The sequence below is a fragment of the Algoriphagus sp. genome (assembly GCF_024305035.1).
Lineage (GTDB): Bacteria > Bacteroidota > Bacteroidia > Cytophagales > Cyclobacteriaceae > Algoriphagus.
In genome coordinates, this window is record NZ_JAMWZB010000006.1 from 115,343 (window position 1) to 162,573 (window position 47,231).

Consider the following 47,231-nt stretch of genomic DNA (forward strand, 5'->3'; position numbering starts at 1 on the left):
AGCAGAAATCGAATTCAAGCTATTGAATAGAAAATGGGGCTGAAGTTGCTGTCGCAATTGAGTCAACTCAGCTTCTTTAGATAACTCCATGATATGCAGTTCCCGCTTTTGGCTGGCCTCTTGCTGTTCCAGTTTGGAGACCACGATGGCAAGTAAAGTAACCATGGCCTCCATCATGGCAAGGATAGCCCATCGCAAATAAAAATGGTTTTTGAGTAACGCATGATAAGACTCCTCTTCCTCAAAAATCCACCCTCCAACATATCGATGAACGAGTACCCCAATCAAACTCAACACCAAGGGTAAAATTAAAAGTAGCCAAGTATTTCCTCCTTTGGGAATATAAAAGCCAAAAATTCGATCCAGCACCACAACTCCCCCCAAAAACACAAGGGCATAAATTGCCGCATCCGTAAGCGCCATCGACAGGCCTAGTCCATAATAACTCAATAGTAAGGCGGTAACCAGGAGCCAGATTAATCCGGCTCCCTGAATCACCCAGTTAGCGCGGGCAGGAGTAGAAAATGCCTTAGAAAACAAATTGCTATTTTTTAGATGAAAAGGTCGTTAAAATGATTTGATTTCCAAACCTCCAAATAAAATCGTTCCTCTCAGAACCAGTACCTTATCCGTGTCCACCTCGGACTGGCGGTAGATTCGCTTATCTTCAACGCCTGCGGCGATATTAGTCACCTCGGTTCGCACATCCCAATGCGGGGGTACAATCAGTTTCATCCCCCCAAAAATCACATCTACCTGCATCGTTTGTACTCCCTGAAGGTCTGCTTGAGACAGATCCAAATCGATCCCTCCAAAGGCTGCGGTCAATTTTCCACCTTGGAAATTCTTGGATAAAATCCGCTTGTTCACTCCACTCAAAATCGCATCAATATTGGCCTTGTCCGAATAGGAAATCCCGGAGGCACCCCCTATTCCTGATTTGCTGTTTTCCTGAGGCCCTGCAGTTTTTGAGGAGTCATCCGAGGAGTCGGTAGAAGCAAAGGCAGAAGAGGAACTTTTAAAAGATTTTTGTTGCATTTTGGACATCACCTCATCCATGACCCGATTTTCTTTTTGTTTTTGAGTAATCAAATAGATTCCCAAAAGAATCAGACCAATCGGCAAGACATACTGCTCCAAGCCAAGGTCAAAGCCAAACTCGCGTTCGGCCAGAAAATAAAACCCAAAACCAAGCATGACTGCCCCAAAGAAGGATTGAAACTGATGTTTAATCAAAACGATGGTACCGATAGCGATGAGAATCATGGGCCAGGAAAGAATCCAGCCGGGAAAGAAAATCCCCAGTTTGCGTAGTAGAATCAGAATACCTACTCCCAAGATGATAAATCCGAATATGAGACCACTCTCATTTTTGGATTTTGGATTAGAATAATTTGCCATTTGCTTTTTGGTTTTATATGATACCCAAAAGTAGTCTGACAACCTAAATTGATCTCTTGTACTTCGCCTAAATCGAGAAAAAGTCGGCCAATACACCGAAAAAGTCGGCCAAATTGAACTAGTTAGTTTTCTTTAGCTGGTCAAGCCCCATCAAATACTCCGCATAAACCAAATCTTCAGGCGTAGTCAGCTTGATATTTTCAGGGTTTCCAGGAATCAAGCTTACCTGCCAGCCCTGATGTTCATAAACCGTTGCATCATCGGTAAATTGCGGCAACTCGGTAACCTGAAAGGCTTTCCGAATTTTTGCCAATTGAAAAGTTTGTGGAGTTTGAACCAATCGAAAATACTGCCGCTCTTGAAAAAAGGATTTTCCATCATCGGTCAATTTTCGGATGGAATCCTTCAATGCCACAACCGCAATCGCACTCCCATTTCGTGCCGCCTCTTCAAAACTTGCCCGGATCACTTCCTGTTTGACAAAAGGACGGACTGCATCATGGATTGCAACCAAACCGTCCTCAAAAGAAATACCACTCAGTCCATTTCTTACGGATTGAAATCGGGAATTCCCCCCGGCTACACAGTGATGGGGAACCGCAAATTGATGGCTTTTCACCAACTCCTCCCAAAGTTCAAAATCGGATTCTGGCAAAACCACAATCAGCTCTATACTGGGATCCACCTGATAAAATACCTCCAGGGTATGCATCAAAACAGGCTTTCCTGCCAGTGGCAAATATTGCTTTGAAACCGGGCCACCCATTCGGGAACCTTTTCCTCCTGCGACAAGAACAGCGGCTTTATTCATGTGTCTCTCATTGATTTTCAAAGGTCAGATAGAATTCTCACATTGACCATACTATCCCTCTGTATGTCGGTTTGGGTCATGCTCGAATTCATTTTCACAATTTTGGAGCAATTTAATTTATTGTAAGCAAATGGGCTATTATCCCAAAGTCACTAAAAAATGAAGTCGAAAAAAAAACTCCCAATTGGGAGCTTTCTAAGCTTTTGTGAACTACCCATTTGCTAAAGACAAATGTGCTTCGTGCTTCACTGCAACTTGCTTACTGCTCCGAAGAGTTAGAAGTCTCACTGTTGCCCCACACGTGTACTCGCAAGTCCCTTACAAGGTTTTAATGTCTTATACCGACTATGAAATTATACTAAATTTGTTGCTTACAGCCAAACCACTAAAGATGGTTTGGTTTTACGCTCCGATCTATAAAATCAACATGGCATCTCCGTAGGAGAAGAAGCGGTATTTCTCTTTAATGGCTTCTTTATAGGCTTTCATGATCAAATCATATCCTCCAAAGGCAGAAGCTGTCATAAGTAAGGTGGATTCTGGCAAATGAAAATTGGTGATGAGCGCATTGGCGATTTTAAAATCGTAAGGTGGGATAATAAACTTATCCGTCCATCCACTGGAGGCCTTCAAGTGATTGCTCGCTGTCACTGATGATTCCACTGTCTTCAATACCGTAGTTCCGACCGCTACTACACGCTTTTTATGATCCAGAGCTTCATTGACCAGCTTCACTGTTTTTTCTGGGATGTTGTAATTCTCAGAATCCATTTTATGCTTGGTTAAATCCTCTACATCCACCTGTCTAAATGTCCCCAATCCCACATGAAGGGTGATAGGTGTAACTTCGACCCCTTGCAGTTCCAATCGCTTCAACAAGTGAGGAGTGAAGTGCAATCCAGCAGTAGGAGCCGCTACAGCACCGACATTTTTGGCAAAAACGGTCTGATACCGATCTCGATCTTCAGGCTCAATTTTTCGTTCAATGATTTCTTTGAGTAGTGGAGTCTCGCCTAAGGTATCAATCGTTTTATGGAATTCCTCTTCGGTTCCATCAAACAAAAATCGGATCGTTCTACCTCTTGAGGTGGTATTGTCAATCACTTCGGCCACTAGGTCAGAATCTCCAAAATAAAGCTTGTTTCCCACTCGGATTTTACGCGCAGGATCAACCAGTACATCCCATAGTCGAAGTTCCGGATTTAATTCTCTCAACAAAAAAACTTCGATCTCCGCACCGGTCTTTTCTTTGTTTCCGTACAATCTTGCCGGAAAAACCTTGGTGTCATTGGTCACGAAAACATCTCCTTCTCCGAAATATTCAATAATGTCTTTGAAGGTTTTGTGCTCGATTTCCCCGGTTTTGCGGTGAACTACCATCAGCCGAGATTCATCTCGATTGTCGGTAGGATACAGGGCAATTAATTTCTTGGGGACGTCAAATTTGAAATCAGATAATTTCATATATAAGCTTTAGATATCTACGCTTGATTAAATCTTTTAGAATTACTCTAAAAAATGCAAAGATAATAACAATAATCTCCAATTTCACGTAACTTGACAAATTGTTTTAACCAACTAGTAAAAGCATGCTGTTTTTCCGATTGACTTGGGAAAGTTTTCTCTTTGCCTTCAGTGCCTTAAAATCCAACCTTACTCGGACCATTCTGTCCCTTCTTGGGGTGACGGTAGGAATTTTTGCCATTATCGCGGTATTTACCCTGGTCGATTCCTTGGAAAACAACATTAAATCCTCCTTTTCCTTTTTAGGAACCAATGTGATCCGGGTCGACCGCTTTCCGTTTGATGGACCACCCCAAAACAGGCCTTGGTGGGAATACATCAGAAGGCCGTATTCTACGGTTTCGGAGTACCGGTTTTTGGAGGAAAATCTTCAAAATGCCGAAGGAGTAACCATCTCGGCTTCCGCGCGAACGACCATCCAAGCAGGAAGCAATGCCTATGAAGGTACCCAGCTTTCCGGGGTAGCCTACACCTATCAGGATGTCTATGATGTAGCTCTGGAAGAAGGTCGTTATTTTACTGAAGTGGAAGTCGGAGGGGCTCGAAACCTTGCCTTAATCGGAAAAAAAGTAGCCAATACCCTCTATCCCAATCAGTCAATAATCGGAAAAGAAATAAAAATCAGAGGATTGAAATTCATCGTCATCGGAGTATTTGAGGAAGAGGGCGAAGGACTTTTTGAACTGCCCTCAAAAGATGAAGCCTGCTTAATTCCCTATGGAGCCTTTAATAAAATGTTTTTTACGGGTAGAAACGGCATTGAGCCTACCATTGCGGCCAAAGGGATGGAAGATGATATTGGCTTGGTGGCTCTGGAAAATGAAATGATCGGATTACTTCGTGCAAAAAGAGGATTAAAACCCACCGTAGAGGATAATTTCACGTTAAATAAAACGGAGTTTATCCAGAACACTATCGGTTCGGTTTTCGATGTAATTTCCTCCGCCGGCTGGGTCATTGGTGGGTTTTCCATCTTGGTGGGTGGATTTGGGATTGCAAACATCATGTTTGTCTCGGTACGGGAGCGAACCAATATCATTGGCATCCAAAAATCACTGGGAGCAAAAAATTATTTTATTCTTTTCCAATTTCTGTTTGAGGCAGTTTGCCTGAGCCTTATTGGAGGCGGTACCGGGATTATCCTAGTGTATTTATTAAGTTTTATACAGCTGGGCACCCTGGATCTGGTCTTATCCATTCAAAATATCATTTTGGGTCTTGGCGTATCTTCAATCATCGGAGTGGTTTCTGGGATAGTTCCAGCTACCCTTGCCGCAAGAATGGATCCCGTAGAAGCGATCCGTACAACCTAAATCAAATGGTTTGAACAAAAAAAGGGAGGCCGAAGCTTCCCTTTTCTTTTTTTCCGTGCAAACCTTATTCCTCTACTTTCCCCTCGGGAGCAGTCGGTAACAAACCGGAAGCCGCTTTGATTTTAACTTCAAGTTCATCCATTAATTCTGGATTGTCCAATAGCAGGTTCTTGACCGCATCTCGTCCCTGACCGAGTTTTTCTCCATTGTAAGAGAACCAAGATCCTGCTTTCTTAATAATGTCAAACTCAACCCCCAAATCGATGATTTCGCCGACTTTGGAGATCCCCTGCCCGTACATAATGTCAAACTCGACTACTTTGAATGGAGGAGCGACTTTGTTTTTGACCACTTTGACTCGGGTCCGGTTACCCAGAATATTATCTGCACTTTCCTTGATCTGACCAATTCTACGGATATCTAGACGGACCGAAGCGTAGAATTTCAATGCATTACCACCCGTGGTAGTCTCTGGGTTGCCAAACATCACTCCGATTTTTTCCCGAAGCTGATTGATAAAGATGCAAGAACAGCCTGTTTTGTTTATTGCACCCGTGAGCTTTCGTAAAGCCTGTGACATCAATCGAGCCTGAAGTCCCATTTTGCTATCTCCCATTTCTCCTTCGAGTTCGCCTTTGGGTACCAAAGCAGCCACTGAGTCAATTACGATAATGTCTATTGCTCCGGAACGGATCAGATGCTCAGCAATTTCCAAAGCTTGCTCTCCATTGTCCGGCTGGGAAATTAACAAGTTTTCGATATCGATTCCGAGCTTTTCCGCATAGCTTTTATCAAAGGCATGCTCGGCATCAATAAAAGCGGCTAATCCACCAGCCTTTTGGGCTTCGGCAATGCAATGCATGGTCAAAGTCGTCTTGCCCGAAGACTCTGGACCATAAATCTCAATTACTCTTCCGCGAGGAATTCCGCCTACCCCCAAGGCCATATCCAGACCCAGTGAACCCGTGGAAATAGCGGGTACATCCTGAACCTTATTATCACTTAGTTTCATTACGGTGCCCTTTCCGTAAGTTTTTTCCAACTTATCAATGGTTAGTTGAAGCGCTTTTAATTTTTCTGCGTTATTACTCATGGATTTAGAATTTTAAAAGATTGAAAACAATGTCTTTACAAGAATTGAATCTGTTAACCAAAACCGGCTACTTTTGGATTCGGATACCAAATTCGTACTTTTCATCACTATTCGGCACGTTTTTTCGTATTAACTCTAAAAATAACGTCTTTTTGTCAGGTATTGTCACAAAAAATCATGAATCAGCTTAGATTACTTCTTCTTTTATTTCTTTTCCCCATCCCGGGCTTTAGCCAACAAGCCGCGACTGTCCCTTTTACCTATGGGGAAGAATTAAATTTCGAAGTAAGTTATGGCTGGATCAATCTTGCTGATGCCAAAATGCAAGTTAGTAATCAGCCGCATATTTACGATCAAAAACCCCATTACAAAATTGATGTTTACGGGGAGACCAAAGGCGCCGCTGCACTTTTTGGCAGAGTGAATGATAACTGGGGAACCTTTTGGAACGGAGAAACACGACTGCCAAAAATTTCCTATCGACATATTGAGGAAGGAAAATATCGCAAACATGAAAAGGTTTATTTTGACCAAGAAAACCGGAAAGCTGAAATGCAGCTGTTCGATCGGGAAAATAAAAATTTAAAAGAGGTCAAAGAATTTGATCTACCAGGCGAAGTGCAGGATTTGGTCAGTGGCTTTTATTATTTACGAAGCCTGGATCTACGAAATATCAAAGCCGGAGATTACGTTACGATCAAAGGTTTTTTTGATAAAGAAATATATAACATAAAGTTAATCTTCGAAGGTACCGAACGAATTAAAACCGAACTGGGCGAAAAAGACACGTTTATCTTTTCTCCGCAAGTTCCAAAAAACAAGCTTTTCCGGGGAGAGTATCCAGTAAAAGTATGGGTCACACAGGATCAGAACAAAATACCGGTAAAAATCAAAGCAAACTTATTTTTGGGCTCCCTCAATTTTGACATTACTTCTGCCAAAGGATTACGATATAATTAAGAAACATAGCGGTAATTTTTGGATAATATTTGCTCCCATTTTTCATCTATTCGCTTTTCAAAATGAAAAACAGCCAGGCAGATGACAAAATATTTGGTAGGTATGCTAGAATATTGCTTAATTTTATCCTGCAAACAAGAACAATCCAAATGGGCGAAAAGCAGAAAATCAAAGTTCTGGTCGTAGATGATGAACCAGATATTGTTGAAATTCTAAAATACAACCTGCAAAAAGAGGGATACGAAGTAGCCACTGCAGAGGACGGAATCAAAGGCGTCAAAACTGCCTCTAAATTTTTACCCGATGTCATTCTTTTAGATATTATGATGCCACATCAGGATGGGGTGGAAACTTGTCTTCAGCTCCGTCAGATTCCAGAGCTGAAAAATACCTTTATCATTTTTTTAACGGCTCGCATGGAAGAGTATTCTGAAGTAGCTGCTTTTGATGTAGGTGCGGATGACTACATCACCAAACCAATCAAACCTCGGGCTTTGATGAGTCGGATCGCAGCGCTTTTCCGTAGGGAATCCAAAAAAGAACAGGAGCAAGCTCAGATCAAAATCAGGGACCTGATCATTGATCGAGGCAGCTACACCATCGAAAAATCCGGCAAAACCATCACCCTACCTAAGAAGGAGTTTGAATTATTGTATTTCCTCGCCAAAAACCCTAATATGGTATTCAGTAGAGATGAGCTTCTTCAGAATATCTGGGGTTCGGATGTCTTTGTACTCGCCCGTACGGTCGACGTACACATCCGTAAAGTCCGGGAAAAGATCGGAGATGACTACATCACTACAGTAAAAGGTGTAGGTTATAAATTCGAGTTGGGCTCCTAAAAATGCTTGCAAGCTCCCGTGGTATTTCATTGATTTTGGCTTTGGCTATTTCGGCTTTAGTAGGGGCTTTTTTGTCTTTAATGGATGATTCTACTGCGGTGCTGATCTTTGTGGCCTCGGGGTTGGCATTCTCAGCTTCTTATTTATTGATCAATATCACCTTGGAGTTTTTGGTCTTTCGAGAGATTGCCAATATTTATTCCTTACTGGAGAAAATCCAAAAGAAAGAACTTTCCCAAATCCCCGAAAAAAGCTCCAGAAGCTCCATCTCTCCCCTTCGGAGAATCAATGCGGTGATTAATTCCTATGCCCTAGCTCGACAAAAGGAAATCGATGCACTTCAGAAAAACGCCGAATTTCGCCGAGAATTTATTGCCGATATTTCCCATGAATTGAAAACCCCCATTTTTGCTACACAGGGTTACATCCATACGCTGCTTGATGGAGCCATTGACGATAAGCAGGTGCGGATGAAGTTTCTCAAACGTGCCGCCAAAAGTCTGGATTCGCTCGACAACCTCGTTCAAGATTTACTAACGCTTAATCAGATGGAAAGCGGGGTGATCAAGTTTGTTTTCAAGGATTTTGACCTGAAGGAAGTCATCGAGGAAGTCATCGAAGAACTCGAACATAAGGCGAGCAAACGTCATGTTCATATTGACTTCAAATACGAGGCGGATAAAAGCTACCTTACCCATGCCGACCGGCAAAAAATCTATCGGGTTTGTCAAAACCTCATTTTCAACGCAGTTAAATACAACCACGACGAGGGAGAAGTCAAAATCTCCCTCAAAGCACATAAGAACCATATCCAAGTGGATATCAAAGACGATGGGCAGGGAATTCCGCCAGAAGATTTGAAGCGGATTTTTGAAAGATTTTATCGGGTAGAAAAAAGCCGAAACAAAAAAGAAGGAGGAACCGGGCTCGGCTTGGCCATCGTCAAGCATATCCTGGAAGGCCACAAAAGCAAAATCTCTGTCAGTTCTACCGTGGGCAAAGGTTCGATTTTTAGTTTTTCCTTGCCCTTGGTGAAAGAAAAGGAGCTGGATCAGACTACCAAAGCAGAACAGCCAGCTTAAAAAAGGTTAGTTTGAAAACTTCGCTTTGTTGAAGTTAAGCAGCGCTATGTTTAATTACTCCCATGATTGGATTGCATTAATCCCTGGAATCCTGCTCATTAAATTCACCGAAGTTTCTTAGAGTCTTTTAAATTAGGTTTAATAATTAAACTTTTCCGATTAATGAAAAATCAAATATTTGTTTTCCAATTATTGTTGCCGAGATGATCATTTCTTGCAAAGAAGCGAATTTGCCCCATTACCCTTTAGAGGGTAATCGGTTTTTTATCAAAGTTTTGGATGAACAGGGTATTGATCTATAGGATCAAAGTCAAGCAGAATCCTTCAAAGTAGATGTCATCAAAATTTTCCAGGAGCGAGCAAGTCAACTCGAAGAATTCTACGAGGGTGGCCTAAGCAATATGCGTCGAAACTTCCGGATTGATCCTCCAAAACAGGATGAAAAGCATCATCGGATGAAATTAAGTATAGCATTTAAGTATAGCATTCGAAATTACGGTGATCCAATGGAATGAATTAGAGGCAGATACCCTTTGTTCGGAAATTAACTATCATGAGACCTCGAATAAAATGTCGGTAAGCCAAGTCTATCATCAAGGAGAATTAAAACATAGCAACATACCTGTACTGTCTAGAGGGGAATTTACAATCATCAAACCAAGGCAATAATCCTCCTGAAAAAATTCTTACTAATCCCTTCCCGCCGGAAGGATTTTTTTTGACCTTTCCTTTCCCTACCTTTGCAAGCTCGTTGAAGAGACACGGGAGAATCCATGAAGAAAGTAGATTTTCAGAAACTTATTCTGTTTGAAAACGAGGATTACCTGGTAATCAACAAGCCGCCTTACCTGTCGAGCTTAGACGATAGACATGAGGCGCAGAACATCCTGGACCTGGCCAAGATGCACACAGCAGATGCCCAGCTGTGTCATCGCTTGGACAAGGAGACCTCCGGCTGTCTGGTGATTGCCAAAAATCCCATCGCCTACCGGCACTTGGCGATGCAGTTTGAAAACCGAAAAGTGAACAAAGTCTACCATGCCGTCGTCGATGGAATCCGCGAATACGATCAGCAGCTCGTAGACCGCAACCTCATCGCCTCGGCCAAAGGAGTCGCCAAAGTTGGCAAAGAAGGCAAGCCCGCCCAGACGGTGTTTCATACCATCAAAACCTATCGGGCACATTCGCTGATCGAGTGCAGACCCATTACGGGAAGATTGCATCAGATCCGAATACACTTGGCCTACCTTCAGTCACCCATATGCGGGGATGAACTTTACGGCGGGAAACCGCTCTACCTTTCTTCACTCAAACGCCGCTTCAATTTGAAAAAAGAGACAGAAGAATTACCCATTATGCAGCGGGTTTCATTGCATGCCTTTTCAATTGGGTTTGAAGGACTGGACGGAAAAGAAATAACCGTGCAAGCTCCCTACCCCAAAGATTTTCAGGTTCTAATCCAGCAGCTGGAAAAAACAACCTGATTTTCATCGAAAAAGACAACTAGAAATTTGGCTTTTTAAGGCTAATCCAATGAAAATTAGGAAGTAGTCTTGGAAATATTTTGCATGGAAAATAAAATACTTCTATCTTTGTGTCCCTTTTTGGGGGTCGAACATATTTAACAAGCTAAAAATTAAACAGTTACACAGTGGATACTTTAAGCTATAAGACCGTATCGGCTAACAACTCGACTGTAGAGAAGCAATGGGTGATTGTGGATGCCCAAGCTGCAGTTTTGGGTCGGTTGGCCAGTGAGGTAGCAAAAATCTTAAGGGGAAAAAATAAGCCTAGCTTTACCCCACACGTGGATTGCGGAGACAATGTCATCGTAATCAACTCAGACAAGGTCAGATTAACCGGTGACAAGTGGGATGCCAAAGTCTATGTGCGTCACACCGGTTACCCAGGCGGTCAGCGAATTTCAACTCCAAAATTATTGAAGCAGAAGTCTTCAACAATTTTGATTGAAAAAGCTGTCAGAGGCATGCTGCCTAAAAACAGATTAGGAAGTAAATTATACGGAAATCTGTACGTATATGAAGGATCTGAGCATCCTCATGCAGCGCAGCAGCCCAAAACCATCACTCTTTAATCGACTGAATTCATGGAAATGATCAACAAAATCGGTAGAAGAAAAACCTCCGTAGCCCGTATTTACATGGCTCCGGGAAAAGGTAATATCACCGTAAACAATCAGGAATTGAACGTGTACTTCCCATTTGATCTGCATCAGATCGTCGTGAAGCAACCTTTAGCCCTTGTAGGCGAGGACGGCAACTACGACATCCAGATCAATGTGGATGGTGGCGGAATCAAAGGACAAGCTGAAGCAGCTCGAATGGCGATCTCCAGAGCTTTGTGTGATTTTAATGAAGAGCACAGAGGTCCATTGAAAAAAGAAGGATTCTTAACTCGTGACCCGAGAATGGTCGAGCGTAAGAAGCCAGGACGTAGAAAAGCAAGAAGAAGATTCCAATTCTCCAAGCGTTAATCGGAGCTATTCTTCCATCAATAGAAAACAATTTTATTCATGTCAAAAATCGAATACAAAGACTTACTGGATGCTGGTGTTCACTTCGGACACTTGACGAGAAAGTGGGATCCCCGTATGTCTCCATATATTTTCATGGAGAAAAACGGTATCCACATTATCGACCTTAATAAAACGCTTGCCTGCCTCGACGAAGCATCCGCTGCAGTGAAGCAAATCGTACGCTCCGGCAAAAAAGTGATGTTTGTCGCTACTAAGAAACAAGCGAAAGACTTGGTAGCTGATGAAGCTCGTCGTCTTAACATGCCTTACGTAACCGAAAGATGGTTAGGTGGGATGTTGACTAACTTCGCTACGATCCGCAAATCCTTGAAAAAGATGTCTTCCCTTGAAAAAATGATGAAGGAAGATGCCTACAAGAATATGGCGAAGAAAGAACGACTGATGATCACTCGTCAGAAAGAGAAAATGGAATCGGTACTTGGCGGTATCGCTGACCTGAGCAGACTTCCTGCAGCCCTTTTTGTAGTGGACATCAAAAGAGAACACATCGCGATTGCTGAAGCACAAAAGCTTGGTATCCCTGTTTTCGCATTGGTCGATACAAACTCAAACCCGAACGAGGTGGATTTCCCTATCCCAGCCAATGATGATGCATTCAAATCAGTAAACCTTTTGGTCAAAGCTTTTGGAGCAGCCATCGAAGAAGGTCTTGCAGAGCGCAAGAAGGACAAAGATGACGCTAAACTTTCTGAAGAGGAAGAAGCAAAGAGAGCTGTAGATGCTGACACCAAAGAATAAGTCACATCTCCTTTGATTTGAAATAGTAAAAAATTGAACATCAGGCTCCGGTCGATGTTCAATTTTTTGTTTTATCTACTTTTCGGAAGGTCTTCAAGACTTCCGGCACTCAAAAATTACAAAATCGTTTAATTCAATAAATAGCTTATAAAATGGCAATTACTGCACAAGAAGTAAACAAGCTGCGCCAAATGACCGGTGCAGGAATGATGGATTGTAAAAAAGCATTGACTGAGGCTGAAGGCGACTTCGAAAAAGCAGTCGATATCCTTCGTAAGAAAGGTCAAAAAGTATCTGCTTCCAGAGCGGACAGAGAAACCAAAGAAGGAGCTGTTGTGACTAAAGTGACTGAAAACGGTGCTAAAGGAACCCTTCTTTCTTTGACTTGCGAAACTGATTTCGTAGCTAAAAATGAGGAATTCGGTGCTTTCGCCAATACGCTTCTCGATTTGGCAGTAGAAAAAGGAGCATCTTCAATTGAAGAAATTCTTGCCTTGCCTTTCGAAAACATCACCGTAGCAGAGAAAATCGTCGAAATGACCGGTAAAATCGGTGAGAAAATCGAAATCTCTCATTACGAAATCGTCAGTGCTGAAGCCGTCGTTCCTTACATCCACTCCAATGGCAAATTGGGTGTATTGGTAGGATTAACCAACACAAGCGGAGCAGACGTAGAAGAAGCCGGTAAAGATGTTGCCATGCAAATCGCAGCGATGAACCCGGTAGCAGTAGACAAAGATGGGGTAGATGCCTCCACGGTAGAAAGAGAAATCGAAGTAGGAAAAGAGCAGGCAAGAGCAGAAGGAAAGCCAGAAGAAATGCTAGAAAAAATTGCCTTGGGTAAATTGAATAAGTTCTACAAGGAGAACACCCTTCTTAGCCAGCAATTTGTCAAAGACAGCAGCAAAACCATCGCTCAGTACCTTGACAGCGTAAGCAAAGGAATGACCGTTTCTGCCTTCAAACGCGTTTCCATCGGGTAATCATTTCCGAATAAATTAAGATCAAGATCCCTTCTGGATAAATTCTGGAAGGGATTTTTTTTCACAAGACCTTGATGTTCCCCTCCTTTATTTGCGCAAATCCCATGATTTGACGTTGATCTTATAAACAAAAAAACAGCTGAGTTTTCCCAGCTGTTCCCTTTGCTAATTTGATTTTATTAGGGCTCCAAGGCGGCTACACCCGGAAGTACTTTACCTTCCATATGTTCCAGTAAGGCTCCTCCACCGGTAGATACGAAAGAGACCTGATCTCCATAGCCAAACTTATTCACCGCTGCAGCAGAATCTCCACCCCCGATCAGGGAGTAAGCCCCATTCCGGGTAGCCTCAGCTACCGCTTCAGCAATGGCTTTAGTCCCCTTATCAAAAGACTCCATTTCGAAGACACCCATAGGACCATTCCAAAGGATGGTTTTAGACTTAAGCACTGTTTCTGCAAAAATCTTTCTGGTGTCAGGTCCGATATCCAGCCCCATCCAACCGTCAGGAATTTCTCCTTTCTTGGCCAAACCCTGTTCTGCATCATTGGCAAAGGCTTTGGAAATCACCGTATCCACAGGAAGGATCAAGTTGACTCCTTTGGCTTTGGCCTTTTCCATCAATTCCAAGACAAAATCCAACTTATCGGCCTCCAGTAACGAATCCCCTATGCTACCACCCTGCGCTTTGGCGAAGGTGTAAGACATTCCACCTCCGATAATTAGGTTATCCACTTTGTCCAAGAGTCGTTCGATAATCAAAATTTTATCCGAAATCTTGGCTCCCCCCATAATTGCCGTGTAAGGCCGCTCAGGATTACCCAAAACTTTGTCCGCATTTTTTAACTCAGACAACATCAGATACCCACAGACCTTAATATCAAAATACTGGGCAATTACCGCTGTAGAAGCATGGGCCCGATGAGCTGTACCAAAGGCATCATTCACATAAATATCCCCAAGGCTAGCTAATTTTTTAGCGAACTCTTCCTCTCCTTTTTCTTCTTCTTTGTAAAAGCGAAGATTTTCTAAGAGCAAAACCTCTCCTGCCCTGAGACCTTCAGCTAAGTTCTTTGCCTCACTCCCTATACAATCCGGAGCGAATTTCACTGATTTACCCAAGGCCTTTTCCAGCGTCAACACAATGTGTTTTAACGAGAACTTATCCTCTGGCCCAGTTTTGGGCCTCCCAAGATGAGACATGAGAATGACTGCTCCGCCATCATTCAGGATTTTATTGATGGTAGGAAGCGCTGCTTGAATTCGGGTATCATCAGTAACTTGAAAATGATCGTCTAGGGGAACATTAAAATCAACCCGGATCAGGGCTTTCTTCCCTTGAAAACTTAAATTGTCGACATTTTTAATTCGTGGATTCATAAAATAGGTGTTATATAGATTTCAGAATATTCTAAATTGGACTTCAAGTTATTAAAAATTCGGCCAAAAATCAGCCGTCTTTTGCGGCCATTTAAACTTTCCACCTAATTAGTTCCCAGCAGAAGCCCGCTGAAGTCGATCATTAATCGCTCTACCCAATCCTTCCTCTGGGAGTCGCTCAGAAAGAATGAACTCTACCTCCAATTCGTCAAGCTCCCGCATGGCGGCAAACAGCTTTTGGGCCGCCTCTCTCAAATTCCCCGATTCACTCAGTTGAATTTGTCGATTGGTCGGCACCTCTTTAAAATTCGTTTGAAAACTCAGGACGGCAAAATCATTCCCATTTTGATTGTAGTGGGAAACTAATTGATCCAAATCTCCAAGAATCAATCGCTTTCGTGGAGCATAATGAGACTCTAAAAGACCAGGAGCAGCGGGATTGCTACTGCTGTGAGTTTTGACCTGTACCTCTCCTACCAACGATTCTAGCTGAGAAAGTTCCAACCCTCCCAATCGATAAACCGTCACCTTTTCATTTTCCAATCCAACAATGGTACTTTCCAATCCCACCTGGCAAAGTCCTCCATCCAAAATATATGGGATTTGATCCCCCAATTGCTTCTGAACATGGGCCGCTGCGGTAGGACTGATATAACCAAAGGGATTGGCACTGGGTGCTGCCAATGGAAAATCCAAACTGGCCAAAAGGGATTGAGTTAATGGGTGATTGGGTACTCGAACAGCCACCCGATCTAGACCCGATGTCACTAAATCGGGGATACATGACTTCCTCGGCAAAAGCAAAGTCAAAGGCCCCGGCCAAAATGCCTCAGCAAGTATTTTTAAGGAATCAGGAAACTCGCTTACAAAATCAGTGACTCGAGAACAGGAATCGGTATGGATGATCAATGGATCAAAGGCAGGTCTTTTTTTTGTTTCAAAAATAGATGCAACCGCATCAGGATTTAAGGCGTTTGCTGCCAATCCATAAACTGTTTCAGTAGGAATTGCGACCAACTCACCTAGTTCCAGCAGCTGTTTTGCCTTAATGATGTCTTGACCAATTTCAGCCATTTTCACAAAATTCGTCAATCCAGGATTTAGCTTCGGTATAGCCGAGACTTAGCGCCATTTTCAGATCCACGCAGCCTTCCTCCTCTTCCCCTAGCGCACTCATACGAGTCACTCCAAGCAGGTAATACGCCGCAGCATTCTTCCCATCCAGATTTACCGCATTGGTTAAGGACTCCATCGCCCCGAGCGGATCATTATTGCCCAGTTGGGCCTTGCCTTTGTTGAAATGAACCAAGGCTTGATTCGGATTAACCTGAAGTGCCATATCAAAATCAAATAAGGCGTCTTCATAAGCTTCCATTCCCAAGAGCGCCAAACCCCGATTGTAATAAATATCGGTTTGCTCAGGGTCCAATCCATTGGCCATATTGTAATCGGCGACCGCTTCTTTGAATTTTTTGAGTTCTAAATTTGCATTGGCCCGGTTAAACCAAGGCTTGTAACTCGTAGAATCAGCTTGGATGGCTGCTGAAAAAACTGGAATTGCTTCCTGAAAGTCACTTTGCTGAAAAAGCGCCACTCCCTTGGCATTTAATGCAGTGGCTTGACCGGGATTTTGTTCAAGGACGCGATCAAAATAGCTGATAGCCTCAGACCAGTTCTGTTCATCCATTTTTGCGATACCTGCTTGCATTAATTCCTCTTCACTGGGACTACAAGCACTAATGATCAGGGTCAAAACCCCCACTATCCAAAGATTCTTCACAGTAAATTAATTTGCCGCAAAGATAGGCATTCAGGTGGTCTTTTTAGGCATTTCCTCCAATTTTGCCCGCTGCGTGGCAGGAATGGGAACAGGTTTCATGTTTTCCATTTCTACAGAAACCATGACACAATGTGAACTGGCAAATATAATTTCTTCCCCCATTGAGTCTTGACCAAAAAGTACCTGATTTAATGAAAAAGAGGAATTACCGATGTGGGCGACGCTTACGCCTATTTTCAAATTATCTTTTAAGTGAACGGGGCGAAAATAGTTGATTTCGATCTTGGCCACCACGGTACCGATTTCCAGGATATTCCAAGCGCAATGACGATCTAAAAAATCTGCCCGAGCATGCTCGAAATAATTGAAATATACCCCATTATTGACATGCATGTACCCATCAATGTCAGAAAAACGGATTTGGATTGGGGTAAAGAATTCAAAGTCTTCAGACCTAGGTATCGTCATGGAGATTTAAAGAAGAATTTCCGATTTGCTTGTTTTCTCTAGCATGCGCAAAATAGACGGGTTATAGCCTATCATATCCACCACAGAATCAAACGTAAACCAAGCCAGGGAGACGCTTTCATTACTCATGACCAATTTTTCCTGAATATCGGCCTCAATTAAAAATCGCACATCGTAATGAAAATGCTCGGGAACGTGAGGACGCTCCGGAATGATATGCTTGTCCAAATCAAAAATGGAGGTCTCCACCAACCGAAGATTTTTAAGGCCACTTTCCTCCTCTGCCTCATTCATTGCAACTTCGAGAAGATTTTCATTCCCATCGGCATGTCCTCCGAGCTGAAGCCATCGACCAAGTTTGCGATGCAAAGTCAATAGCGTATGCGTCCGCTGTGGATTTACAATCCAAGCAGAAGCTGTAAAATGACCCGCTAATCGCTCTCGACTGTAGGCCAATGGATCGTCGGTTAACCCAATAAACCCCTCAATAAATGCGGCTTCCTCCTCATAGGGAGTGCGGTATTTTTGGAGTTGATCTTTTAAAGTCAGTCTGTTCATTTTTCTAAATTGAATACATTATCCATCAATTGCTCAAAAGGAATAGCGTCTTGATACAATCGATCGGAGTAAACTGTGACTACTAATTTGAGGTAACTGGGTTGATTATTAATCGTAATTTTTTCGATACTGACATTCCCGTAAAGTTGGGAAATCAGCTCATCCGGTTTAGGGGCTTGTAGAGGTGGTTTGAGGTAAAACTTTTCAGTTGTTTTTACCTGCTCGTTTATTTCTTCAATTTTTCTATCCAAGCTCACCTGCTGATACCCCAAAGCTAAGATTCGGCGAGAAAAAGCCAAGAAAAGTTTAGAAAAACTTTCGGGGGTCAAGGGATCCTCGTAGGTCACTGCAAACCCATTGGCATAGGGAGATTCGAGTAGATGAACCTGCGGTGAATCGTTAATTTGAGATTTTTTGAAATGGTAGTTTTTGTAAATCCTGCCCAAAAGAGTCATTCCTTCCGAAGAATAAATCCACTGATCAATTTGATTTAAATCTGCAGGTTTCAACGTAAAATTCTCTTTGTGATTGATCGGAGTTTTTTCGGACCCTTTAAAAATTTTACTCAATATATCTTCTAGAAAATTACCCATAATGTTAAATTGAAATGGTACCCGATGGACCTATCCGAACGGATCCCTCTTTGGAGATTTTCTGAAGCACTCCCAAGGTATAGGAATTTTTGGGTATCCGCATGGCATCAAATAAATCACTTTGATTTAACTCCCCCGACTCAGCTAAAGTTTTCAGGATTTTCTCAATCAATGCTTTTTCTCGACTCTCGGGGTCCTTGTTTTTCTTGGTTTCTACACACCAATCACAATTCCCACAGCTCTCTAAGACCTTTTCTCCAAAATACTCCTGAATAAATTGAGTCCTACATATAACATCTTGATTGGCATAAGCTACCATACTTTTGGCCTTTTCGACTGTCAGTTCCCTGCGCTGAGCGATCCTGCGGATATTCAAGGGCAACTTCGCCGCATCGTATCGAGGGGTCAAAAAAGTGATTTGAGGCTTATCCTTTCGTTTTTGGTAGTCTAGGACTTCCATTTGTGCCAGTTGATCCAAAAAATGGATCAATTGACCTTCTGGTATATTGAGTGCCTTTGCTAGCTTGGATTCATTGATCACTAAGTATTCGGTGAAGAGGTTCCCCCCGTAGGTACGCAAAAGAATCTTAATGACTGGGTCCAACTTGGCGTGAGCGATTTGAACTTCGTAAAGCTGCTGGGAATTGACCGAAAAATTGATTTTGGAGGGACTATAAAAACGCTCGTTCATTCCAATAAATCCTTCTTCCTCAAGAACCATAAGCGCATAAAAAGTTTCCAAAACACCGAGATTGTAGGTTTTAGCAAATTCGCCCCACTCGAAATCAAAGCTGCTGAGCATATTACTTCCCACTGCTATTCGGAAATAATTAGCCAAGCACTGATAGACTTTTCGAACAAAATCGATCGGCGGATAAACCAGGACCGAACGGCCCAATACCAATTCAAAATCTTCTTCATTGCAAAGCAAAACCGCATAGGATTTTTTCAAATCTCTACCTGCCCTGCCGGCCTCCTGGTAGTAATTTTCGAGGTTTTCTGGCAAATCTGAATGAATAACCACCCGCACATCCGCTTTGTCTATTCCCATTCCAAAAGCATTGGTGCTGACCATTACCCGAATTTGATTGCTCATCCATTCTTCCTGACGTCGTACTCGCTCTACCATGGATAAACCCGCATGATAGGCACCTGCAGCAATCCCCATCTGATTCAGCACTTTGGCGATCTGATGAGTGGCTTGCCTATTTCGTACATACCAAATTGCCGTTCCCGGAATCCTGTTTAAAATTTCTTTTCCTTTTTCCAGCTTATCTTTTACCATTCTGACATTGAAACTCAGGTTCTTTCGGGCAAAGCTTTGCCGGAAAATTGCTGGATTACTCAGTTCCAGTTTTTCCTGAATATCCTTCTCAACCTGGGGGGTGGCTGAGGCCGTCAATGCCAGCACAGTTACTTGAGGATGAAAAGGTCGGATCGCAGCAATTTCTAAATAAGGAGGACGAAAATCATACCCCCACTGGGAAATGCAATGGGCCTCATCGACTGCGATCAAATTGACTTTCATCTGCTTAAATCGCTCAAGGAATAAATCTGATTTTAGTCGCTCAGGGGAAACAAAAAGAAACTTAAAATCCCCATAAATGCAATTATCCAAGGTCCGGTCTATTTCCCGATAATTCATCCCAGAATAAATCGCCGCAGCTTTGATCCCCCTTTTTCGTAGGTGATCGACTTGATCTTTCATCAGGGCAATCAAAGGACTCACCACCAAACAAATCCCCTCTTTGACTAATCCAGGAATTTGGTAGCAGAGAGATTTCCCCCCTCCTGTCGGCATCAGAGCAAGCGTATCCTGATCAGCCAAGACCGCCTCGATCACCTCTTTTTGAACAGGGCGAAAATCATCCCAGCCAAAAAACTGCTTTAATATCTCCCTTGCCTGATTTTCCACTTACCAATTAATTGTCTCCTTATTCAAGAATGTCGCAATTCCTTTTTTGCAGTCGGCATGTGAACGAGCCTTCGCATTGATCTCTGCGGCGTTTTCCAAAGCCAGCTTTCGCTCCTTAGCATGAAAGCTACGCAAAAGTGCCTTAGTTTCCGTCATGGAGTTACCGGAGTTTTGATTGGTTAGTTTGCTGGCAAAATCCAAGACCGATTTCTCCAAAAAATCTGAAGGAACAACCGAAGTGATTAATCCCAATTCGGCTGCTTTAGAAGCTGAAATTAGCTCTCCAGAAAGCAACAGTTCCTGTGCTCGGGAAGCCCCAATTTGCTCTTGCAAAAAGACAGATACCAGCGCAGGAATAAACCCAATGCGAACTTCGGTATAGCCAAAAAGTGCCTCAGGAACTGAAAAAGCAAAATCACAAACGGTCACCAGACCGCAACCTCCAGCTAGCGCATGCCCTTGGATTTGGGCAATCACCACTTTTGGGAATTCGTAAATCCGATTAAACATCCGCATCAATTGCTGACTGTCCGAGCGGTTTTCAGCAGCCGAAAACTGCTGTAAATTCTGCAAATACGAAAGATCAGCTCCTGCACAAAACGCCTTCCCCTCGGATCGAATTCTGACAACTTTGACCTGGCTATCCTTCTCAAATTCATCCAATATTTCCAACAATGCCTGAACCAATTCTGGACTCATAGCATTTCGCTTCTCCGGACGGTTGAGTGTGATTGTTCCAATTCGATTTTTACTAGATTTTAAAACTATATTTCCCATAGTTAGAAATTTTCTGAGCAGTCAAGTTAGCAGTAGAATGGCCTTTCGCCAAAACTGACCCTAAAAAAGAATTCGAAAGGAATTTCTCTTTCCCTTTCACAACACCCTCCCTTTCTTATCCCACTTCCTAAACTTGAGATGGGTTTTTCCTATGTTTGAATTCCGCGGATTTGTTAAAACTTCGTCCTCCCCTGGAGACTATCTTTTCCCAATGGATAAATGGCTGGGATAATGGGTTAAAAATTAGAGCTGCATTTACCACTAGACCTAAACCTGGTCAATAGGTTTCTCATTTATTAGGAGTGAAGTTGATCGAGAGTATCCATACCCCCAAAAACGGCAAAACCTCAGAAAGGATTGCCTAAAAACCTCAGCATGAAATTCTTTTAAGCCTAAGGTATTCGAAAGATAAGTCAAAAAAATAGCCCCGGATGGGGCTTAAAACTGGCTATGTATTGATTTAGAATCGGTATCCTAGGCTAAACCCACCGTTTAACTCGATTCGGGTAAAGCGTGCAGAAACCTCATCGCTGAAATTTCGAGCAACACTGACATAGGGTCCAAAAGCAAAATTAGAAGAAAGCTCCCATTTATATCCTCCACCGACTCCGATCATAAACGAGTTCATATTGGTCGTAATAACTCCCTCTACTCCCGGCTCTTCAAAATCGCCAAAGCGTAATTTAGCCAAGGGAAAAAGATGGAAGCGTCCATTGAGTCCATTTCCAAAATAAAAATTCATCGCTGCTTGAAGTGAATTGGTTTTATACTCTTTCCCGCTTCCTTGGGAGTTAAACCCAAATCGATCATTGATATGAACCTGAAAATCAAGAGAGTGATCATCTGAAAGGTATTTCTCATATCCAGCTTCAATCGATCCCAGTGCAATCAAATTCAGGAAATTCAATTTAACTTCATTACTAAAGTCTCCACGGGAGGTACTAATGGTGTTCCCACTACTAGAGATCACCTGTTGGGCCTGAACAGCTCCCAAACCAAAGATAAAAACGAGTGCAAAAATTATTCTTTTCATACCTGAGTAAGTTGTTTTACTATTTTATTTCAAATCTTAAGCCAGTTCCATTTTGTAATGTTGGATGGCACATTCCTCAAACATATCCCCAACTTTCTGAAATCCAAATTTGGAATAAAGGGGCACCGCCTGAAGCTGAGCGTGGAGATAACGCTTTTTACCTTTTGCTTCAGGGTGGACCATAATATCCCTCAAGACTGCCGTTACCAAGGCCTCCCCCACCCCCTTACCACGAGCCTCCTTTCTAACTGCAAAACGCTCCATTTTGATTCCATAATCTGTAAATCTCCATCGGGCGGTTCCTACAGGCTTCCCATCCTTTGAGGCTAAAAAGTGAACAGATTCCCCCTCAAATTCATCGTACTCATCCTCCGGATTTACGCCTTGCTCATCCACAAAAACCTCTCTTCTTATTTTGAAGGCCAGTTCGAGTCCTTTATTCCCCGTTACTTTTTCTACCAGAAGGCTCATGTTTTACCAAAGTTTTGTCTGCTTGATTCTTTTCGTAAGCTTCGATGATTGCTTTGACCAATTTATGACGGATGACATCTTTTCCGCTGAGATTGACGATACCGATACCTTTGACATCTTTGAGAATTCGGAGCGCCTCTGACAAGCCCGATTTTTGCCTTACCGGTAAATCCACCTGCGTTTGATCTCCAGTTATAATGACCTTGGAATTAGGTCCCATTCGAGTCAAAAACATTTTGATTTGTTCTGAGGTAGTATTTTGTGCTTCATCCAACAAAACAAAGGCGTCATGAAGCGTCCTTCCTCTCATGTAAGCCAAAGGAGCAATTTCGATCACCCGGGTTTCTTGATAATATTTGAGCTTTTCGGGCGGCACCATATCCTGAAGAGCATCATAAATCGGACGCAAATAAGGATCTAATTTTTCCTGAAGGTCCCCCGGTAAAAAGCCAAGATTTTCTCCTGCCTCCACCGCTGGACGAGTGATGATGATTCGCTTGACTTCCCTGTTTTTCAAAGCCCTTACTGCCAAAGCCACCGCAATATAGGTTTTCCCCGTTCCTGCTGGACCAAGTGCAAAAACCAAATCATTTTTTACAGCAGCTTCCACAAGTCTACGCTGATTTGCAGATTTGGGCTTAATGACTAGTCCTTTATTTCCAAAAACAATTACCTGATCACGACTAGCCTCTTGAAAAGGGACTCCCTCCACGTCCAAATATTCCTTCACGGTATCTGGAGTCAGGTGACCAAAACGATCCACATGCTCGAGCAGCAGATTGATTACATTATTAATCCGAAGGATCTCGGGAGCACCACCTTGAATGCGGATTTCGTTACCCCTAGAGATGATTTTGCTTTGGGGGAAAGCCTGAGCTACTTGTCGGATATTTTCATTGGCTTGTCCGAGAAAGTCAGCCAAAGGCACATTTTCCAGTGTAATTACTTTTTCTACCAATCTTTTTCTTTAATTAAATATGCTTGAATGGGTACGGATAAAATTTCTATTTTTGTCCCTAGCCCCTCTAACAAAAGTACATAATTTTAATCGACTTGCTTCTATGGCATTGGTGACATTCCTCTCTGACTTTGGGGAAAAAGACTATTACGTTCCTGCAGTGAAAGCCAAAATGCTGGCAATCAACCCGCAGTTAAACATTATTGATATTTCCCATCAAATCGACACTTTTGATCTGGCCCATGCAGCCTTTATTCTCAGGTCTACTTTTCGGGATTTCCCAAAAGGTACCGTTCACCTAGTCGCCATCAATACAACTGGATCTATGACTCAAGGTTATATTGGAGTCAAGCTCGAGGAGCATATTTTTATTGGACCAAATAATGGAATCCTTAGCTTACTGGCCGATCAAGAACCGGGAATCATGGTGCAATTTGCGGACATTCATGTAAAAGACACCTCATTTCCTAGTAAAGACATCCTTGCTCCTATTGCTGCAAAAGTAGCGTCAGGAGCGGCTATTCATGATTTTGGTGGCCCTTTGACCAATTTCAGAAAACTAATGCCTCGGAATCCAAAAGCAACACGAGAACAAATCATCGGGCATGTTGTCCGAGTGGATCGCTATGGGAATTTGATAACCAATATCCGAAAAGATCTTTTCGAAAAACTCAATCCCGGTAAATTTACCATCGAATTTGGCCGAGAGTCCGTAGAAAAACTCCATACCGGCTGTGATCAAGTAGAACCCGGTGATTGCTTTGCTTTTTTCAATAGCCTAGACTTGCTAGAAATTGGAATTAATCATGGTCACGGCGGTAATTTGCTAGGTTTGAAATTTGATTCGGTCGTATATGTGAATTTTATTCCCTAAGGCATGCTGATTAGAATCGTACGGATGACTTTTCAACCAGATCGGGTAACCGAGTTTTTGGAAAACTTTGAAAAAAACAAGGCAAAAATACGATCATTCCCCGGTTGTTCTCATTTGGAGCTTTGGCAAGACGAAAATCAAGAAAATATTTTCTTGACCTATTCCCATTGGGAAAGTGAAAGCACATTAAATCAATACCGTGATTCTGAGCTTTTTAAAACCGTTTGGGCATTTACCAAGCCGCTTTTTGCCGAAAAGCCTCAGGCATTCAGCTCAAAAAAATTGCAGGAAGTAGAAAGTTGAGTTTGTACGAAAAAAAATTTGTATTCATATTTGCATCCCGTTCGGCAAGGAATGGGAAAGTTTAAGTCCAAAAACTTACTTGAAATGCCCAGGTGGCGGAATTGGTAGACGCGTTGGTCTCAAACACCAATGAGGTTACACTCGTGCCGGTTCGACTCCGGCCCTGGGTACAGGAAAGCTCGCTGAAAAGCGGGCTTTTTTTTTTAGCTTTATCAGACCTACCCTCTCAGATTACAGGCTTTTTAGATCAAAACCATGTAATTTGAAAATTTAACTCTTAAATCACATGGTTTTCCAAGCTGTGTGGCGAAAAACGCTCCCTTTACCCCACAAAATACTCTTCCAATTCCCGCATCATTTCAGCTTTTTCGCGAAGGTCACGGATGATTTTGCCTTTCTCCAACAATACGATCCGATCACAGATTTCCGTAACATGATTTAAGTCATGGGAGGAAATCAAAAAAGTGATCTGAGATGCCTCTTTTTCTCGAAGGATTAATTTTTTCAAACGCACCTGCGAACTTGGATCCAAATTCTCAAAAGGCTCATCTAAAAACACCACTTCAGGATTCCCCATCAGGGCAGCGGCAATTCCTACTTTTTTCAGATTCCCTTTTGAAAGATCACGAATGTACTTTTTCTTCCCTACAATCTCATCATTGAACAATTCAGTAAATCGATCAAGATGAGCCTGTAAATCCGCCTCTGAAAGTCCATAAATTTTACGAAGCGTCTCAAAATATTCATCCGGTGTCAAATAGCTTAGCAGCATATGTTCATCGAGATACGCTCCAGTGCTCTTCTTCCATTCTTCGGATTGACTAACATCAGTTCCACCGATTTCAACCTGACCTGAGGTCGCCCGAACCAGGTCGAGCATTATCCGAAAAAGAGTGGTCTTTCCAGCACCGTTATTGCCCACCAAACCAAAGCACTCTGATTTGGGGATTTCCAAGTTTTCTACATCAAGAACAACCGCTTCCTTATATTGCTTTTTTAAATTTGTAACTTTAATCATAGCTCCTGTCTAAAAGATGATGAAATTTCGTATTGATTTTTATATACTCGTTCTACATTAATTTTACTCAGTGGTTTATAAGCCAAAATCCCGATCAATCCCACTACCGATAGTGCAATCAGCCCTGCGTAATCACTAATCAGCAGCGAAAAAGGCAAGTAAATCACATAGGGTAAAACCATCATAGGGATGACCATCAGCCACTGGGCAGCTCCCACCCCCTCGTAGTTAAACATCGCCCCCTTGTTCAAATCCATAGGCTTGGGTTTCCAAATTGCCAAATAAATGATAAAATGAATTAGGACACCTACATTGAACAGGAAGGTGGCCATGTGTATCAGAAGGATATCGATACCAAAATAGACATAAGGAACTGAGGCTAAAAAGCAGACCACAGATATCGAGATAAAGAGCAGGTATTTTCCGCGGATAAGTGCCTCTACTCCGTCTTTTCGATTGAGAAAAAAATCAAAACTCGAAGAGTTCCAACTTAAAAAAAGCTGCCCATACTGAATCATAAATATCCCGGTGATAAATACGCCGACGAAAATAAAAATGGTGGAAATCCCTTCCTCTGAGGTATAAGCTGGATTTGTGTAAAAAATCAATCCATAGAGAAGAAAAAAGGCTGAAAGCATTAAGTAGGTTCGGCTTTTTTTGTGACGAATGATCAGCTTCCATTCTAAGTTAGCCATCTCACCGGCTAGCCCAAATCGCGCAAAAAACCCAATCGACTGGCCCGAGGAACGAACCTCCTCCTGCTCTCCGGCGAGATCTTCCAAGTAGGCATTTTGCACATGGTAATGAAAACAAAGCCAATAACTAAACCCGAATAACCCTATCAACCCTAACAAAGGCACTGGACTTTGTATCGCATAGTCAAAAACCGGCTTCATGATCTCTCCGAGATTAAACCAACCCAGGTAATTGGAGCCCGCGCCAAGTACCAAAACAGCTATAACTACCAGCAGTCCAATCGTACTGTCCTCAAATCGTTGCTTAAACCACAGCATAAACCAATGCAAAATCCAACTGCTCAGGATGATTGCTCCGACCCAACTCCACATCGCTATTGCACCAAATTCTGCTCGTATCACCTGAAATGCAAAGGGAGTGAATAGCAATAAAGCAATTAGATTAATGGGAGAGATAAAGCTCCTGAGCAATAAAACATGGATGATTCTTCGCTTCCCTATCGGTAAATGAAGCAAACTCTCCAGATCCACCACTGGAAGGCTTTGTAAGAAATATCGGTAGGTGAATTCGGTTAGGAAGAAAAAAACAAGGTAGCCATTGAGAATTCCAAGTGGATCTACTTCCCCGGATAACGTTTTGATAATTTCTTGAAGAAAGATCCCTGCGATCACCACGTAGCTCAGCAAAAGAAGAATAATAAAGCCAAGGAAAATATTCGTTAGAATACTTTTTGCTCTCGAGGTGGAGCGGAAACTTTTCAGCAGCTGCAATCGGATTAATTGAAAAAACATGGCACTAGTTTAATTGAGAATTTATAATTGATGTGAAAATAAGGATAAAGCTTACATTTGAATTTAAAAGATCCCAAAAAAAATCGGATAAATGCAGGAATTAAAACAGGAATCAGGATTTTTTGATGTGGTGGAGCAGCGAAGATCGGTACGAATCTTTGATCAAAAGCAGCCTTTTGACCACCAGGTGATCATAAAATGCTTGGAAGCAGCGATTCTTTCTCCCAATAGCTCCAATCTCCAACTTTATCAATTCATCCGAGTCCCTGAATCTTCTCCACTCAAAGATCCACTTGCTCAGTTGTGCATGCGCCAAAAAGCGGCAACTACTGCACGAGAACTGGTCGTCATCCTTACGCGAAGAGATCTTTGGAAATCAAGAGCCGAAGCTAACTACCAGTACCTCACTTCAAGCGTTCAAAATCAATCTGAAAAAAAGATCAATCAGGCCAAAAGTTATTACAAAAACCTAATTCCAAAGCTGTTTTCAAACTATCCAGGCTGGTCCACAATCAAAAAACTCATCGCCTGGTGGGTAGGGCTCCGTCGGCCTATGGTTCGGGAAGTAGGTGAAACCGAAGTTCGAATCTCAGTTCATAAAAGTGCTTCTCTTGCAGCGATGACCTTTATGCTCGGAATGAAAGCAGAAGGTTATGACACCTGCCCCATGGAAGGTTTCGATTCCCTCCGGGTTAAAAAACTACTCGGCCTTCCTAGAACTGCGGAGATCGCCATGATAATCGGATGTGGCAAAGGACTCCCAGAAGGGATTTATGGAGAACGTTTCCGCGTGGACTCCTCAGAATTGATCATTCAGAAGTAAGTCAGCAAAAGAATCTGACGAAAATACTCCGTCTATCCAAAGGCTATTTGCAGGAATGATGGCTTTTTGTAATTTGTTGACATCATTTACCTCAAACCCAAAAACCTATGAATCATTTTAACCGAAGAGACTTTTTGAAGGGCTCCTCTGCCATGATGACTTTGGCAAGTTTTGGCTTGCTCGGCATGGATTTCAAAGATCAAGTGGGCCCCATTCGAGTGGCCCTGATCGGTGCTGGCTGGTATGGAAAATCAGACCTATTTAGACTGATCCAAGTAGCAGATGTAGAAGTTGTTGGATTAGCGGATCCTGATAAAAACATGCTAGAAGCTGCAGGTCAACTGGTATCTGAGCGCCAAAAATCAGGAAAAATCCCTCCACTTTATGAAAACTACCAAGACCTTTTAGCCAAGGAGAAACCGGAGTTTGTTTTGATCGGATCTCCGGACCATTGGCATGCGCTACAGGCCATAGATGCACTTAAGTCAGGAGCCCATGTCTATTTGCAAAAACCAATTTCAGTCGATGTGATCGAAGGGGAGGCAATTTTGGCAGCCGCTCGAAAATATAATCGTGTCGTCCAAATCGGTACCCAGCGCAAATCAACCCCTCACTTAATCGAGGCTAAAAAAGACATCATCGACACCGGTTTACTGGGGAAAATTTCACATGCGGAAGTCTGCTGCTATTACCACATGCGCGCCAATGGAAATCCTCCGTTGGAACCGGTTCCGGATTTTTTCAATTACGAGCTTTGGACGGGGCCCGCACCGCTTCGTCCCTACGATGGCCTTCCACATACACGATGGTGGCGGACGTTCATGGAATATGGGAATGGCATCACAGGAGATATGTGCGTCCATATGCTTGACACCGTAAGGTGGATGCTCCAGTTAGGATGGCCTACACAGGTTACTGCCACAGGAGGGATTTTTGTCCAAAAAGAAGGCAAATCCAATATCGCTGATACACAAACAGCCATTTTCGAATTCCCAGAACTTAATGTCGTATGGCAGCATCGTACATGGGGAAATCCCACCGACCCAGAATACCCTTGGGCATTTAAAATTTACGGGGAAAACGGAATGCTCGCCGGTAGCACGATGCAGGCTGACTTTTTCCCTTATGGCGAGGGGCAGGAACCCAAACATTACGATGTGGTCTATGAGCGAGAAGAATACCCTGAAGATATCAACGAGGACCGCATTGAACTTAATGCCGCTCCGGCTACTCGATTGCACATGAAAGATTGGCTCCAAGCAGTAGATAAAAACTCACGACCGATAGCGGATATCGAGGAAGGTCATATTTCTACAGCCTCTTGCATTTTAGCGAATATCTCCATGGAGCTTGGAGGAAGACCACTTAAATACGACCCAAAGACCCGAACAGTGACTGGCGACCAGGAAGCTACGTCTAAGTTAAGAAGACCCTATCGAGCACCTTATAAACATCCCGAGCCTGATCAGGTTTAAGGTTAATGAATAAGCTGTCCAACATGAAAATGGACAGCTTTTTTATTCTGCGGGTACTTGATTGATGAAGCCATTGGTCAATTGCACAGAATTACCCTCAGAATCTACTCCAGAAAGCGAGAATGAACCACTAACTGTGGATCCCACTGCTGTAATTTCAAGGGTACCACTAGTCCCACTAGCACCTCCTGTTCCACCGGCACGGAAATAGTGAAAACTGGCATCTCCAGCCCCCCAATTTTGATCGACAAAAGAGTAATTGCCCGGACTGCTGCCATAAAAGTCAATTTCAATATTTTCGTAGGAATCTCCAGACCCGCTTTCATAATACACCCGCGTACGCTGTCCATTAATATCATACCACACTGCATCCACTTGTTTCTCAGCTCCATTTAATTCAAAACAAACTTTACCCTTTGGACATCCAATGACAGAGGGATCTTGACCTCCGTCTTCCTGACAGGAGATGTGCAACAAAGTAGTAAAACTCATAAATAGTAGAAATTTAAGTCTTTTCATTTGTCCTTTATTGATTTTTCCAGTTCACATGAAATTTCGCTTTAGTTTCACCCTTCACTGAGTTGAATTTTATCCACGCTAGATTTCATTTTTTTCTTTCAAAAGTGCAGAGATCAAAATCAAAACTCCATACGACGTTTGCCCTAAAATCACGGCTACATTTCCCAAATATTAACAGAAGATAAATTGTGACCGGTAATATTAAAACAAGCTTAACGACTTTAATCCGGTCCCAGAAAGGCTTTTGCCTAATTTTGAATCGTACAGCAAAACTTTTTAACTCCTTGCATTATATTTTTAGCCCCGACTTTTGTCGGGGCCATTTTGCAGGAATTTCCCCTTGAGATTTTCACTCCTTCTCGTACCTTAGTTGGGTAATCTGAACCTTTATGCATCAAGCTAACCCCTTTCCCAAAAACCTATATTTTGACCGAAAAAAGTTGAACGATACAACCTTGATTCGACTTTATGAATCCATTCTAATTCCTCGAAGAATTGAGGAAAAAATGTTGATTTTACTCCGGCAGGGAAAAATTTCGAAATGGTTTAGTGGATGGGGGCAGGAAGCTATTTCTATTGGAGCAGTCGAGGCCTTAAAACCCGACGAGTTCATCTTACCCATGCATCGAAATCTTGGGATTTTCACCGGAAGAAATATTCCTCTAGAGCGACTTTTTGCTCAGTTTCAGGGAAAGAAATCCGGCTTAACCAAAGGCCGTGACCGCTCTTTTCACTTTGGCTCTATTGAGCATCACATCGTGGGGATGATCTCCCATCTCGGTCCTCAGTTAGCCATTGCGGATGGAATTGCCTTGGCTCACAAACTTGCCAAAGAAAATAAGGTTACCCTTGTTTTTTCAGGAGACGGGGCGAGTTCAGAGGGAGATTTCCACGAAGGCCTGAATGTGGCCGCAGTCTGGAAACTTCCGGTGATTTTCGTCATTGAACACAATGGCTACGGGCTTTCTACCCCAAGTGAGGAACAGTTTGCTTTCAAAAACTTTACTGACAAAGGACCTGGATATGGAATGGAAACCCGACGGATCGAGGGAAATAATGTCCTGGAAGTCTATCAGGCAATTTCAGAATTGGCAGAAGATATTCGCAAAAATCCAAGACCCATCCTCTTAGAAGCGATGACCTTTCGAATGCGTGGTCATGAAGAAGCGTCGGGCACCAAATATGTTCCTAAGCAACTCATGGAAAATTGGGCAAAGCTCGACCCCGTCGAGAACTACGAAGCCTATTTGGAATCGATTGGGGTATTGGATGAAAAAACCAAAGCCCAAATCAACAGCAAAATCAAAAAGGCAATCGACGATGGTTTAGAGAAGGCCTTTACCGAGGAGCCCATTTCCCCTAATATCGAAGAAGAATTAAAGGATGTTTACTTTCCTTTTGAGCAGAAAGTAATTTCCCCTAAATCAGATCAAATTTCTGAAAAAAGAATGGTCGATGCCATCAGCGATGGATTGAGGCAGTCCATGGAGAAATTCCCGAACCTGGTGCTTATGGGTCAGGACATTAGCGAATATGGTGGAGTCTTCAAAGTAACCGAGGGATTCAAAAAACAATTTGGCGCTGACCGAGTGCGGAATACCCCACTTTGTGAAAGTGCGATCATCGGGGCCGGACTCGGACTCTCAATCCAAGGCTATAAAGCCATGGTGGAGATGCAGTTTGCGGATTTTGTCTCCGTTGGCTTCAATCAAATCGTAAATAATCTCGCTAAAATCCACTATCGTTGGGGCCAAAACGCCGATGTGGTGGTGCGAATGCCCACCGGAGCGGGAATGGCGGCAGGCCCTTTTCATTCTCAATCCAATGAAGCCTGGTTTTTTCACACGCCCGGGCTGAAAATCGTTTATCCTTCCAATCCTTACGATGCCAAAGGCCTGTTGAATGCTGCACTGGAAGATCCAAATCCGTATCTCTATTTCGAGCACAAAGGTTTGTACCGATCCATCAGCGCTGGGATTCCCGATGAGTATTATACCCTAGAAGTAGGTAAAGCTTCCTTGGTTGCTGAAGGCAGTCAACTTTCGGTGATCTCCTACGGTATGGGCATACACTGGGCAAAAAAAGCCGTAGAAGAATTGAGGATTTCAGCCGATATTCTGGATTTACGCACCTTGTTGCCTTGGGATAAAGAAGCGGTTCAGGAGACTGTTAAAAAAACAGGTAAAGTGATTTTTCTTCAAGAAGACTGTCTAACGGGGGGAATCGGGGCAGAAATCTGCGCTTGGATTTCTGAGCACTGCTTCAAGTTTCTGGATGCTCCTGTAATGCGAGAAGGAAGCTTGGATACACCGGTACCTTTTGCCCCTAATTTGGAAAGGGCATTTTTACCGATGGATCGCTTTAAGAATAAACTTCAAGTGTTAGTGGAGTATTAAATGAAATTAGGCCAGCTAAAATCTCCTAAAAAAATTAATAAGGAAGCAAAAAAAAGACTTTAGATTCAAATCTGCCTTTGAAGCAATTCCAAATATTTTCGGTCTAGCTTTTCCCCATACCAATCCTCATATTCCACATCCTTTCTTCGGGAATTTAGTATACCGAAATCCCCTGAAAACTCCCATATTCCAAAACCTACCTCCATTTCTTTTAACACCTGTAACACATCTCCAAACCAAGCCAAAAATACTTGATGTGGAGTTTGATTATACCCACCGCATTCACCACAATGGACCCCAACTCTTTTGGTAATCAAATCACGCCATGGAGAATAATAGTCTCTGATGGATTGGATATCAAGCATAACTCCTTCTTGATTTAGCGGCCAGGTTACAGGAGGAACCGTTTCGGGATTTTTGTACACCCAGCTGGCTTTATGATGGGATATTGGAAATGGATGATATCCTCGGCAACTTTGGGAGAGATCAAGGTCTGCCAATTCTGGAACTGCCATTCCCCCACCCCCGTTTCCATCGGCAATCACAATCCGATTTCTTTTGACAATTTTGATCGTATCCAAAGCTGCTTGAGCTACGCGTCTATAGTCCAAAACATCTACTGGCCCCCCTGGAGAATGTTGGTCATTAGGATTCTCTCGCTGATATGGCTCATTAACTAAATCAAAGCTTAGCTTTTTCTTTGAAATTCCCTTATATCGCTTTGCCCACATGTCCCAATGGGCACAAAAGGCTTGTAAGGCTTCCTGATCTTTCCAAAGGTTATAGGGCTCTACAAACCCTGCATTGATACAAAAACCTGGAACACGGTGGAGATTCAAACTGACATGAAGACCCTTATCCCAGCAATGCTGGACTAGCTGATCCACTGCTTCCAACCTTTGCTCGTCAAAATTTAGCACTTCATCGGGCCGAATGGGGCGCGTGCGGTCAAATTTAATATAACTTGGATAGGATATTGGAATTCTGACAAAATCAAATCCCCAATCTGCGATCCACTGAAGGTATTCTGGCTTAGTTACTCTTCCTTGATCCGGATCATGAGAAAAAAAATCCAATAGATTAAATCCTTTCCAAGCGGGAAGGGGATTTCGTTGAGATTTCACTTGAGAATAACCTGCTACTGCTGCATTTCCCAAGAGCCCCAATCCAGTGGAAAGAATGCTGGTTTTTTTTATAAAGGTCCTTCGGGATTTCACTTCGTCTAGGGGTTGAGCAGGTTTGTAGTTCAAGATAAAAAACGAAATCCAAAATCAAAGAAAAAAGAGTAAGTGAAATTATCAGGATAGTGATTATTCCTCATTTTTGAAACATTTCTTTTGAAATCCGTATAATCTATGAATTAGTTAATTATGAGAAAATTCCTTTTTTTACTTATATTTTTGTCCCCATTTTCATTGAGAGCCCAATTCTTTTTAGCCGGTGGACATTTCAATGGTTCCATTCCTGTTGGAAAAATGAAACAGGAAACCCAATCTTTATTTTTACCCACACTTTCAGGAATTATACTTTATGAATTTCAAACGGCTCCGGTACAGGTCGGACTGGAATTAGGTTATGGAATCTATGGATCAAAAATGGAGAAGCGGACAGATTTGTATCCAGGCTACACCGACGAACTTCGCCTTCGCAGAAACAATAATCTGGCAACCGCTATGGCTGTAATCCGCTACCTCCCTGCTGTCAATACCAAATTGACCCCCTTTATCGAAGCACAAATGGGTGCCAATTACCTCTATACCCGATACAAAATACGGGAAACTATCCTATCGGAAGATGCTTTGGAAAGTGGGAAAGATTATGAGGATTGGACCTTGGGCTACCGGATTGGAGCTGGACTTCAGGTTCCTCTAGGTTTTAATGACAATTTGAGGTTAGAATTCAAAGGCACTTTTCAAGAAGGGAATAGCGCCCGATTTCTTCAAAAAGGAGATGTTACATATCTTCCCGATGAAGGCATTTTTGAATATGATTTTCGCAGAAGCCCACTTCAGTATATGACTTTTTCAGTGGGGATTATTGGCTATGATGTGTTTCGTTAAATTATCACTCCACCCATTCCTCCAAAAAACTCACATACTCCTCCCCAAAACTTGGATTCAACATACTAATTACTTTTCCATCTTCGACATTGAGGACGATTCCAGTCATATCGCCTTCAAGGTTCCTCATTCGAAAAGAATCCTTCGGATCAAAAACCACCGGAAAAGCAAAATCTTTTTCTTTCATCCAATCTCTCAATTTCGCTTCGCTTTTACCCCCATAGTAAAAAACATAGTTGATTTTTGGGAATTTCTCAGAAAGTGGCTTCCAATCCATATTGAATGTTGCCAAATTCCAGGTTAAATTCCGAGTATACACGATTACTTGAAAGTCGCTCGCTTCAGCCAAAGAATGGGGTCTTACTTCCGAGTCTAAAGACAACCACCTACACTCTAGGCAATGTTGAATGACCTTGCCCCTATTCCCTTGCTTCTCTTTCTTATTAACCCAAAAAATCAGGCCAGCAACCAAAATCAGCAAGCCGATCAAGGCACTATTCTTCCAGCCTACCATATAAAATTACGGGGTTAGAATCTTCCTCCAAAACCTTTAATTGCTCCCGAACCTCTTCGGTCACATTCAATTGGTCCAAGCGCTTTATCAAAGCAGGTGCATAGGCAATAAATAAAACATGGTTTCCATCCAATGCAAAAGGGGAATAGTACTCAGGAAAGTCATTCCTGTTAAGCTGAAATTTTTCACTATTACCCGTTTTTCGATTCACAACGACCAATTCTTTTCGGTTTTCTTTTTCCTTTTGAAAAGCAACATATCCTAAAAAGTAGTCTTCATTTTCGAAAATCGAGTAGCTATCTGCAAACCCATTTTTATTCAATTGCTCAAATAACTCAAAAGGATCTTCTATCTCCCAAGTTTCATCCGGAATGGAATAAGAACCAAAATCAAAACTTTTGACCTGCTTCAAGGTATCGGCCATCACTTCATAAATCTCAGGAAATAACGGTTCTCTCAACAGCAAGCGATCATCTCCCTCAAAAAAAGACTGCGCTGCAAGCGGAAGAAGGGATTCATTGAAATCATTGAAAAGGAGTTTTGTTATTACCTTCCCTTCGGCATTTATTTTCTGAAGCCGGTAATCACCTACCGCTTTGTTCATCCCAGAATAAAACCAAAAACTCCCATCTTCATTGGGGTAAAAAGAAAAGGCCGAAGCCTCTGTTTCAAGGGTCTTGACCAGGCTATGATCAGGTATGGAAAAGAAATTCAAAACAGTGTGATCCCCTTTTCCAGTATTTAAAATCAAGGTATCGCCTTTGACCCGAAACTCCTCAAAGCGCAAAACCTGACCGGGAGCCTCTCCGACTTCTACGATTCGGCCTAGGTGCTCACCTTCCAATGAAAAGTGATGAATGGCTTTTGGCCCATTGTAGTTGGATACAAAAAATCCATGGTTCGAAAACACTGCCCTCAGTTCACTTCCTAGTAATTCTAAGCTATCTGAACCCAGCAAAATCGCCTTTTCGATGAGCAGTTTATTTTCTTGAATCGGAATTTTATCCAGTTGAATGGTTTCACCTTGATTCGAATTTTTCTCAGAAGAATTGCAGGCAAAAACCCCTATCAGTAATCCTAAAAAAAGATAATGGATAATTTTCATACGCTTTAATCTTTACTTTGACTTCCCTGTAAGCGAAGAGATTAGGTACACGAATCATTTCTTTCTCTTCCAGAACTTCCAGTTTCTTTTTCTCTGGACCTTTTTTTCATTCAAGCTTCCATCAGTAACAACGGCTATTTTCTCTTTCTTCCAAAGGAAAACCGGTAAGGCCCAAAACACCCCGACCATACTAAATGTCAATCCACCGATGGTCCCGATGGCGAGGGAAAACCAAAAAATCTCATTTTGTCCCTCAATCAAAAAAGGAATCAAACCAAAGCAAGTGGACATGATTGTCAGCAAAATCGGTATTGCTTTACCCGCAACAGATTTCAACACATTTCGATTATATACTCCGGTGGATCGATTGTTCAGGTCGTTGATAATAAATATTCCAGCATTCACCGCTAATCCACCCAACATCACAAAGGCGGCATATCCTCCCTGATCAAAATAGAAATCAAATAGAGAGAAAATCAAAAACAAACCAATGAAGCTAATTGGAATAATGGCGATGATGTATACCGGCTGCTTCAGGTTTTCAAAAAGAACCGCACAAATCATAAAAATTCCCACAATCAATAATCCCAAAAGGGAGTACTGTCGCTTTGCTTTTTCGTAACTGAACGACCAGGTTTGCTTATCCGCAGTATAGCCAATGGGCATTATTTGCTCCATCTCTTCAAGAACTTCATTGAGGTATTCATTCCCAAATTTGGCCGAACCCATATACTCAAAAGCAACTGCTCGGATATACTGCCGATCTTCTTTATTCAGCGCATTGGTCGTCGTCTCTTTAGTCAATGTGCCAAAATCGGAGATTTTGTAAATTCTATTTTCGCCACCAATCAACCCCTTTTGCTCCAGGTCAAACTTACTGAAATCATCTGAATTGGCTTCTCGGATCACCATCCCATAGTTTTTATCTTCCAGCGTTAACCCTCCTGTAGCACCCTGCGGTTTACTTAAATCGAGCATGGTATTGATCAGCTCAAATTGATTGGTTTTCCCAAGCGCAATTTGATTTTGATCCAGCCTCAATACATATTCCTCCGTTTTTTGCTCTCCCCAGGATAATCGCTCATTGGTATTTACCTCCTGAATTCGTTTGTGCTTCAAAAGTTTTTCGGCCAAAATCTCCGCCTGTCGCTCCAACTCATCAAAATTATAACCTTTCATCGTCACCCGGAAAGAGGGAATTCCTTCACCACCGCCTCCGGTATAAAACCCTTGACCCACGCCGTAAATATTCCATTGGGCCCCACTCCAATCGGTAGATTTTACCGAAAGTTTCCCTTTGAGCTGATAGGGCAAAGCCGAATTTTCATAGGCTTCTTTAAATGTAATTTCAATACTTCCTTGCTGACCAGAATAAACAGTAGTCACAAATTTATCAATTCCCTCTACGTCATCCAGGTAGGCCTCAAACTCACGCATAATGAAATCCATCTGATCCAAGGTATTGCCAAAAGGCAAGCGAGCAGAGACGTAAAGCCGAGTTTTGGCGGCTTCTCGATAGGAACTTTTTTCAAATACTCCACGGACAAACATGCGTAAGGAACCCCCAAACGCTTTATCCACATAGGGCCGGATTTCCTCTTGATAAAAGGTGTTTCCCACCGTTTTATTATACCATTCCTGTCCCTCCCATGTAGCCGGCAAATAGAAAATCGGTAAACCAAAAAGCAACACCAAACCAATGATAAAGGCCTTACGATAGCGTGCGGTCCAGCTCACGGTGTTTTCAAATCGGCGCAAATAATTCACCCGCTTCCGCAATTTTGGAATGGTCAGTTTTCGGCCTTTCCGAGCGGATTCTTTAAATAGTAATTCGTAGAATGCCGGGGTAAATAGCAAAGCAATCAATAAGGAAATCCCCAGCATCACTGAAACCACAATGGAAAACTCGGTCAAGTTTTTTTGATCCTCTTCCGGCAGGAAGAACACAATCATCAAGGCGGCAATGGTCGTCATCGATGCGGCCAAAAGGGCTACGAATACTTTTCGGTTTCGATGCTTGTGCAAATGATCAATCATGATAATTGCATTGTCCACGATCAATCCAAAACTGATGGTCAGCCCCGCCAAAGAATACAGGTGAATGTCCACCTTGAGGAAGTAAAGTACTATGGCACACAAACTAAGATTGATTACAATCCCTAAAAAAAGTACAGATAGGTACTTGAGATTTCTGTTGATCAAGAAAATGAATACAATCAATATCAGGATAGAAAGTCCCGAACGTTTATAAATCTTGTCCAGTTCTTTTTCCAAAAACTCCGTATCATCTCGCTCCAGTCTTACATCAAACCCTGCAGGAAGGAGAACTTTGGCATTTTCAATCGCAGTTTTCAGACTTTTTGCTAAAAGGACCTTATTGACTCCATCTCGATTGAAAACGGTCAACGTCACTGAATTATTCCCGTTGATTCGGTAATAGCTGGAAGCTTCCGCCTCCTCCAAAGTCAATTTGGCAACATCCCGGAGAAAAATATCTTTTCCCTCCACCTGAGCAATAGGTAAATTTTCCAATTGATCCATCTCTCGCAACGATCGATCGACCTTCACAAAGAGCATCTTGCCTTCATTGTTCAAAACCGCTCCAGGGAAACTTTGCCCAAAGGCACTGTTGATCTGGCTGCTTAATTGACCTCGCGTGAGTCCATAGGATTGGAGCTTTTGGATATCAAAAGTGATAAAAAGCTGTAAGTCGGTAGCTCCGCGAACAGTTACTTCTTCTACTTCTTCAAATCGTGTCAGCGCAGGCTTTAGTACATCTTCGGCGATTTTTTTGATTTCAAAAGCGGCAAAAGGACCATTAATGGAATAGGTTAAAATCGGTGTTTTCTCGGTATTTCTGACCTGAGCACTTTGTGATACGGTAGGATAACTGAGTCGATTGTCGAGCTGCGGATAGATTTGACGGATCAGCGACAGCACTTCAAAGCGCTTCAGCTCCATATCGGCTTTTTTATCAAATCGAAGCGTAATGGATCCTCGATCGTAATTTGAAATCGAGTTGATTTTTTTGAGTTCAGAAAGTTGAGAAAATGCACCTTCCAAAGGAGAGGTCGCCAGTTTTTCGATGATCTCAGGGGAAGACCTGGGTATGCCATAAGAAATACTCAGGACAGGCTCCTGCTCCCGTGGATTTAAATCCACAGAAAGTAGCGGAATCACTGCAAACCCCATGATCGCCACCACTATAAAAGATATCAATACTCGAAATGGTGTCATTTTACCCCTCCCTCAATTTTTTCTTAGATACAAAGAACCAATAGGCCAGCGGAACAAAATAAATCGCAGTGACCGTCCCTAAAGTCAATCCTCCAATTACCGAAAAAACCAGCGGGCGTTGCAAATCTGCTCCCAACCCCGCACTGAAGATAATCGGAATGAGAGCCAAAATCGTCGTGATAGACGTCATCAAAATTGGCTTGAGCCGGATCTGACCCGCTCGATGAATTGCCATTTCCAAGGCTTGAGTCCCCGAGATTTCAGGACTTTCGACATAGTCTTTTCTTAGACGATTGATCGTATCGATCTTAAGGATCGCATCATTCACCATGATTCCCAACATCACGACCAGTCCAATGGCAGACATGACATTGAGCGAGGATCCTGCAATCAACAGCACCACAAATGCACCACCAATCCCGAGAGGCAAAGTCAATACAACGATCAGCGGTTGGATAAAACTCTCAAATTGTGCAGCTAAAATAAAGTAGAGCAAAAGCACCGAAATAATCAAAATCCCGATTAGCTGCCGGATATTCTCCTGATCCCGGAAATATTGCCCCACCATCTCAACCCCCATATTTCGATCAGCCCCCCAGCGGATAAAATCGGGAGCAAGCTGATCAGGATTATCTTCAGTCACCAGTACGGACTGGTAAATCCCCCCTTTATCTGCAGTGACAAACTTGTATTGATCCTCATAGCGATAATCAACAAACTCTCCCAAGGTATAAAACGTCGAATCCGAACCTGTGATCTGAGTTGTTCGCAGCAAATCTTCAAAACGAGCCTCAGATTCTTTGAGCCGAATTGGGGTAACCTCTCCAAACCTCCGAATATCGGTGATGGTAAATGTCCCAAATAAGCGGGATAATTGCTCCTGCACCTGATCGACTGGAATCTGATAGGTAGCCAATCGATCCGCTCTCAAGGTAAATACCACCGAAGCTTCCTTTTGTAAGCCTGGACCTCGCTCCCATTTTTTAGTTGGAAACTCACTCAGCCAGGGATCCATTTTCTCTTCAGGAATCGGTTCTTTCCCTGTCAAGTCTTTCCATCGAACCTCATAAAAAGGCATATTCGAGCTAAATAATTGATCAAATGCATTGGGAGCATCACCCAATTTGAAATTCGCTCCCGGATAATTTTCTTGGATATAGGCTTCTAGATTATCGAGCATTTGATTTTTTTCCTCCAATCCTTCAAAAAGAAAATAAAGCAAAGACTGTTGGATGGAATTTTCCCCATCAAAAAGCAAAAACTGCCGCACTCCGACATCGGCTTCGGCTTTTTGATATTGACCACGCATGGCCTGCATCATGGTCACGACTCGGTCCTTGTTTTCAGATGCGGAAATGGGCTCATTCCAATCGATTTCTAGCGTAGCGTCAGTTTTCTCAATCGGGGGAAGTCCCTCTGTTCCCAAAATCAACGAAATAGCCAATCCTAAAGGAATCAGGATTGAAAACAGGCTCATGGCTACCTTCTTGTTTTCAAAGACCAAATCATACCCTTTTTCGTACAAACCCAACACCCGCTGAAAGAAGGGGTTTTCTCCGGATTCTTCAACCTTTTTACTTCGGCTAAAAAAGATAAAATACAATAAGGGCAAGAGGACAAAAGCTACCAAGAGTGAAACAGACAAAATTGCCGTTACTGCAATTGCCTGATCGTAAAATAAGGCCCCGGATATCCCGCTCAAAAATACCAGCGGCACAAAAACTGAAAGTGTCGTCAAGACTGAACTAATCAGCGCACTCATCACTTCATCCACACCGGAAACACAGGACTCAAAAAGGGATAGCCCAGACTCCCGCTTACGGGTAATATTATCCAAAACAATAATGGCATTATCAATCAGCATCCCGATTCCCAGCGCCAATCCAGAAAGGGAAATGATGTTGATCGAAATATCGAAGAAATAAAAGACCAAGAATGAAATCAGCAAGGAAGAAGGCAAACTCACCCCTATGATTATCGGCAGCCGATAGTCTTTCATAAAGAGAAAAAGCACGCCAAAGGCGAAAATTCCGCCGAACAAGAGCGAAGTTTGAAGATTGGAAATGGCGGCATTAAGCAGATTAGACTGATCCTGGGTTAGGTCAAAATCCACCTGAGGGTAATCCTCACGAAAAAGTTCGAGTGCATCCTTTAATTCGGGCATCAGCTCATTCATTTTGGCCGCTGCCTGCTTGTGCACGGTGATGACCAGAGCTTCTTTTTCCCCAAACAAATGATAACCCAGCATTTCTTTAGCCTGATAGGAGACTTTTGCCAATTTTCCTAAAGGAATAATCGCTCCATTGGGCGCTGATACCGGCAAGGACTCTATATCTGAAGGGGTGTCCACCCGCGTGGCTAATCGAAGATAATATCGAAACTGTCCATCCTTCACTGAGACACCCGGCAATTCGGAATTCCCCGCCTGAATGGCCGAGATTACATTTTGCTGAGTCATACCCAAAGCACGAATTGCGGCTTCGTTTGGCTCTACGGTGATGATTCGGTCTTTTTTCCCATTAATATCGACTAACGAAACTCCTGGCAGCTGCTCAATGCGCTTTTTTAGTACATTTTCAGCAAGGAGACTGACTTCGATATCATCTACATTTTCTTTTGGAATGACCTGAACTCGAGCCACAGGAATATCCGAAGTGTTGATCCGGATGACCTCAGGGCGGGTGAGTCCTTCCGGCAGGGAATTGGTGATTCGGTCGATTTTTTCATTGACATCGATGTAGGCTAGCTCCATCTGTGTCGAGTAATCAAAAGTCAATCGTATGGTACCCACCTCGGAACCAGCTTTGGAGTCCATTTCCTCCAATCCATTAAGCGTTATCAGTCCTTCTCGAATGTTACTGAGTACATTCTGCTCGATGGCTTCAGGAGAGGCATTGGGATAGTTTACCTTGACTACAATCTGAGGCACATCGATCGGCGGAAGCAGCGATATCGGCAACATTCGCAAAACGATGAAGGAAAAAACCATCAAGGCAAAAAATGTCATGAATACCGCGATGGGCCGGGCAAGTAAAAATCGAACCATAGTTTATTCTGTTACGATTTGGACCGGAGCCTGATGTGCCAGCTGTAGATTATTGGTCGTGATGACAGTACTTCCAGAGGGTATTCCCTCCAATATCTCGATCTCTTGTCCATTGTCTTTGCCCACTTCTACATAGTTCCAGCGGGATTCGTTATCCTCGATGGTAAAGACTACTGCCCGACCGGAGCGATAGACTACTGCATCTTTTGGTACCACCAAAGAATTGGATTGCGGAGCTCGGATAATCGCTCGGGCATTCATTCCCGGAAGGAGATTAGCACTCGAAGTAAGTCGGATTAGAACCTCCACCAATCCTCCCTCATCTACTTTGGGATTAATTCCTAACACCCTTCCCTCTAGGGCAGCTTGAGCGTTGGATACGGGATAAACTTCCGCTTTCTGATTGATAGAAATCAGCCCAATATCGGATTCGAGAACTTTGACTCGGAGCTCAAGACTATTCGTGCTGAGGATTTCGCAGAGTTCAGCATTGCTACTGATTAAGCTTCCCTCCTTAAATTTAAGATCGGCGATTTTTCCTGCTATCGGAGCTTTGACCTCAGTGCGTTCCAAATTAAATTCGGCTTCCTTGAGCTCAATTTCAGCTAAAAACACCCCGTTTTTTGCTTTGAGCTGTTCCTCGAGAAATTTCTTTCGCTCCTCATCGCCCGATTCAAAATCCCGGGAAAAGCCCAACTTATCATTTTCGAAGGCTGCTTGGGCATTTCGAAGCGCGATTTTTGCTTTTTCCAGTCGAATCTCAGCCTCATCCGCATTTAATCGAGCAATCACCTGCCCTTTGCTAACAGTCTGTCCCTCTCGGATGGGCAACTCAATCAGGTATCCGGCCTGCTCAATCACGGCTTTGACTTGCGCTGAGGCTTCCAATTTCCCGGTGGCATTAATCAGATAGTCAAAGCTTTTGGTCTCTGCAGTAGCTACCCGGACTTCGGTCGCTGCGACTTCGTTTCTAAAAGATTCTGCTGGAATTTCTTCCTGCTTTTCGGCGTCTTCCTGACAAGAAAAACTGAAGCCCATCAAAAAGATCAAGGCACAATAGTGGAGATTTTTCATCTAAATAATCGTTAGAACCCTAATAAACTAATTTATTGAATTGAATCAAAAAAACCCTAAAAAAAAGCTGTTAAAAAAAGTGAATTTTTAATCTTAGAAAGATTTTGTATCAAATTTCAACGGGAAAATTTGAACTTGAAGATTTCGAGAAGTTTTTATTCATTAAAAAATGGCCGCATTTCCTCATGGATTTCTTCGCGTAAGGTTTTGAGCTTTTTGGCGTATTCCTGAAGTTTGATTTCCTGAGAAGTCTGAGGAACCCAAGGTTTCACTTTTTGAGGTTCACCCTGTTCATCAACAGAGACAAAGATGATAATGCAGTGGGTTTTCTTTTCAAATTCTTTATGAGAAAAATCTCGTGAGTACACCTCCACCATAATATGAATGCTGGAATTTCCGGTATAAATCACCGCCGCATCAATCTTGACCACTTCGCCAATATTAATGGGCTTGTAAAAACGGATGCCGCCCACATAGACCGTCACACAGTAGGTTTCCGACCAGGTGCGGGCACAGGTGTAAGCCGCCTGATCGATCCACTTCATCACAACTCCACCATGGACTTTCCCTCCGAAATTCACATCGGAAGGTTCACTGATAAATTGAAAAGAGGTTTTGTGTAGGGTGTTCATAGGAAGGTTTAATTTCCTGAATTTAATTCATCTTCCTCTCCCGACACACTAAATTTTACAAAAAAAGACGAGTGAGATCAATTTCAGTCCACACCTAACCTATATACAAGCCTAACTAAAATGAGGTCTTCCTTAGTGGGGTGGTTTCTGATTAAGTATAAATTTTTGTCATCCCCTCCCACTAATCTTTGGAATGGACTTGTTGAAATTGAGTAACTCTTATGATTCTTAATATCTTCTACAAGCAAAATTCCTTCGTGTTTTTGGTTGGAATGCTTCTGATTAAAGTGATTAATTAAATTTGACCCAATCAAAGTATCATTCAAAACCTTCAACGTGTAAAAATTATCACTCATTTTTTGTCCAGCAATTTCTCCCCCGTCGTATGGTATTAAATTAAGGTCCGTTTTTCCTGTCCCAATTTCGTAAGTGGTGATTGGATCCGAGTTTTTTGCGTATACTTGGATTTCATTTGAACCAATAGCTTCTCTTAAAAAGAAATCATCTTTATAAAAATCTACTGTATAAATCCCTTCGCTCAACGCATTTATATTATCGCTTTTTCGTTGATCCGAAAACCCTCCAAAAAAATTTTCTATTTCTCCAGATTTCCGATTAAATTCTCCTATAAATTTACTTTTACCGAGAAATTCCTCGTTTCCGCCTCCTCCACTTTTATCAGACATTATTCCAATGTAAAATGAATTTTTATCAGGATCTAAATAAAAAACATTTCCGTATGGAATATATCGCTGTGCATGATTTTTTGGACTTTCCAGTTTAATTTCTTCGATAATTGCAAAATCCGAATCAAGCCAAACAATTTGATTCTTAGCAGGAAAAAATAAATAAAGGGAAGAATCACTTTCATCATAATGAACATTTAAAAGGGTTTGTTCTGGCATAATGGAAGTAGTGTCAAAGTCTATTGATTTTGAAATTTTATTATCGTCCATATCAAACCAAAAAACTTTTCGAGCATGGTGGATAATCAAATTCTTACCTGAAGGAGTCATTCTATATCTCCCAAAAGGCGTTTGAATACCTCCTACCTCCAAAAAGGTGCTATCAGTGCCGATAATCTCCAAAGGTAAATCAAGTTTTACATCACTATTTCGATTGCAAGAAATCGAAATGATTATAAGGAGAAAAAATAGCTGAAAATTTTTCATATTATTTAAAAAGATATCAAATCAAATTTGGATTACAAATCCAAAACTCTATTATCAAGATATTCATTCAATCAAATTGAAAATGCATAAGAAAGAAAAAAAATTAAAATAATTCTCCTTTAATCATAAAATTAATATTCAAAATACCATATTGGTTCATCATCATTTTCATTTACGGTAACATAAAATCTATTGTTCTTTTCATCTACAGCCAAAGAACTTGCATCCAACCCCAGTTTATACTCTTGAATGAGGTCGCCTTCCCAATTCAATTTATATACTGAGGAATTTTTCACGAAGATCCCTGTCACATGTTGATTTAACTTATTATTTGAAGACAATAAATAAATATAATCATTAGTAATAGCCAAATCTACTGCATTTATAACAACTTCTGTTTGCAAATAATTAACCTCTCTTAGCATATTTCCATATTGATTAGTTGAATCGTACGTGATTGCCTTGATAAAATTTCCATTTAAATCATAAAATTCTAATTCCCCAGTTAAAATTGGAGCAATAAGAATAATATTCCTATCTAAATTTACTGCTCCAACAGATTGAAAAACATAAGGTAGGTTTTCTGTTTTAATAAATTCAAAATCTTTAAATGAAAAAGGTTTAATTTCACTTTTATTAGATCTGTGATTATCTATAGCTAAAGCTCCACCTATCTCGGGAACATAAACATTTGTAGAATCTGTTAAATAGAGAATAGTTGTTGGATAAAGAGTTAAACCTTTAAGTTTATATTTCTCGTAATCCCAAATCTCAGAACCAAACTCTTTATTAGGCCAAAATTTAAAATAATTAAGATTAGCAAGATCAAAAATTGAAATAAAGTCTTCTTCCTCTCCAGTAATTATTTGTGAAGAGAACTTAGGAAATTTTAAATCTAAAGGCAATTCATTTAACTTTCCAAAACCACTTATATATTTTAATTCAGAATTATACAATTTAAATATTAAAGTATCCTTTAAATTAAGGATCAACAAATCACCATCAATAACCTTAACATTTGGAACTCCAAAAACGTGAATCCCTGATTTCATGGGCTTTAACGAAATTGAATTTAAAATAGGGGTTGAATTAAAATCCCTATCTTTTTCTTTACAAGAAAATAAAATGCCAAATACAACAAAACTGAATGAGAGTAAATTTTTCATTAGCATAATAAATTGAAAATACCGGGCCATAAAAGGCCCGGTATTATATAACATAATCAACCACCTATTTCTCGCTCCTTATTTTGACAAAATTCGCATTCGCCAGATGAATCAAGGTAATTAGTCTTAGCCCATCCACATTGATTGTCACAAATCCTTTTCTCAAATGGTCCAGCCCCCCAAGTTGGAACATCTACACAGGAAACTGTTGTACTAATTTGATCTGGTTTACAGACCACATCTCCGAAAGTTTCAAATTTATTCAAAAATAAAAGACCTATACTTAAGAATAACGATAGAGTTAAATTTTTCATTTTGAAAGAAGTTACGTTGGTGAGCCCTAAAACCCGGCGGGCTCTTTACCGGTTGAAAAATACTGTCGATTGGCCAATACCTTGATCTTTCGTTAGCCAATATAGACTTCATAAGATACCAATCCAAATAAAAATCAGAAGAAAAAAAAAGGAATTAGTTTCATAAACTACTGATTTTCAGTTATAAAAATTTAATCAATTGACAAAGACATAGTTAATAAAACTTACTAGACTTTCACTATCAGGCACTTACCATATTGGCCAAGACCAGGAAATTGGTCTTTTATTCGGTAAAATAACCTCTTCATACCTTCGGATTCGGATTGTGCCTCTAGCATTTCCTTCCATCTGATCATAGAGTCTATTCATCTCCTGAATGGTCGCAAGTTCCAATTTCACCCGTACAATTCCCTCCGACCGCATATTCAAAACGGTAGCTGCACTACGGGAAAGATCAATGATCCTAAGTGAGCTCTTGGGTAATCGATCATTGATCCGCACCCAAACCGTATCTCCAGTATCCAGTCGAGTCACCTTCACCCGCGTGTCAAAAGGCAGATATTTATGCGCCGCCGTCAGGCTGTCCATGTGAAAAATCTCCCCATTAGCCGTTTGCCGCAAATGAAAGCGCTTACCATAAAAACTCGCCCATCCCGTCTGAATCTGTAACGAATCTGCTCCCTGAGCCAAGCTACCAGGGCAAAGCCCGAAAATCAGAAACAGGAGAAAAAGAAATGGTTTTTTTTTCATCAGCAGGGCAAAGTCAACAAAAATGCCAAT

Annotated in this window: 45 protein-coding genes and 1 tRNA gene (1 of these 46 cut by a window edge); 16 read left to right on the forward strand and 30 right to left on the reverse strand. The window is 42.0% G+C overall.

All coding sequences use genetic code 11. The features are described from left to right. The 4 genes from Q0L00_RS04830 to queA form a co-directional block, all read right to left on the reverse strand. Window positions 1-540: the 5' portion of a histidine kinase gene (locus Q0L00_RS04830; protein WP_297335733.1), read on the reverse strand. 501 nt of this gene lie to the left of the window's left edge; only the first 540 of its 1,041 coding nucleotides appear in the window; the start codon lies at window positions 538-540; its stop codon lies off the left edge, out of view. A 27-nt stretch (window positions 541-567) separates the two neighbouring features. Next, window positions 568-1,401 (reverse strand): DUF5668 domain-containing protein, encoded by an 834-nt coding sequence (locus Q0L00_RS04835; RefSeq protein WP_297335734.1) that lies wholly within the window; start codon window positions 1,399-1,401, stop codon window positions 568-570. A 118-nt stretch (window positions 1,402-1,519) separates the two neighbouring features. Further along, window positions 1,520-2,212, reverse strand: coding sequence for a 2-C-methyl-D-erythritol 4-phosphate cytidylyltransferase (locus Q0L00_RS04840; protein WP_297335735.1), 693 nt, complete (start codon window positions 2,210-2,212; stop codon window positions 1,520-1,522). A gap of 414 nt (window positions 2,213-2,626) precedes the next feature. After that, window positions 2,627-3,676 carry a tRNA preQ1(34) S-adenosylmethionine ribosyltransferase-isomerase QueA gene (gene queA, locus Q0L00_RS04845; protein ID WP_297335736.1) on the reverse strand — a complete coding sequence of 350 codons (1,050 nt, stop codon included), beginning with the start codon at window positions 3,674-3,676 and terminating at the stop codon, window positions 2,627-2,629. Window positions 3,677-3,801: 125 nt separating this feature from the next. Here queA and Q0L00_RS04850 point away from each other — a divergent pair, with 125 nt between their 5' ends. After that, window positions 3,802-5,049 (forward strand): ABC transporter permease, encoded by a 1,248-nt coding sequence (locus tag Q0L00_RS04850; RefSeq protein ID WP_297335737.1) that lies wholly within the window; start codon window positions 3,802-3,804, stop codon window positions 5,047-5,049. 64 nt (window positions 5,050-5,113) lie between these two features. Here Q0L00_RS04850 and recA read toward each other — a convergent pair whose 3' ends face one another. Further along, on the reverse strand, window positions 5,114-6,142 hold the full coding sequence (gene recA / locus Q0L00_RS04855; protein ID WP_297335738.1) for a recombinase RecA: 1,029 nt from the start codon (window positions 6,140-6,142) through the stop codon (window positions 5,114-5,116). Window positions 6,143-6,319: 177 nt separating this feature from the next. On the opposite strand from recA, the gene Q0L00_RS04860 reads away from it, so the two are divergent. The 8 genes from Q0L00_RS04860 to tsf all read left to right on the forward strand — a co-directional run bounded on the left by Q0L00_RS04860 (window position 6,320) and on the right by tsf (window position 13,304). After that, window positions 6,320-7,102 carry a DUF3108 domain-containing protein gene (locus Q0L00_RS04860; protein ID WP_297335739.1) on the forward strand — a complete coding sequence of 261 codons (783 nt, stop codon included), beginning with the start codon at window positions 6,320-6,322 and terminating at the stop codon, window positions 7,100-7,102. Between the two features lie 149 nt (window positions 7,103-7,251). After that, window positions 7,252-7,944 carry a response regulator transcription factor gene (locus Q0L00_RS04865; RefSeq protein ID WP_297335778.1) on the forward strand — a complete coding sequence of 231 codons (693 nt, stop codon included), beginning with the start codon at window positions 7,252-7,254 and terminating at the stop codon, window positions 7,942-7,944. A 2-nt stretch (window positions 7,945-7,946) separates the two neighbouring features. Next, on the forward strand, window positions 7,947-9,026 hold the full coding sequence (locus Q0L00_RS04870; RefSeq protein ID WP_297335740.1) for an ATP-binding protein: 1,080 nt from the start codon (window positions 7,947-7,949) through the stop codon (window positions 9,024-9,026). A gap of 773 nt (window positions 9,027-9,799) precedes the next feature. Then, complete coding sequence (locus tag Q0L00_RS04875) at window positions 9,800-10,510, forward strand: pseudouridine synthase (RefSeq protein WP_297335741.1); 711 nt, start codon at window positions 9,800-9,802, stop codon at window positions 10,508-10,510. A 167-nt stretch (window positions 10,511-10,677) separates the two neighbouring features. Then, entirely contained in the window at window positions 10,678-11,121 is a 444-nt protein-coding gene (gene rplM, locus Q0L00_RS04880; protein ID WP_297335742.1) for a 50S ribosomal protein L13, read from the forward strand. A 12-nt stretch (window positions 11,122-11,133) separates the two neighbouring features. Next, entirely contained in the window at window positions 11,134-11,520 is a 387-nt protein-coding gene (rpsI, locus tag Q0L00_RS04885; protein WP_297335743.1) for a 30S ribosomal protein S9, read from the forward strand. A gap of 39 nt (window positions 11,521-11,559) precedes the next feature. Further along, on the forward strand, window positions 11,560-12,321 hold the full coding sequence (rpsB, locus tag Q0L00_RS04890; protein WP_297335744.1) for a 30S ribosomal protein S2: 762 nt from the start codon (window positions 11,560-11,562) through the stop codon (window positions 12,319-12,321). Window positions 12,322-12,473: 152 nt separating this feature from the next. Then, window positions 12,474-13,304, forward strand: a complete 831-nt coding sequence (gene tsf, locus Q0L00_RS04895) for a translation elongation factor Ts (RefSeq protein ID WP_297335745.1) — start codon at window positions 12,474-12,476, stop codon at window positions 13,302-13,304. Between the two features lie 179 nt (window positions 13,305-13,483). On the opposite strand, the gene Q0L00_RS04900 is transcribed toward tsf, so the two are convergent. From Q0L00_RS04900 to Q0L00_RS04950, 11 genes are all read right to left on the reverse strand, one after another. Next, window positions 13,484-14,683: a phosphoglycerate kinase gene (locus Q0L00_RS04900; protein ID WP_297335746.1), complete on the reverse strand. Its 1,200-nt coding sequence runs from the start codon at window positions 14,681-14,683 to the stop codon at window positions 13,484-13,486. Between the two features lie 108 nt (window positions 14,684-14,791). Further along, window positions 14,792-15,757 (reverse strand): L-threonylcarbamoyladenylate synthase, encoded by a 966-nt coding sequence (locus Q0L00_RS04905; protein ID WP_297335747.1) that lies wholly within the window; start codon window positions 15,755-15,757, stop codon window positions 14,792-14,794. After that, a complete protein-coding gene (locus Q0L00_RS04910) occupies window positions 15,750-16,463 on the reverse strand; it encodes a tetratricopeptide repeat protein (protein WP_297335748.1) in 714 nt (237 codons plus the stop codon). The genes Q0L00_RS04905 and Q0L00_RS04910 overlap by 8 nt, the downstream gene beginning before the upstream one ends. A gap of 30 nt (window positions 16,464-16,493) precedes the next feature. After that, entirely contained in the window at window positions 16,494-16,931 is a 438-nt protein-coding gene (locus tag Q0L00_RS04915; protein WP_297335749.1) for a thioesterase family protein, read from the reverse strand. Window positions 16,932-16,937: 6 nt separating this feature from the next. Next, window positions 16,938-17,489, reverse strand: coding sequence for an NUDIX hydrolase (locus tag Q0L00_RS04920; protein WP_297335750.1), 552 nt, complete (start codon window positions 17,487-17,489; stop codon window positions 16,938-16,940). Next, window positions 17,486-18,082 carry a hypothetical protein gene (locus Q0L00_RS04925; RefSeq protein ID WP_297335751.1) on the reverse strand — a complete coding sequence of 199 codons (597 nt, stop codon included), beginning with the start codon at window positions 18,080-18,082 and terminating at the stop codon, window positions 17,486-17,488. The genes Q0L00_RS04920 and Q0L00_RS04925 overlap by 4 nt, the downstream gene beginning before the upstream one ends. A 4-nt stretch (window positions 18,083-18,086) precedes the next feature. Then, window positions 18,087-19,997 (reverse strand): ATP-dependent DNA helicase RecQ, encoded by a 1,911-nt coding sequence (locus tag Q0L00_RS04930; protein ID WP_297335752.1) that lies wholly within the window; start codon window positions 19,995-19,997, stop codon window positions 18,087-18,089. Further along, window positions 19,998-20,774, reverse strand: a complete 777-nt coding sequence (locus Q0L00_RS04935; RefSeq protein WP_297335753.1) for an enoyl-CoA hydratase/isomerase family protein — start codon at window positions 20,772-20,774, stop codon at window positions 19,998-20,000. Between the two features lie 460 nt (window positions 20,775-21,234). Next, window positions 21,235-21,807, reverse strand: coding sequence for a DUF3575 domain-containing protein (locus tag Q0L00_RS04940; RefSeq protein ID WP_297335754.1), 573 nt, complete (start codon window positions 21,805-21,807; stop codon window positions 21,235-21,237). A 36-nt stretch (window positions 21,808-21,843) separates the two neighbouring features. After that, window positions 21,844-22,278, reverse strand: coding sequence for a GNAT family N-acetyltransferase (locus tag Q0L00_RS04945; RefSeq protein WP_297335755.1), 435 nt, complete (start codon window positions 22,276-22,278; stop codon window positions 21,844-21,846). Beyond that, window positions 22,244-23,236 carry a PhoH family protein gene (locus Q0L00_RS04950; RefSeq protein WP_297335756.1) on the reverse strand — a complete coding sequence of 331 codons (993 nt, stop codon included), beginning with the start codon at window positions 23,234-23,236 and terminating at the stop codon, window positions 22,244-22,246. Before Q0L00_RS04950 ends, Q0L00_RS04945 begins: the two co-directional genes overlap by 35 nt. A 103-nt stretch (window positions 23,237-23,339) precedes the next feature. Between Q0L00_RS04950 and Q0L00_RS04955 the strand changes: the two genes are divergently transcribed. The 3 genes from Q0L00_RS04955 (at window position 23,340) to Q0L00_RS04965 (ending at window position 24,583) form a co-directional block, all read left to right on the forward strand. After that, window positions 23,340-24,110 (forward strand): SAM-dependent chlorinase/fluorinase, encoded by a 771-nt coding sequence (locus Q0L00_RS04955; protein ID WP_297335757.1) that lies wholly within the window; start codon window positions 23,340-23,342, stop codon window positions 24,108-24,110. Window positions 24,111-24,113: 3 nt separating this feature from the next. Beyond that, window positions 24,114-24,413 (forward strand): antibiotic biosynthesis monooxygenase family protein, encoded by a 300-nt coding sequence (locus Q0L00_RS04960; protein WP_297335758.1) that lies wholly within the window; start codon window positions 24,114-24,116, stop codon window positions 24,411-24,413. An 86-nt stretch (window positions 24,414-24,499) separates the two neighbouring features. Then, window positions 24,500-24,583, forward strand: a tRNA-Leu gene (locus tag Q0L00_RS04965). A 152-nt stretch (window positions 24,584-24,735) separates the two neighbouring features. Here Q0L00_RS04965 and Q0L00_RS04970 read toward each other — a convergent pair. Together Q0L00_RS04970 and Q0L00_RS04975 are read right to left on the reverse strand one after the other, a co-directional pair. Further along, window positions 24,736-25,431, reverse strand: coding sequence for an ABC transporter ATP-binding protein (locus Q0L00_RS04970; protein ID WP_297335759.1), 696 nt, complete (start codon window positions 25,429-25,431; stop codon window positions 24,736-24,738). Next, on the reverse strand, window positions 25,428-26,918 hold the full coding sequence (locus Q0L00_RS04975) for a DUF5687 family protein (RefSeq protein ID WP_297335760.1): 1,491 nt from the start codon (window positions 26,916-26,918) through the stop codon (window positions 25,428-25,430). Before Q0L00_RS04975 ends, Q0L00_RS04970 begins: the two co-directional genes overlap by 4 nt. 91 nt (window positions 26,919-27,009) lie before the next feature. Here Q0L00_RS04975 and Q0L00_RS04980 point away from each other — a divergent pair, with 91 nt between their 5' ends. Both Q0L00_RS04980 and Q0L00_RS04985 read left to right on the forward strand, forming a co-directional pair. Beyond that, window positions 27,010-27,741, forward strand: coding sequence for a nitroreductase family protein (locus Q0L00_RS04980; protein WP_297335761.1), 732 nt, complete (start codon window positions 27,010-27,012; stop codon window positions 27,739-27,741). A gap of 107 nt (window positions 27,742-27,848) precedes the next feature. Further along, complete coding sequence (locus Q0L00_RS04985; protein ID WP_297335762.1) at window positions 27,849-29,216, forward strand: Gfo/Idh/MocA family oxidoreductase; 1,368 nt, start codon at window positions 27,849-27,851, stop codon at window positions 29,214-29,216. Window positions 29,217-29,258: 42 nt separating this feature from the next. Here the strand turns inward: Q0L00_RS04985 and Q0L00_RS04990 are convergent, their stop codons facing one another. Then, window positions 29,259-29,708: a hypothetical protein gene (locus Q0L00_RS04990; RefSeq protein ID WP_297335763.1), complete on the reverse strand. Its 450-nt coding sequence runs from the start codon at window positions 29,706-29,708 to the stop codon at window positions 29,259-29,261. A gap of 416 nt (window positions 29,709-30,124) precedes the next feature. Here Q0L00_RS04990 and Q0L00_RS04995 point away from each other — a divergent pair, with 416 nt between their 5' ends. Then, window positions 30,125-32,131, forward strand: coding sequence for a dehydrogenase E1 component subunit alpha/beta (locus Q0L00_RS04995; protein WP_297335764.1), 2,007 nt, complete (start codon window positions 30,125-30,127; stop codon window positions 32,129-32,131). Window positions 32,132-32,196: 65 nt separating this feature from the next. Here the strand turns inward: Q0L00_RS04995 and Q0L00_RS05000 are convergent, their stop codons facing one another. Further along, complete coding sequence (locus Q0L00_RS05000) at window positions 32,197-33,348, reverse strand: cellulase family glycosylhydrolase (RefSeq protein ID WP_297335765.1); 1,152 nt, start codon at window positions 33,346-33,348, stop codon at window positions 32,197-32,199. Window positions 33,349-33,501: 153 nt separating this feature from the next. Between Q0L00_RS05000 and Q0L00_RS05005 the strand changes: the two genes are divergently transcribed. Beyond that, window positions 33,502-34,191 carry a hypothetical protein gene (locus Q0L00_RS05005; protein WP_297335766.1) on the forward strand — a complete coding sequence of 230 codons (690 nt, stop codon included), beginning with the start codon at window positions 33,502-33,504 and terminating at the stop codon, window positions 34,189-34,191. Window positions 34,192-34,195: 4 nt separating this feature from the next. On the opposite strand, the gene Q0L00_RS05010 is transcribed toward Q0L00_RS05005, so the two are convergent. The 10 genes from Q0L00_RS05010 to Q0L00_RS05055 form a co-directional block, all read right to left on the reverse strand. Then, window positions 34,196-34,705 (reverse strand): hypothetical protein, encoded by a 510-nt coding sequence (locus Q0L00_RS05010; RefSeq protein ID WP_297335767.1) that lies wholly within the window; start codon window positions 34,703-34,705, stop codon window positions 34,196-34,198. Continuing rightward, entirely contained in the window at window positions 34,686-35,810 is a 1,125-nt protein-coding gene (locus tag Q0L00_RS05015; protein ID WP_297335768.1) for a 6-bladed beta-propeller, read from the reverse strand. Before Q0L00_RS05015 ends, Q0L00_RS05010 begins: the two co-directional genes overlap by 20 nt. A 54-nt stretch (window positions 35,811-35,864) precedes the next feature. Beyond that, on the reverse strand, window positions 35,865-39,047 hold the full coding sequence (locus Q0L00_RS05020; protein ID WP_297335769.1) for an efflux RND transporter permease subunit: 3,183 nt from the start codon (window positions 39,045-39,047) through the stop codon (window positions 35,865-35,867). A gap of 1 nt (window position 39,048) precedes the next feature. Continuing rightward, window positions 39,049-42,093 (reverse strand): efflux RND transporter permease subunit, encoded by a 3,045-nt coding sequence (locus Q0L00_RS05025; RefSeq protein ID WP_297335770.1) that lies wholly within the window; start codon window positions 42,091-42,093, stop codon window positions 39,049-39,051. A gap of 3 nt (window positions 42,094-42,096) precedes the next feature. Then, a complete protein-coding gene (locus Q0L00_RS05030; RefSeq protein ID WP_297335771.1) occupies window positions 42,097-43,167 on the reverse strand; it encodes an efflux RND transporter periplasmic adaptor subunit in 1,071 nt (356 codons plus the stop codon). A 155-nt stretch (window positions 43,168-43,322) separates the two neighbouring features. Continuing rightward, on the reverse strand, window positions 43,323-43,799 hold the full coding sequence (locus Q0L00_RS05035) for an acyl-CoA thioesterase (protein WP_297335772.1): 477 nt from the start codon (window positions 43,797-43,799) through the stop codon (window positions 43,323-43,325). Between the two features lie 83 nt (window positions 43,800-43,882). Continuing rightward, the gene (locus Q0L00_RS05040) at window positions 43,883-44,971 is read right to left on the reverse strand and encodes a hypothetical protein (RefSeq protein ID WP_297335773.1); all 1,089 of its coding nucleotides are present in this window, start codon (window positions 44,969-44,971) and stop codon (window positions 43,883-43,885) included. A gap of 131 nt (window positions 44,972-45,102) precedes the next feature. Beyond that, the gene (locus Q0L00_RS05045; protein WP_297335774.1) at window positions 45,103-46,137 is read right to left on the reverse strand and encodes a hypothetical protein; all 1,035 of its coding nucleotides are present in this window, start codon (window positions 46,135-46,137) and stop codon (window positions 45,103-45,105) included. Window positions 46,138-46,193: 56 nt separating this feature from the next. Further along, entirely contained in the window at window positions 46,194-46,451 is a 258-nt protein-coding gene (locus Q0L00_RS05050; protein WP_297335775.1) for a hypothetical protein, read from the reverse strand. Window positions 46,452-46,700: 249 nt separating this feature from the next. Continuing rightward, window positions 46,701-47,231 (reverse strand): septal ring lytic transglycosylase RlpA family protein (locus Q0L00_RS05055; RefSeq protein ID WP_363318510.1); only part of this gene is annotated, 531 nt, incomplete at its 5' end.

What these genes read in the sequence shown, in the direction of transcription:
- Q0L00_RS04935 (WP_297335753.1), bottom strand. Translation starts at nt 20,774, where the DNA reads ATGGGAAATATAGTTTTAAAATCTAGTAAAAATCGAATTGGAACAATC.
- rpsI (WP_297335743.1), top strand. Translation starts at nt 11,134, where the DNA reads ATGGAAATGATCAACAAAATCGGTAGAAGAAAAACCTCCGTAGCCCGT.
- Q0L00_RS04980 (WP_297335761.1), top strand. Translation starts at nt 27,010, where the DNA reads ATGCAGGAATTAAAACAGGAATCAGGATTTTTTGATGTGGTGGAGCAG.
- queA (WP_297335736.1), bottom strand. Translation starts at nt 3,676, where the DNA reads ATGAAATTATCTGATTTCAAATTTGACGTCCCCAAGAAATTAATTGCC.
- Q0L00_RS04940 (WP_297335754.1), bottom strand. Translation starts at nt 21,807, where the DNA reads ATGAAAAGAATAATTTTTGCACTCGTTTTTATCTTTGGTTTGGGAGCT.
- Q0L00_RS05020 (WP_297335769.1), bottom strand. Translation starts at nt 39,047, where the DNA reads ATGACACCATTTCGAGTATTGATATCTTTTATAGTGGTGGCGATCATG.
- Q0L00_RS04995 (WP_297335764.1), top strand. Translation starts at nt 30,125, where the DNA reads ATGCATCAAGCTAACCCCTTTCCCAAAAACCTATATTTTGACCGAAAA.
- Q0L00_RS05015 (WP_297335768.1), bottom strand. Translation starts at nt 35,810, where the DNA reads ATGAAAATTATCCATTATCTTTTTTTAGGATTACTGATAGGGGTTTTT.
- Q0L00_RS04905 (WP_297335747.1), bottom strand. Translation starts at nt 15,757, where the DNA reads ATGGCTGAAATTGGTCAAGACATCATTAAGGCAAAACAGCTGCTGGAA.
- Q0L00_RS04960 (WP_297335758.1), top strand. Translation starts at nt 24,114, where the DNA reads ATGCTGATTAGAATCGTACGGATGACTTTTCAACCAGATCGGGTAACC.
- recA (WP_297335738.1), bottom strand. Translation starts at nt 6,142, where the DNA reads ATGAGTAATAACGCAGAAAAATTAAAAGCGCTTCAACTAACCATTGAT.
- tsf (WP_297335745.1), top strand. Translation starts at nt 12,474, where the DNA reads ATGGCAATTACTGCACAAGAAGTAAACAAGCTGCGCCAAATGACCGGT.
- Q0L00_RS05005 (WP_297335766.1), top strand. Translation starts at nt 33,502, where the DNA reads ATGAGAAAATTCCTTTTTTTACTTATATTTTTGTCCCCATTTTCATTG.
- Q0L00_RS04870 (WP_297335740.1), top strand. Translation starts at nt 7,947, where the DNA reads ATGCTTGCAAGCTCCCGTGGTATTTCATTGATTTTGGCTTTGGCTATT.
- Q0L00_RS04955 (WP_297335757.1), top strand. Translation starts at nt 23,340, where the DNA reads ATGGCATTGGTGACATTCCTCTCTGACTTTGGGGAAAAAGACTATTAC.
- rpsB (WP_297335744.1), top strand. Translation starts at nt 11,560, where the DNA reads ATGTCAAAAATCGAATACAAAGACTTACTGGATGCTGGTGTTCACTTC.
- Q0L00_RS05010 (WP_297335767.1), bottom strand. Translation starts at nt 34,705, where the DNA reads ATGGTAGGCTGGAAGAATAGTGCCTTGATCGGCTTGCTGATTTTGGTT.
- Q0L00_RS04915 (WP_297335749.1), bottom strand. Translation starts at nt 16,931, where the DNA reads ATGACGATACCTAGGTCTGAAGACTTTGAATTCTTTACCCCAATCCAA.
- Q0L00_RS04925 (WP_297335751.1), bottom strand. Translation starts at nt 18,082, where the DNA reads ATGGGTAATTTTCTAGAAGATATATTGAGTAAAATTTTTAAAGGGTCC.
- Q0L00_RS04920 (WP_297335750.1), bottom strand. Translation starts at nt 17,489, where the DNA reads ATGAACAGACTGACTTTAAAAGATCAACTCCAAAAATACCGCACTCCC.
- Q0L00_RS04990 (WP_297335763.1), bottom strand. Translation starts at nt 29,708, where the DNA reads ATGAGTTTTACTACTTTGTTGCACATCTCCTGTCAGGAAGACGGAGGT.
- Q0L00_RS04835 (WP_297335734.1), bottom strand. Translation starts at nt 1,401, where the DNA reads ATGGCAAATTATTCTAATCCAAAATCCAAAAATGAGAGTGGTCTCATA.
- Q0L00_RS04900 (WP_297335746.1), bottom strand. Translation starts at nt 14,683, where the DNA reads ATGAATCCACGAATTAAAAATGTCGACAATTTAAGTTTTCAAGGGAAG.
- Q0L00_RS04970 (WP_297335759.1), bottom strand. Translation starts at nt 25,431, where the DNA reads ATGATTAAAGTTACAAATTTAAAAAAGCAATATAAGGAAGCGGTTGTT.
- Q0L00_RS05050 (WP_297335775.1), bottom strand. Translation starts at nt 46,451, where the DNA reads ATGAAAAATTTAACTCTATCGTTATTCTTAAGTATAGGTCTTTTATTT.
- Q0L00_RS05045 (WP_297335774.1), bottom strand. Translation starts at nt 46,137, where the DNA reads ATGAAAAATTTACTCTCATTCAGTTTTGTTGTATTTGGCATTTTATTT.
- Q0L00_RS05035 (WP_297335772.1), bottom strand. Translation starts at nt 43,799, where the DNA reads ATGAACACCCTACACAAAACCTCTTTTCAATTTATCAGTGAACCTTCC.
- Q0L00_RS04840 (WP_297335735.1), bottom strand. Translation starts at nt 2,212, where the DNA reads ATGAATAAAGCCGCTGTTCTTGTCGCAGGAGGAAAAGGTTCCCGAATG.
- Q0L00_RS04860 (WP_297335739.1), top strand. Translation starts at nt 6,320, where the DNA reads ATGAATCAGCTTAGATTACTTCTTCTTTTATTTCTTTTCCCCATCCCG.
- Q0L00_RS04985 (WP_297335762.1), top strand. Translation starts at nt 27,849, where the DNA reads ATGAATCATTTTAACCGAAGAGACTTTTTGAAGGGCTCCTCTGCCATG.
- Q0L00_RS05025 (WP_297335770.1), bottom strand. Translation starts at nt 42,093, where the DNA reads ATGGTTCGATTTTTACTTGCCCGGCCCATCGCGGTATTCATGACATTT.
- Q0L00_RS05040 (WP_297335773.1), bottom strand. Translation starts at nt 44,971, where the DNA reads ATGAAAAATTTTCAGCTATTTTTTCTCCTTATAATCATTTCGATTTCT.
- Q0L00_RS04875 (WP_297335741.1), top strand. Translation starts at nt 9,800, where the DNA reads ATGAAGAAAGTAGATTTTCAGAAACTTATTCTGTTTGAAAACGAGGAT.
- Q0L00_RS04945 (WP_297335755.1), bottom strand. Translation starts at nt 22,278, where the DNA reads ATGAGCCTTCTGGTAGAAAAAGTAACGGGGAATAAAGGACTCGAACTG.
- Q0L00_RS05030 (WP_297335771.1), bottom strand. Translation starts at nt 43,167, where the DNA reads ATGAAAAATCTCCACTATTGTGCCTTGATCTTTTTGATGGGCTTCAGT.
- Q0L00_RS04865 (WP_297335778.1), top strand. Translation starts at nt 7,252, where the DNA reads ATGGGCGAAAAGCAGAAAATCAAAGTTCTGGTCGTAGATGATGAACCA.
- Q0L00_RS04975 (WP_297335760.1), bottom strand. Translation starts at nt 26,918, where the DNA reads ATGTTTTTTCAATTAATCCGATTGCAGCTGCTGAAAAGTTTCCGCTCC.
- Q0L00_RS04850 (WP_297335737.1), top strand. Translation starts at nt 3,802, where the DNA reads ATGCTGTTTTTCCGATTGACTTGGGAAAGTTTTCTCTTTGCCTTCAGT.